This window comes from Bacillus sp. AM 13(2015) (assembly GCF_001518755.1).
Lineage (GTDB): Bacteria > Bacillota > Bacilli > Bacillales > Bacillaceae > Bacillus > Bacillus safensis.
On the sequence record NZ_LKCP01000039.1, the window covers coordinates 1 to 57,671 of the forward strand.

Consider the following 57,671-nt stretch of genomic DNA (forward strand, 5'->3'; position numbering starts at 1 on the left):
TTTGGAAACATCATTTCAGCGAATCGGATGATTTCGATCGTCAGTCCGGAATCAGCACCGATTAAACGAATGATACAAGACGCAAGAGATCGAGGCATGCTCATAGATGCTACATACGGAAGAAGAACCCGTGCTGTTGTCATTATGGACAGTGACCATGTCATCTTATCTGCCGTTCAGCCTGAGACTGTCGCGCAAAGACTTTCTGTAAAAGAAGAAATCATAGATGAAGGGCAGGGGTAATACGCCATTATGAAAGAAAGAGGACTTTTAATCGTTCTCTCTGGACCTTCGGGAGTTGGAAAAGGAACGGTCAGACAAGCCATTTTCTCCCAGGAAGATACGAAATTTGAATACTCTATTTCTGTGACGACACGCAAACCGCGTGAAGGTGAAAGAAATGGTGTCGATTATTTCTTTAAAACCAGGGAAGAATTTGAACATATGATTGAAAACAAAAAGCTGTTAGAATGGGCAGAGTACGTCGGGAATTACTACGGCACGCCTGTTGACTATGTTGAACAGACATTAAGCGAAGGAAAAGATGTTTTCCTTGAAATTGAAGTGCAAGGTGCACTTCAAGTAAGAGAAGCATTCCCGGAAGGTCTTTTTATTTTCCTTGCACCGCCTAGTCTTTCAGAACTTCAAAACCGCATCATTACACGCGGTACAGAATCTGAGGAGCTCATTCGAAACCGAATGGCCGCTGCGAAAGAAGAAATTGAAATGATGGATGCTTACGACTATGTCGTTGAAAACGATGATGTCGAGCTTGCTTGTGAAAGAATCAAAGCGATCGTCCTTGCAGAACACCTGCGCAGAGACAGAGTCGCACCGAGATATAAAAAAATGCTGGGGGTAGAATAAACCATGTTAGATCCTTCAATTGACTCATTGATGAACAAACTTGATTCAAAATATACACTTGTAACAGTGTCTGCACGCCGTGCACGTGAAATGCAGATCCACCAAGATCAGCAGATTGAAAACACAAAGTCTTACAAATTTGTAGGCAAAGCACTAGAAGAAATCGACGCTGGTCTTTTGACATTTGAAAAAGAGGATCAAGAATAACACATCGCTTCTGCAATGCAGATACGATACGTTCAAAAAAGTCAAAACTATGATTGGTTTTGACTTTTTTGAATTGTAGACGAATTTGTGAAAAAGGCCGTTAAGGGGGACAAACAAATGTTACAGTCAAAAAATATTTTGCTCGGTGTCAGCGGAGGAATCGCCGTATATAAAGCAGCAGCACTTACTAGTAAACTCGTACAAGCAGGCGCAAATGTCAGAGTGATTATGACGGAATCTGCTCGTGAGTTTGTGTCTCCGCTTACCTTCCAAGCTCTGTCTAGGCATGAGGTATATGTGGATACATTCAAAGAAAACAATCCAAGAGTCATTGCGCATATTGACGTAGCTGACTGGGCCGATCTCATTCTTGTTGCCCCTGCAACAGCACATACAATTGGTAAAATGGCCGCTGGACTTGCAGATGATATGCTGACGACGACTTTGCTTGCTTCAACAGCGCCTGTATGGATCGCTCCAGCGATGAATGTGCATATGTACGATCACCCGGCTGTGAAACGGAACATTCGCACATTATATGAAGACGGCTACCGCTTTATTGAGCCAAGTGAAGGTTATTTAGCCTGCGGGTACATTGGAAAAGGGCGATTAGAAGAGCCTGAAAAAATTGTGGAACACATCCGTGCTTTTTTTGAAGAGCCAAAAAGCTTACCGCTCTCAGGAAAGAAAGTCGTGGTGACAGCAGGTCCTACACGTGAAGTCATCGATCCTGTCCGGTTCTTTACAAATCGTTCTAGTGGAAAAATGGGCTATGCGATTGCAGAGGCTGCTCAGCAAATGGGGGCAGATGTTACGCTGATTTCTGGACCTGTTTCTTTAACTGAACCTGATCATGTACATGTAGTGCACGTTGAATCAGCTGAAGAGATGTATCAAGCTGTGCTAGAGGTATATGGGGAAGCTGATCTTGTTATTAAATCAGCAGCTGTCGCCGATTACACCCCTGTCACGACCTATGCTCATAAAATGAAAAAACAGGACGGCGCTCTGGACATTGAATTCACCCGGACAAAAGATATTTTAAAAGAGCTGGGGAAAAGAAAAGAGCATCAAGTGCTGGTCGGTTTTGCAGCTGAAACGCAGGATGTAGAATATTATGCGAAAAAGAAAATTGAATCCAAGCATCTAGATATGATTGTCGCCAATAACGTCACAAAAGAGGGTGCAGGCTTTGGCACAGATACCAATGTGGCAGCGATGATCAAAGCAGATGGAACGAAAAAAGAGCTGCCGATGATGAGCAAAAAAGACCTCGCTTTTGAAATTTTAAAGGAGGCAATACAGCTGCTTCCAGAAGAGCGTGATCGAGCATGATTGCTGAAGTCATCGTAGATGTCACAACGAAAGCCATTGACCGGCCATTTGATTACCGTGTACCAGATCGATTCAAAGATCTCGTCAAAGTGGGAATGAGGGTGGTCGTTCCCTTTGGCCCGAGGAAGATTCAAGGGTTTGTGACAAAAGTCAAAGATGAAACAGACATCAAGACAGGAAACATCAAAGAGATTGTCGATTTATTTGATTTATCACCTGTTCTGACAGATGAGCTATTGGAGCTTTCCCACTGGCTGACGGAAAAAACATTGTCCTATCATATCACGGCACTTCAATCGATGCTGCCCGCAGCCATGAAGGCAAAGTATGAAAAAGAAATTCAGGTGCTTTCAGAGGAAGAACTTCCGCAGTCATTGAAAGAGCTTTTCGGTCAGCGAGAAAGCATTCTTTATGCTGACATCCCTGCTGAACAATTAAAACTAATTCAAAAGCATGTCCAAAAAGGTCATCTCGAGGTGAGATACCATGTCTCACAAAAATCTGGAAAGAAAAAGGTCCGCATGCTCCAGGTGGCTGTATCGAAAGAAAAACTTGCAGAAAAACAGCAGCAGCTAAAGAAAAATGCGGTGAAACAAAAAGCACTGATCTCCTATCTGCTTGAAGCGGGAGAGACAACCTTTTTAGCGAAAGACTTGCAGCAGCAAACAGGCGCAAGTTCCCAAACGCTTAAAACCTTTATTCAAGAAGGGCTGTTAACAGAAAGCTATGAAGAGGTCTATCGAGATCCTTATCGTGACCGGGAGTTTACACCATCTGCTCCACTTGATCTTACGCCAGAGCAAAGAGAGGCGGCCAAGCATATTCATCAAGCAGTGAGTGATGATCAGCACGAAACCTTTCTTTTGCACGGAGTGACAGGAAGCGGTAAAACGGAGATTTACTTGCAGACAATCGATCATGTTCTTCAAAAAGGAAAAGAAGCGATCGTTTTAGTTCCTGAAATCTCGTTAACTCCTCAAATGGTGCAGCGATTTAAAGAACGATTTGGCTCAAATGTGGCCGTTCTTCACAGCGGCTTATCGACAGGAGAAAAATATGATGAATGGCGGAAAATCCATCGCAAGGAAGTCAAGCTTGTCGTTGGCGCAAGATCTGCTGTTTTCGCTCCATTTGAAAATCTAGGCATGATTATTATAGATGAAGAGCACGAATCCTCTTATAAACAAGAAGAAATGCCTCGTTACCATGCCAAGGATGTCGCCATTGAACGAGCAGGGCGGCATCAATGTCCAGTCGTATTAGGCAGTGCAACACCTTCACTTGAAACCTATGCACGTGCGAAAAAAGGCGTCTATACATTGCTGTCGCTCAAACACCGCGTCAACCAGCAGCAGCTGCCGCACGTTTCGTTAATTGATATGAGAGAAGAACTAAGAAATGGCAACCGCTCCATGTTTTCAGAGGAATTGATGCTTAGGTTAAAGGAAGTGCTTGAAAGAAAAGAACAAGCCGTTTTATTTCTGAACAAAAGAGGCTATTCATCCTTTGTCATGTGCCGTGATTGCGGATATGTAGAGCAATGTCCTCATTGCGAAATTTCTCTTACCTATCACCGCTATCAAAAACGGCTGAAGTGCCATTATTGTGGTCACGAAGCACCAGTACCTGCTGAATGTCCAGAATGTCACAGTGAGCATATTCGCTATTTTGGTACGGGGACGCAGCGTGTAGAAGAAGAGCTGACAAAAGTACTGCCAGAGGCAAGAGTCATCCGAATGGATGTGGATACAACGTCTCGTAAAGGTGCTCATGAAAAGCTTCTTACCTCTTTTGGCAATAAAGAAGCGGACATTTTGCTCGGGACGCAAATGATTGCAAAGGGACTGGATTTCCCAGATGTCACACTTGTTGGTGTTCTCAGTGCGGATACATCCCTTCACATCCCTGATTTCCGTTCAAGTGAAAAAACATTTCAGCTTCTCACACAGGTCAGCGGCAGGGCAGGGCGGCATGAAAAAGCGGGCTCGGTCATTATTCAATCGTATACGCCTTCTCACTATAGTATTGAATTAACGAAGCAGCATGACTACGAAGCCTTTTATGAACAGGAGATGCTGCATCGCCGCCACCAGTCCTATCCGCCGTATTACTTTTTGACGATGGTGACAGTGTCACACGAAGAAGTGACAAAGGCAGCACATGTGACTGATCAAATTGTCCAGTTCCTAAAAATGAATTGTGCACCGAATACTCGAATCCTTGGCCCGGCTGCATCACCAATCGCTAAGATCAAAGATAGATATCGCTATCAATGCGTGATAAAATACAAAAGGGAAAATGAACTGGCAAGTTTACTACGGAAAATACAAGACCATTATCAAAAGGAAATGGAACAAAAACAATTGATGATTTCAATAGATATGAATCCATATATGATGATGTAAAACGGAGGGCTATAAGTGGCAGTAAAACCAATAGTCATACATCCGGCAGAAGTGCTTGAACAAAAGACAGAGCGTGTCGATACGTTCGATAAAAAGCTTAAAAAACTGCTGGATGATATGTATGATACAATGCTTGAGCTGGATGGAGTTGGACTAGCAGCACCACAAATCGGTGTTTCAAAAAGAATCGCTGTTGTAGATATTGGAGAAGAATCTGGCAGAATTGATTTAGTGAACCCCGAGGTGCTTGAAGTTGAAGGAAGCCAAACAGATATTGAAGGCTGCCTGAGCTTTCCATCTTTATACGGTACTGTAGAGAGACCGAACTATGTGAAGGTAAAAGCCTTTGATAAGAAAGGCAAACCATTTACAATAGAAGCAGATGGATTTTTAGCAAGAGCTTTATTGCACGAAATTGATCATTTAGACGGCATTTTATTTACGTCAAAAATCATTGAAACCTATACAGAAAAAGAACTTGCGGAAATGGAAGGGTGAAGAAAATGGCACGTATCGTATTTATGGGAACCCCTGATTTCTCAGTACCTGTGCTGCAAACACTGATAACAGAAGGATACGAAGTGGTAGGGGTCGTCACGCAGCCAGACCGCCCGAAAGGAAGAAAGCGAGTGCTCACACCGCCTCCTGTGAAAGTGGAAGCCTTAAAACACGGCATTCCTGTGTTGCAGCCTGAAAAGGTACGCCTAGATGAAGAAATTGATAAAGTGCTTGCATTAGAGCCGGATTTAATCGTCACAGCGGCATTTGGACAAATTCTACCTAAACGGTTACTCGATGAACCTAAGTTTGGCTGTATCAATGTTCATGCCTCGCTCCTGCCAGAACTAAGAGGCGGCGCGCCGATTCATTATGCGATCCTTCAAGGCAAAAAGAAAACAGGCGTTACGATCATGTACATGGTGGAAAGGCTCGATGCAGGTGACATGATCAGTAAAGTAGAAGTGGAAATCGATGAATTAGACAATGTTGGAACACTGCATGACAAATTAAGTACAGCTGGTGCCGCACTTCTAAAAGATACGGTGCCAAATGTTCTGAGCGGGTCTATTTCTCCGATTCCGCAAAATGAAGAAGCGGCCACATACGCACCAAATATTAAGCGGGAGCAAGAAAGGTTAGACTGGACAAAAACCGGTGAAGAGCTTTACAACCAAGTTCGCGGGCTAAATCCATGGCCAGTTGCCTATACTGAATGGAACGGCGCTCATCTAAAAGTATGGGAAGCGAAAAAGGTTCCGCTACAAGCGCAAGAAGAACCTGGGAAAGTGATTGAGCTTCAAAAAGAAGGTCCGGTCATTGGAACGGGTAATAAGCAAGGCCTCTTGTTAACAGGTGTGCAGCCAGCTGGTAAGAAAAAAATGAGCGGCGAAGACTTCTTAAGAGGCGCAAATATCGAAATTGGGCAGAAATTAGGGTTAATGAATGAAGAAAAGTAATGTGAGAGAAGTAGCGCTGGACGCTTTAATCAAACTCGAACAAAACCAAGCTTACAGTAATTTGCTTTTGCAGTCAGTCATGAAAGATAAAGACTTAGCTGATCAAGACAAACCGCTGTTAACAGAGCTTGTGTATGGTACACTGCAAAATAAGCTGGCATTAGATTATATGCTTGCGCCCTTTGTGAAAAAACCGCAAAAGGTGGCTCCGTGGGTGATGCAGCTTTTACGGATGTCACTTTATCAAATGGTGTACCTTGAAAAAATCCCAGATCGTGCAGCCATTCATGAAGCTGTCGAGCTAACGAAAAAGCGCGGGCACAAAGGCATTTCTTCACTTGTGAACGGTGTTCTTCGTTCCGTACAAAGAGAAGGCATTCCGTCATTTGATGTGATCAAAGATCCAGTAAAGCGGCTGTCCATTGAGACAAGCCACCCATTATGGCTTGTGCAGGAATGGGTTCAGGCGTACGGATTTGAAGCGGCAGAAAACATGTGCCGCATTCATTTAGTCCCGCCAAAGCAAACCCTTCGCGTCAACCGAATGAAAACTGACCGGACGGCACTGCAGCAAAAACTAATGGATGCAGGCATCGAAACGGAGCTTGGCGACTTATCTGAAGATGCACTTAAGCTCATGAAAGGGTCCATCGTCTCAACCCCTTCTTTTCAAGAAGGCTATGTTACGATTCAAGATGAAAGCTCGATGCTTGTTGCAAGAGCGCTTGACCCTCAGCCAGGAGAAACGGTGCTTGACGCCTGTGCGGCTCCTGGCGGAAAATCAACTCATATTGCAGAACGTATGAATGATGAGGGGAAAATTGTTTCACTCGACTTACATGAACATAAAGTGAAACTCATCAAACAAGCAGCAAAACGTCTGAACCTTACTCACATTGAGGCAAAAGCACTTGATGCAAGGAAAGCGGCAGACTATTACAGCGAAGCTTCGTTTGACCGTATTCTCATTGATGCGCCGTGTTCCGGTTTTGGCGTCATTAGACGAAAACCAGATATGAAATATACAAAGTCACAAGAAGACTCAGCAAGGCTTGCAGCTATCCAGCAGGCCATTTTAAAGGAAGCGGCCCCGCTTTTAAAACCGGGCGGAACCCTTGTATACAGTACATGTACAATGGATCCAACAGAAAATCAACAAGTGATTCATGCGTTTTTACAAGAACACCAAGACTTCGAACCCGATCTATCTCTTAATGAACGGCTGCCTGAGCAGGTTTCTCCGTTTGTTCAAAACGGAAGTGTACAAATTCTTCCTCATTATTTCGGAACAGATGGTTTCTTTATTTGCAGCATGAGAAAGAAGGGATAAAAAATGACAGAACAAAAAGTAAGAAAAGAACTGAAGACAGAAATGCCGTCGATCTACTCATTTGAGCTTCACGAAATGAAAGAATGGTTAAAAGAACAAGGCGAAAAGCCTTTCCGCGCAGCTCAAATTTTCGAGTGGCTTTATGAGAAACGTGTGACATCCTTTGACGATATGTCTAACCTTTCAAAGGATTTAAGAGAAAAATTAAAAAATCAATTTGCGATCACCACATTAAAAACCGTGATCAAACAAACGTCTCAAGACGGAACGATCAAGTTTTTATTTGAATTACATGATGGTTATACCATTGAAACAGTGTTGATGCGCCACGAATACGGAAACTCTGTCTGTGTTACAACTCAGGTTGGCTGCCGAATTGGCTGTACATTCTGTGCATCTACACTTGGCGGGTTAAAACGAAACCTTGAAGCAGGAGAAATCGTTGCTCAAGTATTGAAAGTGCAACAGGCACTTGACGAAACAGATGAGAGAGTCAGCTCGGTTGTTATCATGGGAATTGGAGAACCATTTGATAACTTTGACGAAATGCTTGCTTTCCTTAAAATCATCAACCATGACAACGGCTTAAATATTGGCGCGCGTCATATTACAGTGTCGACAAGCGGAATCATTCCAAAGATCTATCAATTCGCTGATGAGCAAATGCAAATCAATTTTGCTGTCTCCCTGCATGCACCAAACACAGAAATCAGAAGCCGTCTAATGCCGATCAATAAGGCATATAAGCTGCCGAAATTAATGGAAGCCATTGAATACTACATTCAAAAAACAGGAAGACGTGTCAGCTTTGAATACGGCCTGTTTGGCGGAGTAAATGATCAAGTTCATCATGCAGAAGAGCTTGCAGACTTATTAAAAGGAATCAAGTGCCACGTGAACCTCATTCCGGTGAACTATGTACCGGAAAGGGATTATGTAAGAACACCGAGAGAACAAATCTTCCTATTTGAAAAAACGCTGAAAGAACGCGGCGTAAACGTAACGATTAGACGAGAGCAAGGCCATGATATTGATGCTGCTTGCGGTCAGCTAAGAGCGAAGGAGCGTCAGGAAGAGACGAGGTGACGAATGTTGATAAGGGCAGCCTTTCAAACCGATACAGGAAAAGTCCGTCAGCATAATGAAGATGATGCAGGTATTTTTGAAGCAAAAGAAGACACCCTTCTAGCTGTTGTAGCTGATGGAATGGGAGGTCATCTTGCTGGTGATGTCGCCAGCAGGATGGCCGTCTCTTCTTTAAAAGAATACTGGGAAGAAACATCTTCAATCCCAGCAAAACCAGCAGAGCAAGAAAGCTGGTTAATCTCAAAAATTAGTGACATTAATGATCAAGTATATGAACATGCGAAAAACAATGAGGAGTGCCAAGGAATGGGGACAACCATTGTTTGTGCGCTCGTTCATTTGCAAACGGTCACAATTGCCCATATTGGAGACAGCCGCTGCTACTTGCTAAGAGAAGGAGCACTGACCCAGCTAACAGATGACCATTCACTTGTAAATGAGCTTGTGAAAACAGGTGAAATTTCTAAAGAGGATGCAGAATATCATCCAAGAAAAAATGTGCTTACAAAAGCATTGGGAACAGATAAACACGTTCAAATCGATGCACATACTTTTGAAGTGGACCCAGGAGATCAAATCCTGCTTTGCTCAGATGGATTATCAAATAAAGTAGAAGAAGAGAATTTGATTCATATTTTAAACCAAACGACCGCACCAGATGAAAAAGTAACAGCATTAATCCAAACAGCGAATGACAACGGCGGTGAAGATAACATTACAGCAGTATTGTTAGAAATCTCCTCCCAGCCAGAGGAGGGTGACAGCAAGTGTTGATCGGAAAACGGATCAGCGGCCGTTATCAGATTCTTCGCGTCATAGGCGGAGGCGGAATGGCAAACGTTTATTTGGCGGAGGATATGATTTTAGATCGCGAAGTCGCGATTAAAATTTTGCGCTTTGACTTTGCAAGCGATGATGATTTTATTAGACGTTTCCGGCGCGAGGCGCAATCAGCCGCAAGCTTAGATCATTCAAATATTGTCAGCATCTACGATGTAGGGGAAGAAGATGACATTTATTATATTGTCATGGAATATGTCGAGGGGATGACGCTAAAAGAATACATACACGCCAATGGCCCGCTTCATCCGAAAGAAGCCGTTCGCATTATGGAGCAAGTCGTTGCGGCGATGGAAGAAGCCCATGCGAAACAGCTCGTCCACCGGGACATTAAGCCTCACAATATATTAATAGACAACATGGGGAATATTAAAGTCACTGATTTCGGGATTGCCATAGCACTCAGCTCAGCGACCATCACCCACACAAATTCGGTCCTAGGATCCGTGCACTATTTGTCTCCAGAACAAGCACGCGGAGGTCTTGCGACGAAAAAATCAGACATCTATTCACTTGGCATTGTGCTCTATGAACTCATTTCTGGCCGCATGCCATTTGAAGGGGAATCAGCTGTCAGTGTTGCGCTGAAGCATTTGCAATCAGAGCCGCCATCTGTGAGAAGGTGGAATCCTTCTGTTCCACAAAGCGTGGAAAACATCATTTTAAAGGCGATGGCCAAAGATCCTTTTTATCGATATGAAGATGCATCTGAAATGCAAAAAGATTTACAAACTGCTTTCGACCCTTCAAGGCTAAAAGAAAAACGCTTTGTGATCGAAGAAGATCATGAAGCAACGAAAGCGATCCCAATCATTCAAGATCATCAAGTCGATCAAGACAATGAAAAAACAGCTGTCCATCCAGTGCAAAAACCGAAGAAAAAAGAGAAACAAAAGACGAAAAAGAAACGGAAAAAATGGCCTTGGATTGTGGCATCCATCCTATTTATTCTGACTGCTGCGACTATTTTAGCCATCACTGTGTTTCCGGGACTGCTTTTTCCAAAAGATGTGGAGGTCACTGATGTATCTGGCATGACGATTGATAAAGCCGAGGACACCTTGAAGAACGCCGGCTTTACCGTCGCCTCTGATCCAATTGAGATCGCTGATGAAAAAATTGAAAAAGGGCTTGTCGTCAAAACAGACCCGAAAATCGGCACAAAGGTAAAAGAAGGAACCGAGATTCAGCTTTACCAAAGTACGGGCAAGGAAAAGACCGAATTACCTGATGTAACAGGTGAAAAGGTCGATAAAGCAAAAGAATTATTAGCGAAAAAAGGGTTTAAGCAAGTTGTTGTGGAGGAAGTAAATGATAATGACACCGAATCTGGGATTGTCATGGAACAGAAACCTTCAGCGAGTACTGAGCTTGTGGCAGCAGATGAAGAAGTGACGTTGACGGTCAGCATAGGTCCTGCCGATATTACTTTGCGGGATTTAACGACATATAGTAAACAGGCTGCATCGAATTATTTAGAGGATAACGGATTAAAGCTTGATGAAAAAGAAGCGTATTCTGATGATGTGCCAAAAGGTGAAGTGATGAAACAGGAGCCAGGAGCTGGTACTGCTGTGAAACCAGGTGATACGGTTAAGATCACCTTCTCACTCGGACCGAAGAAAAAACCGGCTAAAACAGTGACTGAGAAGATTGCCATCCCGTATGAACCAGTAACAGAAGGGCAAGAGATGACCGTTCAGATTTCCATTGACGATGCTGAGCATAGCATTTCTGATTCATATGAAACCTTTAACATCACTGCACCAACCGAACGGACCATTAAATTTAAGATTGAACCAGGTCAAAAAGGATACTATCAAGTGACGGTTGATGATAAAGTCGTAAGCTCTAAAACAATTGAATACCCTGAAGATGAATAAAGGAGGGACTTTATGCCTGAGGGCAAAATTATTAAAGCATTAAGCGGATTTTATTATGTGCTTGATGAGTCTTTAGAAAGTGGAAAAGTGATTCAGTGCAGAGCAAGAGGCATTTTTCGTAAAAACAAAATCACACCTCTTGTTGGAGATTATGTTGTGTATCAAGCAGACAACGATAAAGAAGGCTACTTATTAGAAGTAAAAGAGCGGACAAATGAACTTGTTCGTCCGCCTATTAGTAACGTCGATCAAGCGGTGCTCGTTTTCTCTGCGACAGAACCAACCTTCAGCACATCGCTTTTAGACAGATTTCTAGTGCTTGTAGAAGCAAATGATATTGAGCCGATTATCTGTATCACAAAAGTGGATTTATTGAAAACAGATGAAGAGCGTGAAAGTATTCAAGGCTATGCAGAGGACTATCGGCAAATTGGATATGATGTTCATTTAACATCCACGATCGAGGGAGACGGAATTGAAAAGCTGACCCCGCATTTTCACAATAAGATCACTGTATTTGCTGGTCAGTCTGGTGTAGGCAAGTCCTCCCTTTTAAATGCGATGAGTCCTGATCTGGCGCTGAAAACCAATGATATTTCCTCCCATCTTGGAAGAGGGAAGCATACGACTAGACATGTCGAACTCATTCGTACAGCAGAAGGGCTTATTGCAGATACACCTGGCTTTAGCTCACTTGAATTTACCGGCATCGAAGCGGAAGATTTAGGTCTTTACTTTTTAGAAATCAAAGAGCGGAGTGCAGATTGTAAGTTTAGAGGCTGCCTGCACGTGAAAGAGCCAGGCTGTGCGGTAAAAGATGCGGTCGAACAAGAGCAAATCAAAGAGTATCGCTATCAGCATTATTTAGAGTTTTTAACTGAAATCAAAGACAGAAAGCCGAGGTACTAAATCATGGTTTATATTGCCCCTTCCATTTTATCAGCAGATTTCGCCAATTTGGAGAAAGATATCCGTGATGTGGAACAAGGCGGAGCGGATTACATTCATATCGATGTGATGGACGGCCATTTTGTACCGAATATCACATTTGGGCCGAATGTTGTGGAAGCAATCAGACCGCATACAAAGCTGCCGCTTGATGTTCACTTAATGATTGAGCAGCCAGACCGGTATATTCCTGCATTCGCCAAAGCAGGTGCTGACATTATTTCTGTCCATGTTGAGGCTTGTCCGCACTTGCACCGAACGATACAGCACATAAAAGAACAAGGTGTAAAAGCAGGTGTCGTCTTGAACCCGCACACACCTGTTTCTCAGATTGAGCATGTATTAGAGGATGTAGACCTTGTCTTATTCATGACGGTGAATCCTGGTTTTGGCGGACAGGCGTTTATTCCTTCTGTCCTCACGAAGGTAAAAGAAGTGAAGTCCCTTAGTAAACAAAAGGGCTTATCAGACTTACTCATAGAAATAGACGGCGGTGTCAATGTAGAGACTGCAAAGAGCTGTAAAGAGGCGGGCGCTAATTTACTTGTGGCCGGCTCAGCGGTATACGGTAAAGACAACCGTGCAGCTGCTATTCAGGCCATTCGAGAAGCGTAAAAAAAGGAACCAAAGTCACTCTGATCTTTGGTTCTTTTTACATGGAGAGGAGCGTATATCATGCACATACATATCGTAGCCGGCGGTCCTTTTGAATACATTCCGCCCCTTGAACATGAAGCATCACAGGATGATATTCTCTGGGTTGGTGTAGACCGGGGAACGCTCTTTTTACTAGAGCATGGCATCATGCCTGCCAAGCTTTTGGTGATTTTGACAGTGTGACAGAAGAAGAGCTTTGCGAGCTGAAAAAGAAATTGCCTGCCTTGAATGTATTTCAGGCTGAAAAGGATGAAACCGATTTAGAGCTTGCGCTGAACTGGGCCATGCGCCAGCATCCAGCGCATATTTACATCTACGGCATTACAGGAGGGAGGGCTGATCATTTTCTAGGAAATATTCACCTTCTATATCAAGGCATTCAGCACAAGCAGAACATGACTCTTGTAGATAAACAAAATATCATTCAAATGTTTGGGCCTGGTACATACGAAATCAAAGAAGACCCTGATAAAAAATATGTGTCGTTTCTGCCCTTTGGTACATCGGTTGAAAAGCTGACATTAAAAGGTTTCAAATATCCTCTGAAAAATTGTCATATTGAGCCTGGTTCCACACTATGTATTAGTAACGAACTCATCCACTCAAATGGTACTTTTTCTTTTCATGAAGGCATATTAATAATGGTAAGAAGCAAAGATTGACCAACCTATCAATGTGGATGGCTGATTAAGCTCAATTGTGCTGCAAGCGGTACTTTTAGGAGGGGGACAAAATGAAATTTTATACAATCAAACTGCCTAGATTTCTTGGCGGCATTGTCCGTGCGATGCTTGGTTCATTTAAAAAAGATTAATGAGTAATCTCCTTTATTTCCACATAAAAACGCCTGCTACAGTTTATTGTAGCAGGCGTTTACTCTTGCTTATACACGCTCAACTTTACCAGATTTCAAAGCTCGAGCTGATACATATACTCTTTTAGGCTTACCGTCCACTAGAATACGAACTTTTTGAAGGTTCGCGCCCCATGTACGTTTTGTAGAGTTCATTGCGTGAGAACGGTTGTTCCCAGCTTTTGTTTTTCTGCCTGTAATAACGCATTTACGTGCCATTTGTTTCCCTCCTAACTGCGAAAACATCATCATATTCTTCATATACGTACTTAGAGATGCCTCAAGATACTTTAATAATTTACCACAGCTTCAAGGGGTTTGCAAGGATTGTTTACTCCTCTTTCAAGAAAAATACCTTGACATCTTGATAAAAAATCAAGGCTATAGTATAAGTAGGATTGGGTCGGATTGAATGATTTCTTTTAAAAAGAAGGGTCTTATAGTAAAATAGTGATAACTCAGGGCAATTTCTCAAAAAGGGGGAACCAATGTGTCCATTGAACTTAGAACGAAATACGGACAAATTGATATATCAAATGAAGTCATTGCAATGGTGGCAGGAGGCGCTGCGATCGATTGCTATGGTATTGTTGGCATGGCGTCCAAAAATCAAATCAAGGACGGTTTGACGGATATTCTCCGCAAAGAGAACTTCAGCCGGGGTGTTCTTGTGCGTCAAAAAGAAGACCGCATTCATATTGATATGTACATCATCGTCAGCTACGGTACAAAAATATCAGAAGTCGCACATAATGTTCAAACGAAAGTCAAATACACGATTCATCACACAATTGGACTTTCTGTTGACTCGGTCAACATTTATGTACAAGGAGTAAAAGTTACGAACCCGTAGTAAGGAGGAAATATATTGTCTATTAGAAATCTTGATGGCCGCTCATTTGCAAAAATGATTCTTGCAGGTGCTCACCATCTTTCTCAAAACGCACAAATTGTGGATGCGTTAAATGTTTTTCCAGTGCCAGACGGAGACACGGGGACAAATATGAATTTGTCGATGACTTCAGGGGCAAAAGCAGTTGAAGAAACAAATACCGATCATATTGGGAAGGTCGGCGTGGCTCTCTCGAAAGGGTTATTGATGGGCGCAAGAGGAAACTCAGGCGTGATCCTGTCACAGCTCTTTAGAGGTTTCAGTAAACATATTGAACAAAAAGAAACGATTGATGCAAAAGAATTTGCTCTTGCCTTACAGGCGGGTGTTGATACAGCATATAAAGCCGTGATGAAACCGATTGAAGGAACCATCTTAACGGTTGCAAAGGATGCAGCAAAGAAAGCGGTTGCTGTTTCAGCGGCAGAAGATCAAATTGACCGCGTTCTAGAGTTGACGATTGAGGAAGCAAGAGCATCACTTGATCGAACGCCAGATCTGCTTCCTGTCTTAAAAGAAGTGGGTGTTGTCGATAGTGGAGGTAAAGGACTTCTATGCGTATATGAAGGTTTCCTTGCTTCATTAAGAGGAGAAGAGCTTCCTCCTAAAGCGGCTTCTTTACCGACGCTAAAAGAACTTGTCAGTGCAGAGCATCATAAAAGTGCGCAAAGCCATATGAACACAGAAGATATCGAATTTGGCTATTGTACTGAATTTATGGTGAAATTTGAAGAAGACAAACAGTCCTTTGATGAGAATGCCTTCAGAGAAGACTTAAGTGAATTCGGAGATTCACTTCTTGTAGTGTCTGACGATACACTTGCGAAAGTTCATATTCATGCAGAGCAGCCGGGAGATGTTTTATCATATGCCCAGCGCTACGGCAGCTTGATTAATATGAAAATTGAAAACATGAGAGAGCAGCATAGCTCAATCGTAAACGAAGAAAGAGAACATGCACCTGCTGCACCAAAAGCACCTGCTGCTGAAAAACAGCGCTTTGGCGTCGTCAGTGTCGCAATGGGAGAAGGAATTGCTGACTTGTTCAAAAGCATCGGAGCTTCCGTCGTCATTGAAGGCGGGCAGACGATGAATCCGAGCACAGAAGACATTGTCACAGCAATAGAAAGCGTACATGCCGAAACCGTCTTTATCTTACCTAATAATTCTAATATTGTCATGGCAGCTAAACAGGCGGCAACTGTCTCAAACCGTGAGGTCGTTGTCATTCCGACGAAGACCGTTCCTCAAGGAATGTCGGCACTTCTTTCTCTCAATGAAGCAGCTTCAAATGAAGATAACGAAAGAGCGATGCTAGAAGCGATTGACCATGTGAAAAGCGGGCAAATTACCTTTGCAGTAAGAGATACTCAAATTGATGGAATCGACATTGCGAAAGGTGACTATATGGGTCTGTTCAACGGGAAAATCACCTTAACATCGAAAAATCAATTAGATGCAGCAAAAGAACTTCTCGCCAAAATGGTGACAGAAGATGATGAGATTGTCACCATCATTAAAGGGGAAGATGCATCAACTGATGAGCTGGATGCGTTACAAGCCTTTATTGAAGAAACATTTGAAGATGTAGAAGTTGAAGTCCACGATGGAAAACAGCCGCTTTATTCATATATTTTGGCGGTTGAATAACGAAAGAAGGGCAAATAAAGCCCTTCTTCTTCTTTTGCAATTTTTTACTAGCCATTCCACGGTGAAATGAGTTGCGGGAAACGAATGAATCCATTAGTCTAAAGAAAGAACCAAACCATACGTGAGTGGTGATGAGAGGGGAAGACCTATGAAATTTAGAAGTGTGTTTGATATTATTGGACCTGTCATGATTGGGCCATCAAGTTCGCACACAGCGGGTGCGGCTCGTATCGGGAGAGTAGCTCGCAGCTTATTTGGAAGAGAGCCGAAACGAATTGTCGTTTCATTTTATGGTTCCTTTAAAGATACGTATAAAGGACACGGTACAGATGTCGCCATTATCGGCGGTGTTCTTGATTTTGATACATTTGATGAACGAATCAAAACAGCGATCGATATTGCTAAAAGCAAAGAGATCGATATTGAATTTAAAGAAGAAGAGGCAGTGCCGGCGCATCCAAATACAGCAAAAGTAGAGATTTCAGATGCGAACGGAAGCCTTGAATTAATTGGCATTTCTATCGGCGGAGGTAAAATTGAAATCACAGAATTAAATGGCTTTGAGCTCAGGCTTTCAGGGAATCATCCTGCCATTCTTGTGGTTCATAACGATCGCTACGGGACGATTGCGGCAGTTGCCAATGTCTTAGCGAAATTCGCCATCAACATCGGTCATATGGAAGTGGCACGTAAAGATGTCGGGCAAGAGGCACTGATGACGATTGAAGTAGATCAAAATATTGACCCAGCGGTCCTATCAGAGCTTGAAACATTGCCAAACATTATTCAAGTCACACAAATTGCAGAGTAACAACAAGGAGGTTATGAATGATGTTTAAAAACGTCAAAGAACTCGTGCAGCTAACAGAAGAACGGAATACCTCCATTTCAGAAATTATGATTGTGCAAGAAATGGAAGTGACAGGGAAGTCACGTGAAGAAATTTTCTCCCAGATGTACCGCAACCTAGAAGTGATGGAGCAGGCTGTTGAAAACGGGCTGAAGGGTGTGAAATCATTATCAGGGTTAACAGGCGGAGATGCAGTCAAACTTCAAGCCTATATCGCATCAGGCAAAACGCTGTCTGGTCATACGATATTAGATGCTGTTAGTAAGGCTGTTGCAACAAATGAAGTCAATGCCGCAATGGGAACCATTTGTGCAACGCCTACAGCAGGCTCAGCAGGTGTTGTACCAGGTACGTTATTTGCAGTGAAAGAAACATTAAAGCCAACAAAGGAACAAATGGTCAGATTCCTGTTTACTTCTGGCGCATTTGGTTTTGTTGTGGCGAATAACGCCAGCATTTCTGGTGCAGCAGGCGGCTGTCAGGCAGAGGTAGGTTCTGCATCAGGTATGGCAGCAGCAGCTATTGTCGAAATGGCAGGCGGTACACCGCAGCAATCTGCAGAAGCGATGGCGATTACACTCAAAAATATGCTTGGACTTGTTTGCGATCCAGTAGCAGGACTTGTCGAAGTGCCGTGCGTGAAACGAAATGCAATGGGTGCATCTAACGCTATGATCGCAGCAGACATGGCGCTTGCCGGCATCACTAGCCGCATTCCTTGTGATGAAGTCATTGATGCGATGTACAAGATCGGTCAAACGATGCCAACAGCTCTTCGTGAAACAGCACAAGGCGGACTCGCTGCGACACCGACAGCAAGAGAGCTTGAAAAGAAGATTTTCGGAGGTGTGACCTCATCTCGTGATACAGAAACTGCAAGATAATGTCTCTGTCCTGAAGGGGATTGGAGAGGAAACCGAAAAAACACTCAATGAACTTGGAATCTACACAGTAGCCGATTTACTCGGCTACTTTCCTTATCGATATGACGACTATGAGCTTCGTAACTTAGAAGAAGTAAGGCATGACGAACGAGTCACAGTTGAAGGGAAAGTAAATAGTGAGCCCGTTCTCACCTATTATGGAAAAAAACGAAGCAGGCTGACATTCAGGCTGCTTGTCGGGCGTTTTCTCATTACAGCGATTTGTTTCAATCGTCCATATTTAAAACGAAACCTTGTGTTAGGTGATACAGTTTCCGTCACAGGAAAATGGGATAAAAACCGCCAATCTATCATGGTCCAGGAATTTAAAAAAGGAACGCACGAGCAAGATGGCAGTATAGAGCCCGTTTATTCAGTAAAAGAAAATGTGACCGTGAAAATGATGAGACGCTTTGTGAAACAAGCCTTGTCACTTTATGTAGACAAAGCTGAAGATCCATTGCCAAAGCAGCTTGTCTCTGCTTATAAGCTCATGTCCTATCAGGAAGCGTTAAAAACCATTCATCTCCCAGAGACAAGAGACTCGCTCAAGCAATCAAGACGACGTTTTGTGTACGAAGAATTTCTCATCTTTCAGCTGAAGATGCAGGCGATTAGAAAGAAAGAACGAGAGAGAACATCAGGCATCCAGCATCCGTTTTCCAAAGAGGCTGTTTTTGAGTTTGTTCACAGCCTGCCATTTCCACTGACGAAGGCACAATCAAGAGTGCTTGATGAAATCATGTCAGACATGGCGTCTCCATATCGAATGAACCGTCTGCTTCAAGGAGATGTAGGTTCAGGGAAAACAGCTGTTGCAGCCATTGCGCTTTATGCCGCTCATTTATCAGGTTTTCAAGGTGCATTAATGGTCCCAACAGAAATTTTAGCAGAACAGCATGCGGATTCGCTTTACCAGCTGTTTGAAAAATGGGGACTGAATATCGCCCTTTTGACAAGCTCTGTGAAAGGAAAGCGCCGCAGAGAATTGCTTGAACGTCTAAAAGAAGGCGAGATTGACATTTTAGTCGGTACCCACGCACTCATCCAAGACGAAGTCGAATTTCAGCAGCTCGGTCTAGTCATCACAGATGAGCAGCACCGGTTTGGCGTAGAGCAGCGGAAAAAACTGCGAAGTAAAGGGCAGGATCCGGATGTCTTGTTTATGACTGCTACACCTATTCCACGAACACTTGCGATCACTGTCTTTGGAGAAATGGACGTATCCGTCATTGATGAATTGCCAGCTGGCAGAAAACAAATCGAAACGTATTGGGTGAAGCATGACATGCTTGAGAGAATTCTTGCTTTTGTGGATAAAGAGCTGAGAAAAGGCAGACAGGCATATATTATTTGTCCGCTCATTGAAGAATCAGACAAGCTTGATGTCCAAAATGCGCTTGATGTCCATAGCATGCTGACTGAAGCATACCGCGGTAAATGGTCAATCGGTTTAATGCATGGGAAACTGGCAAGTGATGAAAAAGATCAAGTCATGAGAGCCTTTACCGCAAATGAAGTGCAAATTCTTGTTTCAACCACAGTCGTTGAAGTCGGGGTCAACGTGCCGAATGCAACCATCATGGTTATTTATGATGCAGACCGCTTCGGATTGTCTCAGCTTCATCAGCTAAGAGGGCGGGTCGGCCGGGGAGAGCATCAATCATTTTGTATTTTAATGGCTGATCCAAAGTCAGAAACGGGAAAAGAGCGGATGCGGATCATGTCCGAAACAACCGATGGCTTTGAGCTGTCTGAAAAGGACTTAGAACTAAGAGGGCCCGGCGACTTCTTCGGTAAAAAACAAAGCGGGATGCCCGAATTTAAGGTAGCAGATATGGTTCACGACTATAGAGCGCTGGAAACGGCTAGAAAAGATGCGGCAGACCTTGTCCAATCGGACGCCTTTTGGACTGATCCCGAATACAAAGAACTCCGGCAAACGCTGATAGACAGCGGTGTGCTGGGAGGAGATAAATTAAGCTGATCAAACGCTGGAGGAATTTTCTTGTCTTTTTGAAACAAGGATTGATTTATCATCTATGAGATTATATACTACTATTAGTACCTAGTCATAAATGTACGGATGGTGTCTGCATATGAAACTAAATAAAAAAGAACGTCAAAAGCTCCTCCAGCAAACGATCAGCTCGACTCCATTCATTACTGATGAAGAATTGGCAAGTAAATTCGGTGTCAGCATACAAACGGTTCGTCTTGATCGTTTAGAGCTGTCGATCCCTGAATTACGCGAAAGAATTAAGCATGTGGCCGAAAAGACATTAGAGGATGAAGTAAAATCACTTCCACTGGATGAAGTGATTGGAGAAATGATTGATGTAGAACTTGATGACCAAGCCATTTCCATTTTAGAAGTGAGAAAAGAGCATGTATTCAGCCGAAACCAAATTGCCAGGGGACATCATCTCTTCGCCCAGGCAAATTCGCTGGCAGTTGCCGTCATTGACGATGAACTGGCTTTGACAGCAAAAGCGAATATCAGGTTTACAAGGCAGGTGAAACAAGGCGAAAGAGTCGTCTCTAAAGCCAAAGTAGCCTCACATGATAAAGAAAAAGGAAGAACCGTAGTTGAAGTAAACAGCTATGTTGGTGAGGAAGTTGTCTTCTCAGGTGACTTCGTCATGTATCGCTCAAAACAAAAGTAAAAGGTGGCACGTAATATGAGAATTGCAGTCGATGCAATGGGGGGAGATCATGCCCCTAAAGCCATTATTGACGGTGTGCAAAAAAGCTTAACAGCATTTTCAGATATCGAGATTACACTTGTCGGCGATGAAAACAAAATCAAACCATACATAACAAACAACGATCGCATCACGATTTTAGATGCAAAAGAAGTCATTGAACCGACGGATGAACCAGTGCGTGCAGTCAGACGTAAAAAGGATTCATCTATGGTGAAAATGGCGCAGGAAGTTTCCGAGGGACGAGCAGATGCCTGCATCTCAGCAGGAAATACCGGCGCCCTCATGACAGCTGGGCTGTTTATCGTAGGCAGAATTGACGGTATTGACAGACCAGCCCTTGCCCCAACTTTGCCAACACTGGATGGCAGCGGCTTCTTATTACTAGATGTTGGTGCCAACGTTGATGCAAAACCAGAGCATCTCGTGCAATATGCCATGATGGGATCCATCTACGCAGAGCGTGTCTTCCCAAAGAGCAATCCGCGTGTTGGACTGTTAAATGTAGGAACAGAAGATAAAAAAGGCAACGATTTAACGAAAAAAACCTTTGAATTATTAAAAGCATCAGACTTGAATTTCGTAGGAAATGTAGAGTCCCGTGACTTATTAGAAGGTGTTGCTGACGTTGTTGTCACAGATGGTTTCACAGGAAATATTGCGCTTAAAACAATTGAAGGCACAGCCCTTTCTGTCTTTAAAATGCTGAAAGAAACATTAACATCCAGTTTCACAGCAAAAATAGCAGCAGGCATGATGAAGCCGAAATTGATGCAGATGAAATCTAAAATGGATTACTCCGAATATGGCGGTGCCGCTTTATTTGGTTTAAAGGCACCTGTTATTAAAGCGCACGGCTCCTCTGATGAAAATGCCATTTTCCATGCAATTCGTCAGGCACGTGATATCGTCGAAAAAGACGTTTCAGCTATCATTCATCAAGAAGTCCAAAAAGAAACGACGAAAGAGTCTTAATGGAGGTAAAGCAGCATGACTAAAATTGCATTTTTATTCCCTGGCCAAGGCTCTCAAAAAATTGGCATGGGAAAAGATTTATTTGACCAAGAAGCAGTATCTAAAGCTGTATTTGAAGAAGCAGACAACACCCTCGGGTTTGATTTATCTTCTATGATTTTTGAAGGGGATGCAGAAGAACTGACGCTCACTTATAACGCGCAGCCAGCTCTTTTAACGACAAGTATCGCCATCTTAAAGAAATTTGAAGAGAGCGGAATTAAAGCAGATTATGCAGCAGGACACAGTCTTGGCGAATACACTGCCCTCGTTGCAGCAGGCGCACTTTCGTTTAAAGATGCTGTTTATGCAGTCAGAAAGCGCGGAGAATTAATGAATGAAGCTGTTCCAGCAGGAGAAGGCGCCATGGCAGCGATTCTCGGCTTAGACAAAGCGGCACTTGTCGAAGTGACAAAAGAAGTGACAGAAAGCGGTCACCTTGTAGAGCTCGCTAACTTAAACTGTCCTGGTCAAATCGTCATCTCTGGTACAGCAAAAGGGGTAGAACTTGCTTCAGAGAAAGCGAAAGAAAAAGGCGCAAAACGTGCAATTGCTCTTGAAGTGAGCGGACCTTTCCATTCTGCATTAATGAAACCAGCTGCTGAAAAATTTACAGATGTTTTGTCAAAGCTGGATATTGCGGATGCCAAAACTCCGGTCATCTCAAATGTAACAGCAGACATCGTGACATCTCGTGATGACATTGAGACAAAGCTCATTGAACAACTGTATTCTCCAGTTCGTTTTGAAGAAAGTGTGGAACGCCTCATTGATCTAGGCGTCACAACATTTATTGAAATTGGTCCTGGCAAAGTGCTTTCAGGTCTTGTGAAAAAAGTGAATCGCCGCCTGACGACGATTTCCGTTTCAGATCAAGAAACAATTGAAGCAGCCATTCAAACACTCAAGGGGGATTCTTGATGCTTACAAATAAAACAGCCGTTGTAACAGGAGCATCACGCGGGATTGGCCGTTCCATCGCGATCGATCTAGCGAAAAGTGGTGCAAATGTTGTCGTGAACTATTCTGGAAACGAAGCAAAAGCAAATGAAGTCGTAGATGAAATCAAAGCACTCGGCCAGCAGGCATTTGCAGTTAAAGCTGATGTCTCAAATGCTGAAGAAGTACAAGCTATGATGAAACAAGCGATTGATACCTTTGGTTCAATTGACATTCTTGTGAATAATGCAGGCATCACAAAGGACAACCTGCTCATGAGAATGAAAGAGAATGAATGGGATGATGTTATTAACATAAACTTAAAAGGTGTCTTTAACTGTACAAAAGCCGTGACACGTCAAATGATGAAGCAAAGAAGCGGAAGAATTATCAATTTGGCTTCAGTCGTTGGTGTGTGTGGAAACCCTGGACAAGCAAACTATGTTGCAGCAAAAGCTGGCGTCATCGGATTAACGAAAACAACAGCTAAAGAGCTGGCAACTCGTCACATTACAGTGAATGCAGTAGCACCAGGCTTTATTTCAACAGATATGACAGACAAGCTTGATGACAATGTACAGACGGAAATGCTTAAACAAATCCCGCTCGCACGCTTTGGTGCACCTGAAGATATTAGCAATGTTGTTGTCTTTTTAGCTTCAGAAGGAGCAGGTTATATTACAGGCCAAACCATCCAAGTAGATGGCGGAATGGTCATGTCCTAAGAAATATCAAAATTTCATTAGGTTTTCTCTAGTTTTTTAAAAACGAATCAACTATAATACTTTGAGGGGAGGTGAAAGGCAATGGCAGACGTATTAGAGCGTGTATCAAAAATTATTGTAGACCGCCTTGGCGTTGATGAGGCTGACGTGAAAATGGAAGCTTCATTTAAAGAAGATTTAGGCGCTGATTCCCTTGATGTAGTTGAGCTAGTTATGGAACTTGAAGATGAGTTCGATATGGAAATTTCTGACGAAGATGCTGAAAAAATTGCAACAGTCGGTGACGCTGTGAACTACATAAATAACCAGCAATAAGCGTAACAAAGTCCCGTCTACTTTCGACGGGACTTTGAAAATTTATGTTAGTTTCAACACATTCAGCTGATCAATTGTCAGCCTTTTTCAGATGCTGGGAGCAATGTTTCCCTGCATGTAGAAAGAGAGACTCCATATAATCAATATCCTTAAAGGCGATTACGCCTACCTGGAGGTTGCTATGCCAAAACAATATAAAGACAAACAGAAACAGAGCAAAAAACTAGAGCAATTTAGAGAATTCCAGCAGCGCATTTCTGTACACTTTAAAAATGAAAAGCTTCTATATCAAGCTTTTACCCATTCCTCTTATGTGAATGAACACCGGAAAAAGCCATACGAGGACAATGAAAGACTTGAATTTTTAGGAGATGCTGTTTTAGAATTGACCATCTCTCAATTCTTATTTGCAAAATATCCAGCGATGAGCGAGGGAGATTTAACGAAACTAAGAGCGGCGATCGTATGTGAACCGTCACTTGTATCACTAGCACATGAGCTATCCTTCGGAGACCTTGTTCTTTTAGGAAAAGGCGAAGAAATGACAGGCGGTAGAAAACGTCCAGCACTCTTAGCGGATGTATTCGAGGCGTTTATCGGCGCACTTTATTTAGATCAAGGACTGGAGCCAGTTGAACGGTTCCTAGAAGCGTACGTTTATCCGAAAATTAATGATGGAGCGTTCTCGCACGTCATGGACTTTAAAAGCCAACTGCAAGAATTTGTGCAGCGCGATGGAAAAGGTGTGCTTGAATACCGTATCCTGCATGAAAAAGGCCCTGCACATAACCGGGAATTTGAAGCAAATGTATCCCTTCGAGGTGAAGTGCTCGGAATCGGAAATGGACGCTCTAAAAAAGAAGCAGAACAGCACGCTGCACAGGAAGCACTTGCTAAATTGCAGAAACATCATATGAACCAATAAAATCCCCCTCGTTATTCAGGGGGATTTCACTCTGTTTTCCATCATCTTTTTACACTTCATATGGTAAGATGATAGTACTTTAAATACATAAGGAGGATCACTCTCATGTTCCTCAAACGTTTAGACGTGATAGGATTCAAATCATTTGCACAGCGAGTGACCGTGGACTTTGTCAAAGGGGTCACAGCTGTTGTTGGACCAAACGGAAGCGGCAAAAGCAATATTACCGATGCCATCCGCTGGGTACTTGGAGAACAATCAGCGAAAAGCCTCCGCGGAGGAAAAATGGAAGATATCATTTTTGCAGGCAGTGACTCAAGGAAAAGAGTCAATCTAGCAGAAGTGACTTTAACATTAGATAACGAAGACCACTTTTTACCGATCGATTTTCACGAAGTCAGTGTGACAAGAAGGGTTTATCGTTCAGGAGAAAGTGAATTTCTCATCAACAATCAATCTGTCCGCTTAAAGGATATTATTGATCTTTTCATGGATTCAGGTCTTGGAAAAGAAGCTTTTTCAATCATCAGTCAAGGAAAGGTAGAAGAAATTCTATCAAGTAAGGCAGAAGAGAGAAGAAGCATCTTTGAAGAAGCGGCTGGTGTTTTGAAATATAAAACAAGAAAGAAAAAAGCCGAGAATAAACTGTTTGAAACGCAGGACAACTTAAACCGAGTAGAAGATATTCTGCATGAACTAGAAGATCAAGTAGAACCATTAAGAATGCAAGCCTCTATTGCAAAAGACTATTTGCAAAAAAAGAAGAGCTTGAAAATGTCGAAATCGCCCTCACTGTCCATGACATCGAAGCACTTCATGAAAAATGGACAACACTTGGTGAAGCAGTCGAGCGCTTCAAACAAGATGAAATGAAGCAGTCTACAGATATCCAAGCAAAAGAAGCCAAAATTGAAGAATCGAGAGACCGCATTCAAGCGCTTGACGAATCAATTAATGACCTGCAAGAAGTTCTTCTTTTCACAAGTGAAGAGTTAGAAAAACTTGAAGGAAAAAAAGAAGTGCTAAAAGAACGGAAAAAAAATGCTGCCGCAAACCAAGGGCAGCTAGAAGAAACGCTCGTTCGCTTAACTGAAAAGCAGGCGCTGCTAACCGAAAAGATTGAGCAGCAGAAAATCACGCGGGACAGCCTGCAAAAAGAAGTGCAGCAGCTAAAAGATGAAGTGAACACAAAGCAGCATCAACTGTCGCTTCATAGCGAAGATGTGGAAGGTCAAATTGAACAGCTGAAAAGCGATTATTTTGATCTGCTCAATGAACAGGCTTCCATCCGTAATGAACGTAAATTACTAGAAGAACAGCAGCGCCAAGCGGCGATGCAGCTAGAGCGACTGACGCAAAATAACCAAAAACATATCGAAGAACGAGTGTCTGTCAAAGAAAAGAAAACAGAGGCTGAGCAGCAGCTTTCAGCACTGGAAGATGACATTCTGGCTCAAGTCAAGCGTTTTAGAGAAGCAGAACAAAAGCTTGAGCAAATGAAACGTCAATACGAGAAAAAAGAAACGGCTCTTTACCAAGCCTATCAATACGTACAGCAGGCAAAATCCAAAAAAGAGATGCTTGAATCCATGCAGGAAGACTTCTCAGGCTTTTTCCAAGGAGTGAAAGAGGTCTTAAAGGCAAAAGAACGGTTAGGCGGTATTCACGGTGCTATTGCAGAGCTGATTCAAACGAATCAGCAGTATGAGACAGCGATTGAAATTGCACTAGGTGCAGCCACGCAGCACGTCGTCACAGAAAATGAAGCAGCTGCGAGACAAGCGATTGGATACTTAAAGCAGCATTCCTTTGGACGTGCAACCTTCCTGCCAATGAACGTCATCAAAGAAAGAACCATTCAGCTCAGAGATGTCCAAACAGCAGAGCAGCACGCTGCATTTATCGGTGTAGCGAGTCACCTCGTTTCCTTTGACGAAAAGTATCAAAAGGTGATTCAGAATTTACTTGGAACTGTGCTGATCGTTAGAGACTTAAAAGGTGCCAATGAATTGGCAAAAATGCTTGGACATCGTTACCGTATCGTGACCCTTGATGGAGATGTCGTAAACCCCGGCGGTTCAATGACTGGTGGCGGCGTAAAGAAAAAGAACAACTCTCTTCTTTCAAGAAACCGGGAGATCGAAACGTTAACAAAGCAGCTCGTTGAAATGGAAGAGAAAACAACGATCCTTGAAAAAGAAACAAAAGAAACGAAGCAATTGATCGGAGCAAACGAAAGCCAATTAAACGAACTGCGCCAGCGCGGCGAAACGCTTCGCGAAAAGCAGCAAGAACTCAAAGGAAAGCTATACGAACTGCAAGTTGCAGAAAAAAATATCAATGCTCATCTTGAACTCTATGATCAAGAAAAAGAAGAATTGCAGCAGCGTTCTACTGAACTTGCGGATAAGGACAAAAAGCAGGTTACTCTTGAAGCCTCTATAGGTGAAAAATTGACGGCTCTTGATCAAGAGATCAATACATTAACAAAGCGTAAGCAGACGCAAAGCTCAACGAAAGAAACCATTTCTGCCGAATTAACAGAGCTGAAAATCTCGCTTGCCAAAAAAGATCAGTCCTTAGCCAATGAACAAGAAAAGCTTTCGAGCTTAATGGCTGAATTAGAAGAGGCTGAACAGACGCTGATGGAAACAAAAGAAGATCTGTCACTCTTAACAAGTGAAATGTCATCTAGTTCAAGCGGAGCCGAACAACTGGAAGAAGCGGCGAAAGAGAAGCTGGAAAACAAAAACAAAACAACCGCACTCATTTCAGAGCGGCGTAAGCAGCGTCTTGCTCTTTCTGAAACATTAGAATTCGCTGAACGTGAACTTAAAGAACAAAAGCGTTTGTACAAGCAGCTCACCACAAGCTTAAAAGATGAAGAGATTAAGCTAGGCCGTATGGAAGTCGAGCTTGATAACCTGATTGCTTATCTGAACGATGAATATGCTCTTTCGTTTGAAGGAGCAAAAGAGATGTATCAGTTGACGTTATCGCCAGATGAAGCGAGAAAACGAGTGAAGCTGATCAAACTAGCGATTGAAGAACTTGGAACAGTGAACTTAGGCAGCATTGACGAGTATGAACGTGTCAATGAACGCTATCTCTTCTTAACAGAACAGCGAAATGATCTGACAGAAGCGAAAAATACATTATTCCAAGTCATCGAAGAAATGGATCAAGAGATGACAAAGCGCTTCTCTGAGACATTCTCTCAAATTCGCGGGCACTTTGAATCTGTATTCCAAGCATTATTTGGCGGCGGAAGAGCCGATCTTAAGCTGACAGATCCAAATGATTTGCTCAACTCTGGCGTTGATATTGTCGCGCAGCCGCCAGGGAAAAAACTGCAAAACTTAAGCCTGCTTTCAGGCGGGGAGAGAGCCTTAACAGCGATCGCTTTACTATTCTCTATTTTAAAAGTGAGACCTGTTCCATTCTGCGTATTAGATGAAGTAGAAGCGGCGCTTGATGAAGCGAATGTTTTCCGTTTTGCGCAATATTTAAAGAAATACAGCCAGGAAACACAGTTCATTGTCATTACGCACCGCAAGGGAACAATGGAAGAAGCCGATGTGCTCTACGGTGTGACCATGCAGGAATCAGGTGTTTCTAAGCTTGTATCTGTCAAATTAGAAGAAACGAAAGAGCTTGTCCAGTAATTAAAGGAGGTTTTTGAACCAATGAGCTTTTTTAAGAAATTAAAAGAAAAATTTACGCAGCAAACCGATTCAGTATCAGAAAAGTTTAAAGATGGACTCGAAAAAACGAGAAACTCCTTCCAAGGAAAAGTAAATGAACTGATTTCTCGCTACCGCAAAGTCGATGAAGACTTTTTTGAAGAGCTGGAAGAGGTTCTAATCGGTGCTGATGTCGGTTTCACAACTGTGATGGAACTGATTGATGAGCTGAAAAAAGAAGTGAAATTAAGAAACATTCAAGACCCAAGTGAAGTACAAGCGGTGATTTCTGAAAAACTGGTTGACATCTACAATAGCGGAGAGGAACAAATTTCTGCGCTGAACATTGAAGACGGGCGTTTGAATATCATTTTGTTTGTAGGCGTCAACGGTGTTGGGAAAACAACGACTATCGGTAAGCTTGCAAACAAGCTGAAAAATGAAGGGAAATCCGTTATTTTAGCAGCAGGTGATACGTTCCGTGCCGGTGCGATCGAGCAGCTTGAAGTTTGGGGAGAGCGTTCAGGTGTTCCTGTCGTCAAACAAACAGCAGGCTCTGATCCAGCAGCGGTGATCTATGATGCCGTCCAATCAGCAAAAGCGAAAAATGCAGATGTCCTCATCTGCGATACAGCAGGAAGACTTCAAAACAAAGTCAACTTGATGAAAGAGCTGGAGAAAGTCAAGAGAGTCATTGAACGCGAGGTTCCAGATGCACCTCATGAAGTATTGCTCGCTCTTGATGCGACAACAGGTCAAAACGCCATGGCACAAGCCAAGGAATTTTCTAAAGCGACAAATGTGACAGGGATTGCTTTAACAAAGCTTGACGGTACTGCAAAAGGCGGAATTGTTCTTGCGATTCGAAATGAGCTGAACATTCCAGTAAAGCTTGTCGGTTTAGGTGAAAAGGTGGACGATTTGCAAGAGTTTGATGCAGAATCGTATGTGTATGGATTATTCTCAGACGTAATTGATCAACAAGACTAACAAAAAAATGCCGGCAAAACTGCTGGCATTTTTATTTATACGTAGCTTCATGAAGTGACAAGATAAAAACTTGACACACAGCAGAGAACCGTGTAAACTTAGTTGATGTAAAGGGAATGAACTTAACAAAGGGGAGAGAGCCCATGACGCTTGAAAAAACAACGAGAATGAATTACTTGTTTGACTTCTATCAATCGTTGTTGACCGCAAAGCAAAAGAGCTACATGTCGCTTTACTACCTAGACGATTTTTCCCTCGGTGAAATTGCGGATGAATATGAAGTATCAAGACAGGCTGTTTATGATAATATTAAACGGACTGAAGCGATGCTTGAACAATATGAAGAAAAGCTGCTCTTGTTTAAGAAATTTAAAGAGCGTAAAGAACTTCTCAAAAAAATGAGAGAGCTTGTAGCTGATTCTGCGCAAACGGAAGAAGCAGAAGCTTTAATTGAATCGCTTGAGAAATTAGATTAGGAGGCGGCACAGTATGGCATTTGAAGGATTAGCCGACCGACTGCAGCAGACGATTTCAAAAATCCGCGGCAAAGGAAAAGTGTCAGAGCAAGATGTAAAAGAAATGATGCGCGAGGTACGCCTTGCCCTTCTTGAAGCTGACGTCAATTTTAAAGTAGTCAAAGACTTTGTGAAAAAAGTAAGTGAGCGGGCAGTTGGACAAGAGGTCATGAAAAGCCTTACCCCTGGACAACAGGTCATTAAAGTTGTAAAAGAAGAACTCACTGAATTAATGGGCGGAGAAGAGAGTAAGATCGCTGTAGCGAAAAAATCTCCAACAGTCATTATGATGGTTGGTCTTCAAGGGGCAGGTAAAACAACCACAACTGGGAAGCTTGCCAATTTACTTCGCAAAAAACATAATCGCAAGCCGATGATGGTGGCTGCTGATATTTATAGACCAGCAGCGATCCAGCAGCTTCAAACGCTTGGGAAACAGCTTGATATGCCGGTGTTTTCATTAGGTGATCAAGTCAGCCCTGTCGAAATTGCCAAACAGGCAATTGAAAAAGCGAAAGAAGAACACCATGATTATGTCATTTTAGATACAGCAGGACGTCTTCATATCGATGAAGAATTAATGGATGAACTTCAAAAAGTAAAAGAAGTAGCGAATCCAGAAGAAATTTTCCTAGTTGTTGACTCTATGACTGGTCAAGATGCTGTCAATGTCGCAAAAAGCTTTAATGAACAGCTTGGTTTAACAGGTGTTGTTCTCACAAAACTAGACGGTGATACAAGAGGCGGTGCAGCCCTTTCTATTCGAGCTGTCACCAATACTCCGATTAAATTCGCTGCACTAGGAGAAAAGCTTGATGCAATTGAACCATTCCATCCGGAGCGGATGGCATCAAGAATTCTTGGCATGGGAGATGTGCTGACCCTTATCGAAAAAGCACAGGCAAACGTCGACCAAGATAAAGCGAAAGAGCTTGAGCAAAAAATGCGGACAATGAGCTTCACGCTCGATGATTTCCTCGAGCAGCTTGGCCAAGTTCGAAATATGGGTCCTCTTGATGAACTGATCCAAATGATGCCGGGAGCCGGTAAAATGAAAGGGCTCAAAAACGTCCAAGTGGACGAAAAGCAGCTCAATCACATCGAAGCGATCATTAAATCAATGACGACTCAGGAAAAAGAACAGCCAGAGGTCATCAATGCAAGCCGAAGAAAACGGATTGCAAAAGGAAGCGGAACATCTGTACAGGAAGTCAATCGCCTTTTAAAGCAATTTGATGAAATGAAAAAGATGATGAAGCAAATGACCAACATGTCCAAAGGAAAGAAAAAGGGCTTTAAATTACCATTTATGTAATTGGTTATACATGATAAAACCGTTGTTAAGAAAAAACACTTTACAAACCCTTTTATCATTGTTAATATACTATCTTGTTGAAATATTTTCGGAGGTGCTAGTAAAATGGCAGTAAAAATTCGTTTAAAACGTATGGGAGCAAAAAAATCTCCTTTCTATCGTATTGTTGTAGCAGATTCTCGTTCACCACGTGACGGTCGTTTCATCGAAACAGTTGGAACTTACAACCCAGTGGTATCACCAGCTGAGGTGAAAATCAACGAAGAATTAGCGCTTAAATGGCTTCAAAATGGTGCGAAACCATCTGATACAGTTCGCAACCTTTTCTCAAGCCAAGGAATTCTTGAAAAATTTCATAATGCGAAAAACAGCAAATAATGAATGAGCTGTCCTTGGAAGAATTGATTGTGTCCATCGTCGAGCCACTTGTTGATTTCCCTGAAGATATTCACGTATCTTCATTAGAAAAAGATGAGCAGGTGATTTACACACTGTCTGTCAATGCTGAAGATACCGGAAAAGTGATCGGAAAGCAGGGACGTACAGCAAAAGCGATACGAACAGTCATTTTTGCAGCAAGTGCAGAGTCTTCTAAGAAAGTTCAACTTGAGATTGCTGACTAAAAAGGGAGAGGGCTTAGGACCTCCCCTTTTTTTACACGTTTAAATCTATTTTTCGTTATACTGTAGAGGACAAATGCCTTCGGATAGGGGGACAAAAAGGAAGATGCAGATCATTCAACATGTCACCGTGATGCAAGTATTAACTGAAAGCAGTAAGGACAAACTGTTAACGACTTTTTTGGAGAAAAAAGAAAGACTAGAACGTGAATGCAATCAATTATATTTTCAACTAAAAAAACATGAAAAAGAACCACATCAGCAAGAAGCCATCCCTCAATTTCAAAAAGCGATCGATAAAAGGCAAGAGAAAATTAGGCAGATTGATTTTCAAGTAGAGCAGCTTCATATTTTGCCGCTTGGAAGTGAGATGAAAGAAACAGAAGTGGATGCACTGGTTGAAGTAAAAATAGGTGATAAATGGGATGACAAAATGCAAGATAATGTCATCGTCGTGAAAGACGGCACCATTGTGGAAATACGTCAGGGGTGATTGAGAACATGGAGCTAGAATGGTTGAATGTTGGAAAGATCGTCAATACACACGGAGTGCGCGGAGAAGTACGCGTCGTGTCAAAGACGGATTTCCCAGAAGAGCGTTACAAAAAGGGAAGCGTGCTCTATATTTTTAAACAGGGTCAAAAAGAGCCGCTGAAAGTGACTGTCGCATCACACCGCCAGCACAAACAGTTTGATTTGCTCACATTTGAAGAAATCAACTCATTAAATGAAGCAGAGCTTCTGAAAGAGTCAATCTTAAAGGTAGAAAAAGAACATCTTGGGTCATTAGACGAAGGAGAATTTTATTTTCACCAAATCATTGGCTGTGAAGTATACGATGAAGAGGACAAGCTGATCGGCCAAATCAAAGAAATCCTTACGCCAGGGGCAAATGATGTGTGGGTGGTTGGAAGAAAAGGCAAAAAAGATGCCCTCATTCCATATATTCCATCTGTCGTCAAAAACATTGATATCTCATCCAAAACTGTTCGCATTGAAATGATGGAAGGACTCATTGACGAATGAAAATCGACTTTTTAACCCTTTTTCCTGAAATGTTCGAAGGTGTGCTTCACTCATCGATCTTAAAAAAAGCACAGGAGAAAGAAGCTGTTTCATTTCATGTTGTCAATTTTAGAGAGTATTCGGATCATAAGCATAAAACAGTGGATGACTATCCGTATGGCGGCGGTGCTGGTATGGTACTGAAAGCACAGCCCGTATTTGATGCGGTAGAAGATTTAACGAAGAAAGCAAGCAAGAAGCCCCGAGTTATTCTTGTCTGTCCTCAAGGGGAAAGATATACACAAAAGAAGGCAGAAGAACTTGCAAAAGAAGAGCATCTTATGTTCATTTGCGGCCACTATGAAGGCTACGATGAGCGCATCAGGGAGCATCTTGTCACAGATGAGATCTCAATCGGAGATTTCGTCCTCACAGGCGGAGAGCTGCCAGCGATGATGATTGCAGACAGTGTGGTCAGGCTTTTGCCTCATGTGCTTGGAAAAGAAGCATCTCACATCGAAGATTCATTCAGTACAGGTCTGCTTGAGCACCCGCACTATACAAGGCCAGCGGATTATAAAGGACTAAAAGTGCCGGATGTGCTCCTCTCTGGAAATCATGCCAAAATAGAAGAGTGGCGGCGCAAAGAATCATTGAAGCGAACTTATACAAGACGGCCAGATTTGATCGATTCGTGCAAAACATTAACGGATGATGAAAAAAGATGGCTTTGGCAGCTTCATAATGACTAGATTGTATTGCACACGGCATAGAGGTATGGTATGATACTACTTGTGACTTGGACGGCTTGCTGATCCAAGTTTGAAAACGATGTTCCGCTGCAATGAAGAAAGAGGACATGAGCATCTGTTGGAAGGAGTTGAAAACGATGCAACATTTGATTGAAGAAATCACAAAAGAACAATTACGCACTGATCTTCCTGCGTTCCGTCCTGGTGACACTTTACGTGTACACGTTAAAGTTGTCGAGGGTACTCGTGAGCGTATCCAGATCTTTGAAGGTGTTGTAATTAAGCGTCGTGGTGGTGGAATCAGCGAAACTTTCACAGTTCGTAAGATCTCTTACGGTGTAGGCGTTGAGCGTACATTCCCTGTACACACACCAAAAATCGCTAAGATCGAAGTTGTACGTCACGGTAAGGTACGTCGTGCGAAACTTTACTACCTACGTGAACTTCGCGGTAAAGCGGCTCGTATCAAAGAAATCAGACGATAATGATATCAAAGGAAAGAGCTTGTTACCTGTAACAGGCTCTTTTTTTGTACAATGTATAAAGATAACAGGTAGAAGAGAGAAGGTGCACATATGACGATTCAATGGTTTCCAGGCCATATGGCAAAAGCAAGACGTGAAGTCACAGAAAAATTAAAGCTCATCGACATCGTATTTGAATTAACCGATGCAAGAATTCCGATGTCCTCTAGAAACCCAATGATCGAAGAAATCCTTCAAAATAAACCCAAAATCATGCTATTAAACAAAGCTGATAAAGCAGATCCTCGTATGACAAAGGAGTGGCAGGCGCATTTTGAGCAGCAAGGCGTTCGGTCACTGGCTATTAACTCTGTCGATGGACAAGGGTTAAATCAGATCATCACAACTTCAAAAGAAATTTTAAAAGAAAAGTTCGACCGCATGAAAGCGAAAGGCGTCAAACCACGTGCCATTCGAGCACTGATTATCGGGATTCCCAACGTCGGAAAATCGACCTTAATCAATCGTTTAGCGAAAAAGAACATTGCCAAAACAGGAGACCGTCCTGGTATTACGACATCACAGCAATGGGTAAAGGTAGGGAAAGAACTAGAGCTGCTCGATACCCCTGGAATCCTCTGGCCGAAGTTTGAAGATGAGCAAGTAGGACTCAGACTTGCGGTGACCGGAGCGATCAAAGATTCGATCATCAACTTACAGGATGTCGCTGTGTATGCACTTCGTTTTCTAGAAGAGAACTACCCAGAGCGATTAAAAAAACGCTATGACCTAGCGGAGATACCTGAAGATACGGTTGAGCTGTTTGATGCAATTGGCACTAAGCGCGGCTGTCTAATGAGCGGGGGATTCATAAACTATGACAAAACCACCGAAATCATTATTCGGGATATTCGAACAGAAAAATTTGGTCCCCTCACTTTTGAGAAGCCTGAAAGCTAAAAGACACGCAGCTCATGCGGGTCTTTATTTTTTGCGAAAAACTGCCGATATAAAGAAGGAGGCTGCGAAAAAGCCTATGTACACGGTGAAACAAATAAAAGAACTAATAGAAAAGCATGCAGGCGATGAGTCATACATTCGTGAGCTTGTGAAAGATGATACGAGAAAAAGTGTCCAAAAACTCATAGAAAAGTGGCACAAAGAGAGAGAAAAGCAGCAAGCACTTCGCGTGGCATGGGATGACATGCTGCAATTTGAAAACAAAGCAAAGGCGCAGGGATACACATGTATTGCTGGAATAGATGAAGCAGGAAGAGGACCGCTCGCCGGCCCAGTTGTGGCAGCAGCCGTCATATTAAAGGAAGATACAGTCCTGCTCGGTTTAAACGACTCAAAGCAATTATCTGAGAAAAAAAGATTGGCTTATTATGATTTAATTCAAAAAGAAGCACTTGATATCGGAATCGGCATTGTTGATGCGGCTACGATTGACGAAATCAATATTTACGAAGCATCAAGACTGGCGATGGTGAGAGCTGTGGAACAGTTAACTCATACACCAGATTATCTACTCATAGATGCCATGACACTCCCGCTTTCAACTCACCAAGAGAATATCATCAAAGGAGATGCAAAAAGTGCATCCATTGCAGCAGGTGCATGTATTGCGAAGGTGACAAGGGATCAGATGATGGAAGAGTATGGGCGTAAGTATCCTGAGTATCAATTTGAAAAACATAAAGGGTACGGAACGAAAGAGCACTTGGCTGCGATAAAAACACATGGTGCGGCCCCAATCCACCGATTATCGTTTGCGCCAGTGAAATCTGTTATATCATAAATTTTAATCTAAGGAGGCTGCCTGTGATGACAAGAGTTGAGGATATACATACAGCACTGAATAGCCGGCTGAATACGGCTGAATCTGTTCCATTAAACACCGAAGGGAAGGAAAATGTTCATCGGCTGATTCTCGGTAAAGTACTAAAAATGCTTGGAGATGATACAGCCCTTGTTCAAATAGGCTCAACGAAAATAAAAGCGCAGCTGGCGGCCCAGCTTAAAGCAGATGCATTTTATTGGTTCCAATTTGAACAAGAGGGCGGAGGCAGCCTCAATAAACTAAGACCCGTTCAGCAATTTGATCAAGATCCTAAGACGTTAAAGGATGCAGCAGCTAAACTATTAGAAGGACTTTCACTGAAAAATGGGCTTGAAAACATGCTGACAGCTACAGCTTTTTTAAAGGAAAAGTCCGTCATTAACGAAGGGGAGTTAAAAACGGCAGTGAAATGGATCGAACAGCTTCAAGGAGCTGATGTGAAGAAAGGGCTCCAAGCACTCCTCTTTGCTTTAAAGAAAGATTTACCGATCCAGCAAGGGGTACTTCAATCTATTTTAGCCGTGAAATCATCCTCTGCTCTTCATCAGGATATAAAAGCGCTGCTAAATCAATTAACACAGCTTCCGAAGCACACAGATGCTACACAGACCCTTACACAGGCCGTTCGGTCAGTTGTAGATGCAGAGACAGCCGTCCATGCAGAAAAGCTCTTATCAGTCCTTGTAGCAGCGAGAGAAGGCGAGGCGAAGCAAGGCGGTAGTTTACCAGTAACGACTCAGCTCAATCCGTCTAAGCAAAAAGAAAATAGCCATGCCCCGATCGTTCAAGAGCGTCAGCCATCCCAAGTTCTTCAGACAAACGTGCAGCAGCAGTCAATAAGTCCAAAAGAGCTGCAAATCCCGCTTCAGCAAATTGAGCGGATACTGGCCAGCTTGATGAAACAAGGTGCAGACGGGCAGCAAGAACCCAACTTAAAACAGCTCACAGCATTGCTGCACGGACTCCAGCAGGTAGGATCTCAGCCTGACGCAAAAGCAGCTGTACTGCAAAAAGAGTTCCCATTCCTTTCGAAACCGGAGGCGAAAGCATTGGCTCAGGCGGTGCAGCAGACTGAACCAACATTAAGCAATAAAACTGATGTGCTCGATTTACTAATGACGATGAAAAAGGCAATCGGTGTGCGTGATGAAATTGGTATGCTGAAACTGCTTGAAAAAGGCAGCCAGGATGTCAAAAGTCAGGAGCTGCACCAATTAAAGCTTACCTTAAATGATGTGAGACAGGCTGATTTACCAGAGCACGTTAAAAAAGAAGTGGATCAATTATTTCATAGATTGAATGGACAGTTATTTGTGCAGCAGGAGAACCAAACCGTCAGTCAAATGATGGTTTCCTATCCTCTTTTCTCAAAACATAGTGTTCAAGATTTAACCTTTATACTAAAGGGACATAAGAAAAAAGATGGTTCTATTGATATTTCTCAGTGCCGCCTGATGTTTTATTTAAACATGGAAAACCTTGAAGAAACCTTAATAGACTGTACGATTCAGCAAAAGGTCATGTCCATTACTGTCGAGACAGCTCATGAACTGCAAGGAACCATTAATCCGATGATTCCGGCTGTACGGGAGAATTTAAATGCTCTAGGATACAGTTTAACGGGAATTACAGCAAAAAAGAGACAAGAGCCAGTAGATCCGTCTCAATTTCTAGATGAACACTTTCATAAAATCAGCGAGAAAGGGCTGGACTTACGAGTATGAAGGATTCAAAACCGCTTAGAAGAGCGGTCGCTCTGCATTACGATGAAGAAAAACAAAAGGCGCCAAAAGTCGTTGCAACAGGCAGCGGCTATGTGGCAGATCATATTATTGAAGAAGCAAAAAAGTCGGGAGTCCCTATCCAGGAAGACCGTAATTTAGTCGAACTCATGCGCCACTTAACGTTAGATGAGGAGATCCCTGAAGCGTTATACGATACTGTAGCAGAAATTTTTTCGTTTATCTACAGGTTAGATCAAAAAATGAAAAAATAAGGTAAAATAAGTGATTTGACTGAAAAATTTATATTTTTAATAAAATAAAAGTTTGAATGTTTAGAAGGATTTTACGATTTTATATAGAACCCTAGACATTCTCTTTTTTATTCTTTAAAATGAAAGCGCAGTCTATTTTATAATTTTTGTTTCTACATATGTTGGGAGGATGGGAAATGAATATCCATGAGTACCAAGGAAAAGAAATCCTAAGAAAATATGGGGTTTCAGTTCCAAATGGTAAAGTAGCATTTACACCTGATGAAGCAGTGAAAGCATCAGAAGAGCTAGGGAGCTCTGTATATGTCGTAAAAGCACAGATTCATGCAGGCGGCCGTGGTAAAGCAGGCGGGGTAAAAATTGCAAAAACGAAAGATGAAGTGAAAGGGTTTGCAGAGGAATTGCTCGGCAAGACACTTGTCACACATCAAACAGGGCCTGAAGGGCGCGAAATAAAACGCTTACTTATTGAAGAAGGCTGCGATATTCAAAAGGAATACTATGTTGGACTAGTTTTGGACAGAGCGACATCAAGAATTGTATTGATGGCATCTGAAGAAGGCGGTACTGAAATTGAAGAAGTAGCAGAAAAAACGCCAGAAAAAATCGTGAAAGTTGTTATCGATCCAGCGATTGGCCTGCAAGGCTATCAGGCGAGAGAAGTAGCATTTAAAATTAATATTCCAACAAAATTAGTTGGCCAAGCTGTTAAGTTTATGACAAGCCTTTACAATGCGTTTGTTGAAAAAGATTGTTCAATTGCTGAGATTAATCCACTGGTTGTAACAGGCGATGGAAAAGTCATGGCACTTGATGCAAAATTAAACTTTGATAGCAATGCCTTATATAGACAAAAAGATATATTAGAATACCGTGACCTTGATGAAGAGGATCCAAAAGAAATTGAAGCATCTAAATATGACTTAAGCTACATTTCTCTAGATGGAAATATTGGCTGTATGGTCAATGGAGCAGGTCTTGCGATGTCTACAATGGATATCATCAAGCACTACGGCGGGGACCCTGCAAACTTCCTAGATGTTGGCGGCGGTGCAACAGCTGAAAAAGTAACGGAAGCATTTAAAATCATCTTATCTGATCAAAATGTAAAAGGGATTTTCGTGAACATTTTTGGCGGCATCATGAAATGTGATGTCATTGCAGAAGGTGTTGTTGAAGCGACGAAACAAGTCGGCTTAACATTACCACTTGTTGTACGTCTGGAAGGAACAAACGTTGAATTAGGGAAGAAAATCCTGAGTGATTCAGGCTTAAATATCACTTCTGCTGAGTCTATGGCTGACGGGGCAGAAAAGATTGTATCTTTAGTCAAGTAGAGCAGAAAGGCAGGGAACCTAAATGAGTGTATTTATTAATAAAAATACGAGAGTAATTGTTCAGGGGATTACCGGTTCAACCGCATTGTTCCATACAAAACAAATGATTGAGTACGGAACAAATATTGTTGGCGGTGTCACACCTGGAAAAGGTGGAACTGAAGTAGAAGGAGTTCCTGTATTTAATACTGTATCTGAAGCAGTTCAGACAACTGGAGCGAACGCTTCTGTTATCTATGTACCAGCACCATTTGCGGCAGATGCCATTTTAGAGGCTGTTGACGCAGAAGTCGATCTCGTCATTTGTATCACAGAACATATTCCAGTTCTGGACATGGTCAAAGTGAAGCGTTACATGGAAGGTAAGAAAACAAGACTTGTTGGACCAAACTGCCCAGGTGTCATCACACCTGAAGAATGTAAAATTGGTATCATGCCTGGCTACATTCATAAAAAAGGTCATGTGGGTGTTGTTTCTCGTTCTGGAACGCTTACATATGAAGCGGTACATCAGCTTTCAGAAGCTGGCGTTGGTCAATCGACAGCTGTAGGCATCGGGGGGGACCCGGTAAATGGGACAAACTTTATTGATGTGTTAAAAGCATTCAATGAAGATCCTGAAACGCATGCTGTGATTATGATCGGTGAAATCGGTGGTACGGCTGAAGAAGAAGCAGCTGAATGGGTAAAAGCAAATATGACTAAACCAGTCGTAGGCTTTATTGGCGGTAAAACGGCGCCTCCAGGAAAACGTATGGGACATGCTGGTGCCATTATTTCTGGTGGTAAAGGAACAGCTGATGAAAAAGTAAAAACAATGCGTGAATGTGGAATTGAAGTGGCAGAAACACCATCTGTCATGGGAGAAACGTTGATTAAAGTATTAAAAGAGAAGAATCTCTTCGAAGCTTGTAAAACGCATTAATGACACAAGAAGACTTGTTCTTTGACAAGTCTTCTTCTTTCTATCTTAAACTGGAGGAATGGTATGTACAACGTGTCCGAAAGAATGATTTTTCACCGCTTAAAAGGCCTCATCTCACCCTCATTACTTACAAAATGGTGGAAAGTCGATCCTGAGCTATATATAAATGAAGAAACACATCATTTTAAACAGGATCGAGCATTACAAACGATCGACTTTACCCGCTTAAAACAAGCTGAAGAAAATGAATTCCCCATTTTTCAACACATCGTTCAAGCCTATTTAAAGCAAAACATTCACATGATTCCCATCACATCACCCTTATATCCAAGCACTCTAAAAAATATTTATGATCCTCCCCCTGTGTTATTCCTAAAAGGAAACGTATCATATTTAAATGAAGAAAAAAGTTTAGGTGTAGTCGGCACGCGACTTCCATCATCTTATGGAGAAGCATGTGTGAAAAAAATTGTTGGTGAGCTTGTCAAAGAAGAGTGGATGATTGTTAGTGGGCTAGCTAAAGGAATCGATGGACTGGCACATAAAGAGTGCATCAGGAAAAAAGGGAAAACGATTGGCATTATAGCCGGTGGCTTTCAGCATTTATACCCAAAAGAGCATGCGCAAATGGCTCAATACATGGGCGAGCATCATTTGCTTTTGTCAGAGCATCCGCCTTATGTCAAACCAGAAAAGTGGCATTTTCCAATGAGAAATCGTTTAATTAGTGCGTTGACGAGAGGAACCATTGTCATTCAGTGCAAAGAAAAGAGCGGTTCTCTTATTACAGCCTATCAAGCACTTGAGCAAGGAAAAGAAGTATTTGCGGTTGCCGGTTCCATCTTTGATCCTAATTCCACAGGACCGGCAAGACTCATTCAGCAGGGAGCAAAGCTTGTTCATTCTACAAAGGATATTTTAGAGGAATTCTCCTTCCGCAGCGTTCAATATACTGAACTCTCATAAAAATATCGTTTGACAAAAGACATCGGAATATTTAATAATAGTGAGGATTTAAGTTTACACTTTGTTTTTCGTGTTTATAATGATGTTCATCATAAAGAATTTTTAACGATTGCCTGTTAGATAGGTGCAATTAACATAAATATGAATTGTGAAATGTATAAAGAGAGAACACCTCTTAAGGGGGATTTTGAGTATGGCTGATTATTTAGTCATCGTTGAGTCGCCAGCAAAGGCGAAAACGATTGAGCGTTATTTAGGAAAAAAGTATAAAGTAAAGGCTTCAATGGGACACGTCAGGGATTTACCGAAAAGTCAGCTCGGTGTTGACACTGAGCATGACTTCGAACCGAGATATATTACGATTCGCGGGAAAGGCCCAGTTTTAAAGGAATTAAAAACAGCGGCGAAAAAAGCAAAGAAAGTCTTTCTCGCGGCTGACCCCGATAGAGAGGGAGAAGCGATTGCTTGGCATTTAGCACATAGCCTTGACCTTGACCTCTCTTCTGACTGCCGTGTTGTTTTTAACGAGATTACAAAAGATGCGATTAAAGATTCCTTTAAGCATCCTCGTATGATCGATATGGACTTAGTTGATGCACAGCAGGCAAGACGAATTTTAGATCGTCTCGTTGGGTATAAAATCAGTCCGATTTTATGGAAGAAAGTGAAAAAGGGCTTAAGTGCTGGCCGTGTTCAATCAGTTGCACTCCGACTCATTATTGATCGCGAGAATGAAATTAATGAATTTAAACCAGAAGAATACTGGACAATTGACGGTACATTCCTCAAAGGAAAAGAAAGCTTCGAAGCAAGTTTCTTTGGTCTCAATGGCAAAAAACATCCATTGAAAACAAAAGAAGATGTAAAAGAAATCCTTTCGAAATTAAAAGGAAACAAATTCTCTGTAGAGAAAGTAACGAAAAAAGAACGTAAACGTAATCCAGCTGTTCCGTTTACGACTTCTACTTTACAGCAAGAGGCTGCAAGAAAATTAAACTTCCGTGCAAAAAAGACGATGATGATTGCACAGCAATTATATGAAGGAATTGATCTTGGTAAAGAAGGTACAGTCGGTCTCATCACTTATATGAGAACGGACTCAACACGTATTTCAAATACGGCGATTGAAGAAGTATCTGCTTTCATTGATCAGACGTACGGCAAGAATTTCTTAAATACAACAAAACGAACGGCTAAAAAGAATGAAAACGCACAAGATGCTCACGAAGCCATCCGTCCGACTTCTACGTTAAGAAAACCGGCAGATGTCAAGCATGTGCTAAGCCGTGATCAGCTTCGCCTGTACAAATTGATTTGGGAACGATTCGTGGCAAGCCAAATGGCGCCGGCTGTTCTTGATACAATGAGTGTGGATCTTGATCATAATGGTCTTACTTTCCGTGCGAATGGAAGTAAAGTGAAATTCCCTGGGTTTATGAAGGTTTATGTAGAAGGGAAGGACGACCAGCTCGAGGAAAAGGACAAAATGCTTCCTGATCTGAAAGAAGGGGATACAGTCCTTTCAAAAGATATCGAACCTGAACAGCATTTCACACAGCCGCCTCCACGCTACACAGAGGCAAGATTGGTCAAAACACTTGAAGAGCTCGGTATAGGCCGTCCATCTACGTATGCACCAACATTAGATACGATTCAAAAGCGCGGTTATGTCGCGCTTGATAATAAACGATTTACTCCGACAGAGCTTGGAGAGATTGTACTCAACTTAATCATCGAATTCTTTCCTGAAATCATTAACGTTGAATTTACAGCGAAAATGGAAAAGGAACTTGATAGTGTTGAAGAAGGTACGATCGAATGGGTTCGTATTATCGACAGCTTCTATCAAGACTTTGCAAAACGGGTAGAAAAAGCTGAAGCAGAGATGCAAGAAGTTGAGATTGAGCCGGAATACGCAGGTGTTGATTGTGAAGAGTGCGGACATCCGATGGTGTACAAAATGGGTAGATACGGCAAGTTCATGGCGTGCTCTAACTTTCCTGACTGCCGTAACACAAAACCAATTGTCAAAGATATCGGTGTCAAATGCCCGTCATGTCATGAAGGAAACATCGTTGAACGAAAATCGAAGAAACGCCGCATTTTTTACGGCTGTGATCGTTTTCCAGAGTGTGAATTCGTTTCTTGGGACAAACCAATTGAAAGAAAGTGTCCAAAATGCGAAAATATGCTTGTAGAGAAAAAGCTAAAAAAAGGCGTTCAAGTTCAATGTGTGAACTGTGATTATAAAGAGGAACAACAAAAATAGCGGTGAGCAACCTTGTTCACCTGCTTTTTTATGTCATCAAACAGAACTTACGAAATAGGAGAGTTGTCCAATGAGTCAATTTGTAAATGTGATCGGAGCCGGTTTAGCTGGAAGTGAAGCTGCATGGCAAATCGCTAAACGAGGAATTAAAGTCAATTTATACGAAATGAGACCTGTGAAACAAACGCCGGCTCACCACACAGATAAATTTGCGGAGCTTGTATGCAGCAACTCACTGCGTGCGAACGCTTTGACGAATGCAGTAGGTGTATTAAAGGAAGAAATGCGTCATTTAGATTCAGCCATTATCGCAGCAGCAGATGAAAGCTCAGTTCCTGCAGGCGGCGCGCTTGCAGTAGACCGTCATGAATTTGCAGCAAACGTGACAGATCGCGTGAAAAATCATCCGAATGTTACGGTCTTTCAAGAAGAAGTGCAAAGCATTCCAGAAGGTCCGACAATTATCGCGACTGGCCCGCTGACATCAGAAGCACTTTCAAAAGAATTAAAATCGTTAACAGGAGAAGAATATCTCTATTTCTACGATGCAGCGGCACCTATTCTAGAGAAAGATAGCATTGATATGGATAAGGTGTACTTGAAATCACGCTATGACAAAGGAGAAGCCGCTTATTTAAACTGTCCAATGACAGAAGAAGAATTCGATCGTTTTTATGAGGCGCTCATTTCTGCTGAAACTGTGCCATTAAAAGAATTTGAAAAAGAAATCTTCTTTGAAGGCTGTATGCCAATTGAAGTCATGGCGAAAAGAGGAAAGAAAACGATGCTGTTTGGCCCGATGAAGCCAGTAGGACTGGAAGATCCGAAAACAGGAAAAAGACCTTACGCTGTTGTTCAATTAAGACAGGATGATGCAGCAGGTACTTTATATAACATCGTTGGCTTCCAGACACATCTAAAGTGGGGCGATCAAAAGGAAGTATTCCGTTTGATTCCAGGCCTTGAAGAAGCAGAGATTGTTCGTTACGGGGTAATGCACCGTAATACATTTATTAACTCGCCAAGCCTTTTAAGACCGACTTATCAGTTTAAAAATAGAGATGATCTATTCTTTGCCGGACAAATGACAGGCGTTGAAGGGTATGTCGAGTCTGCAGCTTCCGGACTTGTGGCTGGCATTAACGCCGCTCGTTTTGTTAAAGGGGAAGAGCTTGTGACACTTCCTGAGGAAACGGCGATTGGCAGTATGGCTCACTACATCACGTCGACAAACAAGAAAAGCTTCCAGCCGATGAATGCGAATTTTGGTTTGCTGAAAGATCTAGGTGTTCGAATTAAAAACAAACAAGAACGTTATGCAGAGTACGCTAAGCGCGCAATCGAAACTATTCAAACTATTTCGAAATCTCTGTAGTAAAACATTGCGCGGAAAGCAAGATATGTGATACCATTTAAAAGCCTTAAAGAGGTGTAAAAATGACGAATAAACAGCGTCTTGTCCACTTATTCATTGAATATCTGCAAATTGAAAAAAACTATTCAGCTTTAACGATCTCAGGATATACAGAAGCCATTGAAGAGTTTGTCAGATTTATGAACATTCAAGGAATAGACGGTTTTGAAGAGGTATCCTATCAAGATACGAGAATTTATTTAACAGAAGCTTATGAAAAAGGCCTGACAAGAAGAACGATTAGTAAGAAAGTCTCTGCGCTTCGCAGCTTTTATAAATTTTTATTAAGAGAACAGCTTGTGAAAGAAAATCCTTTTTTACTCGTTAGCTTACCAAAACAGGATAAGCGGATTCCTTCATTTTTGTATGAGGAGGAACTAAAAGAGCTTTTTACAGTTTCTGATGTCAGCACACCGCTTGGGCAAAGAAATCAAGCCATTTTAGAACTTCTTTATGCAACAGGTATGAGGGTCAGTGAGTTATGTTCATTAAAAGAATCTGATCTTGATTTATCGATGGATACAGTGCTTGTTCATGGGAAAGGCAGCAAGCAGCGGTATGTTCCTTTCGGGTCATATGCTCATGAAGCGCTCATTACTTATTTAGAGGATGGAAGGCAGAAGCTGAAATCTAAGGGGAAAGACCGCGCTGATGCACATGTGTTTTTGAATCAGCGCGGGGCGCCTCTTACAGACCGAGGTGTTCGATTCATTCTCACTGAATTAATGAAAAAGGCGTCAGGTACATTACATATCCATCCTCACATGTTAAGGCACACCTTTGCCACGCATCTCTTAAACGAGGGGGCGGATTTGAGAAGTGTTCAAGAGCTTCTCGGTCATTCAAATTTATCATCTACACAGGTGTACACGCATGTATCAAAAGATTCTTTAAGAAACACGTACATGTCTCATCACCCAAGGGCTTTTAAACGATCCTAAAAGGAGGTTTTTTCATGTCATCATTTCATGCAACAACCATCTTTGCCGTTCAACATAAAGGAAAAAGTGCAATGGCTGGCGACGGTCAAGTTACTTTCGGGCAGGCTGTCGTGATGAAACACACAGCAAAAAAAGTGCGCCGTCTTTTCGGAGGCAAGGTGCTTGCAGGTTTTGCAGGTTCAGTAGCAGATGCGTTTACACTCTTTGAAAAGTTTGAAACAAAGCTTGAAGAATATGGTGGCAACTTAAAGCGGGCAGCCGTAGAACTAGCGAAGGAATGGCGAAGTGACAAGATGCTAAGGCAGCTTGAGGCCATGCTCATCGTCATGAACAAAGAGAGCATCCTGCTCGTCTCTGGAACTGGAGAGGTCATTGAACCAGATGATGGGATTTTGGCCATTGGCTCAGGCGGCAACTATGCCCTTAGCGCCGGGAGAGCACTCAAAACCCATGCAGGCGATCATCTCTCAGCGAGAGAAATTGCAAAGGCCGCTCTTGAAACGGCCGGAGAAATCTGTGTCTACACGAACGATCAAATCACTTTAGAAGAGCTTGAATAGAAAGGACATGAGACGTATGGAGAAAAAGCCGTTCACCCCAAGAGAGATAGTTGAAAAGCTCGATCAATACATCATTGGTCAGCTTGATGCGAAAAAAGCAGTGGCGGTGGCTTTAAGAAACCGTTACAGAAGAAGTCTTTTACATGATAAGCTAAAGGATGAAGTCGTTCCTAAAAATATTTTAATGATCGGCCCTACAGGTGTGGGGAAAACAGAAATTGCCCGAAGAATTGCTCGAATTTCTGGTGCGCCTTTTATTAAAGTGGAAGCGACGAAATTTACTGAAGTGGGTTATGTTGGCCGTGACGTAGAGTCAATGGTGAGAGATTTAGTTGAAACAGCGATTAGACTCGTCAAAGAAGAAAAAATGAAAGATGTTCAAGATGAAGCAGAAAAACAAGCAAATAAACGTCTTGTTCATTTACTTGTTCCTGGTAAGAAAAAAAGCCAGTCTGTAAAAAATCCTTTTGAGATGCTGTTTGGCGGTTCAGATGAAGATGACCGTGATCGAGATCATTCAAATGAAGAAGTGGAACTCGAATCGACAAGAAAGCGAATTGCTCATCAGCTGGCGATGGGAGAACTTGAAGATCATTACGTCACGATCGAAGTAGAAGAACAGCAGCCTTCCATGTTTGATATGCTTCAAGGCTCGGGTATGGAGCAAATGGGTATGAACATGCAGGATGCACTCGGCAATCTCATGCCTAAAAAGAAAAAACGCAGAAAGCTGACTGTCAGAGAAGCAAGAAAGGCGTTAACGGCTGAGGAAGCTTCAAAACTGATTGATATGGATGAAGTCAGTCAGGAAGCAGTCTACAAAGCAGAGCAGCAAGGAATTATTTTTATCGATGAAATCGACAAAATCGCCAAAAGCGGCGGTGCATCATCTGCAGATGTTTCTCGTGAAGGGGTTCAGCGTGATATTTTACCGATTGTAGAAGGTTCAACTGTGATGACGAAATATGGTGCCGTTAAAACTGATCATGTGCTTTTTGTTGCAGCAGGTGCATTTCATATGGCAAAGCCATCAGATTTGATTCCCGAGCTTCAGGGGCGCTTCCCAATTCGTGTAGAATTAGATAAATTAAGTATAGAAGACTTTGTGAAAATCTTAACGGAACCAGATAATGCATTATTAAAGCAATATAAAGCTTTACTTGAAACAGAAGGTATATCTCTTGAATTTTCTGACGATGCTATTCATAAGATTGCCGAAGTGGCTTATCATGTCAATCAGGAGACAGATAACATCGGTGCAAGAAGGCTTCATACTATACTTGAGAAGCTGCTTGAAGAGCTTTCATTTGAGGCGCCTGATATTACGATGGAGAAAGTGACCATTACCCCTCAGTATGTCGAAGAGAAGCTAGGAAAGATTGCAAATAACAAAGATTTAAGTCAATTTATACTTTAACAAATGAATAAAGTAATCTAGGAGGATCATTATTATGGCGTTACTACAAAAAACAAGGATTATTAACTCAATGCTGCAAGATGCAGCGGGGAAACCAGTTAATTTCAAAGAAATGGCAGAAACACTGAGAGATGTCATTGATTCAAACATTTTCGTATTAAGCAGAAGGGGAAAGCTTCTTGGTTACTCCATTAATCAACAGATTGAAAATGCACGTATGAAAAAAATGCTTGAAGATCGTCAGTTCCCTGAAGAATATACAAAGAGTCTATTCAATGTCCCAGAAACGTCTTCAAACCTTGATATTAACAGTGAATATACAGCTTTCCCGATTGAGAACCGTGACTTATTCCAATCAGGTTTAACAACAATTGTTCCAATTATCGGCGGAGGAGATCGTTTAGGTACGTTAATCCTGTCCCGCTTACAAGATACATTCACAGATGATGATTTAATTCTTGCTGAATACGGGGCAACAGTTGTTGGAATGGAGATTCTTCGCGAGAAAGCAGAGGAAATCGAAGAAGAAGCAAGAAGTAAAGCGGTTGTCCAAATGGCGATTAGCTCTCTATCATACAGTGAGCTTGAAGCGATTGAGCACATTTTTGAAGAGCTTGATGGAAACGAAGGTCTTCTTGTCGCAAGTAAAATTGCAGACCGTGTAGGGATCACACGTTCAGTGATCGTAAACGCATTACGTAAGTTAGAAAGTGCAGGCGTAATCGAATCTCGTTCTCTTGGAATGAAGGGAACGTACATCAAAGTGTTAAACAACAAATTTTTAATTGAACTCGAAAATTTAAAATCTCATTAATCAAAAACCCTTTTTAGCCGAAATAAATGCTGAAAAGGGTTTTTTTATGTGAAAAAATGAGGATTTGTCCGAAAAATGTCACTCTTTTTTCCAAGAAACCCCTTACAAATCTGTAGTGCTTTGAATCTAGGCCTTTATACCTATTCGTAAAATAGATATATATTACGAGTTTTTTTTACATATACATCATAGACTTTAATCCTATTATTTCTTACAATGAACATATGGTTTTACAAATCTCGACATGATTAAATGGAATGAAATACATATGATTGGAGGTATATGGTTTTGGATATATTTTCTGGAACGATAAGCAACCTTGAGAATGCCTTGGGCAGAGCGAATGTTAAGCAAAAAGTCATAAGCAATAATATCGCGAATATAGACACACCGAACTACAAGTCGAAAAACGTCGCATTCCATGACATGCTAAATGACGCATCGAACAAATTAGATGCTAAAAAAACATACCAAGGTCACATTGATTTTTCGAAAACAGGGTCTAATTATTCAGTTGTTTCTAGCAACCGTACTTCATATCAAGAAAACGGAAATAATGTCGATATTGATCAAGAGATGAGTGAACTCGCTAAAAACCAAATTCAGTATAATGCTTTGGTGGAAAGAATGAGCGGGAAATTTAATTCTCTTAAAACAGTTTTGACAGGAGGTAAGTGATGTCGATTTTTTCAGGAGTGAACGCTTCGGCCTCAGCATTAACGGCACAGAGGCTCAGAATGGACGTTGTATCCTCAAACCTTGCAAATATGGATACAACAAGAGCTAAACAGGTTGATGGCAACTGGGAGCCTTATAGACGTAAACTTGTCACATTACAGCCGTCAGGTGAATCATTTTCATCTATATTGAACTCAAGTATGAATTCGAGCGGCAAATTAGGAAACGGCGTCAAAGTAACAAAGATTACAGAAGACGAAACTCCATTCAACCTTCAATATGATCCTACAAATCCCGATGCCAATGAAAATGGATATGTTCAAACACCAAATGTCGATCCATTAAAAGAAATGGTCGACCTCATCAGCAGCTCAAGATCATATGAAGCAAACGTGACTGCTCTAAATGCGAACAAAAGCATGCTGATGAAAGCTTTAGAAATAGGAAAGTAAGGTGAAAAGAATTGGTTAATGCAATATCTCCTTTCCAGCTTCAAACCGCTCAGCAAGCAAGTGAATTGACGAATGCATCGTCCTTGCAGGCGGCTGCACCTAAAAGTCAAACGAATTTCTCTGATGTGCTGAAGAATTCCATTGAGGCATTAAATCAATCACAGCTGAAATCAGACCAGTATACAAATGCGCTTGCACAAGGAAAAGATGTCAATCTCGATGAAGTCATGATTGCTTCACAAAAAGCGAGTGTCACACTCACAGCTGCGACAGAGTTTCGAAATAAAGCAGTCGAAGCGTACCAAGAGATTATGAGAATGCAGATGTAGGAGGTGCTGGTGGACAAAAAAAGACTGAATGGAATGACCGGGGGTTAAGATGAATCGTACTTTAATGCAATTAAGAACAAAAACAGTTGAGTTTTGGCGAAATCGATCAAAATTACAAAAAATACTCATGATTGGCGGCGTTGCTGCCCTAGCAATCATTATTACGGTTGTTAGCATCTTTGCTTCTTCTGAAAAAATGGTTCCGCTCTTTAGAGACTTGTCTGAGGCAGAAGCTGGACAAATCAAACAGGAACTAGATGGCAAAAACGTTAAATCGGAACTTGCAAACAATGGAACAACGATTCTCGTTCCAGAAAAGCAAGCAGACTCTTTAAAAGTAACACTCGCATCTGAAGGGCTTCCTAAGACAGGCAACATTGATTATTCCTTCTTTGCAAACAATTCAGGCTTCGGTTTAACAGATAATGAATTTGATGTTCTGAAAGTAGACGCAACTCAGACAGAACTATCTAATCTGATCAATACAATTGATGGGATTAAAGATTCAAAAGTGATGATTAACCTGCCAAAAGATTCCGTTTTTGTTGGAGAAGAGCAAAGTAATGCATCAGCATCCATTGTGCTGCAAGTTGAGCCTGGCTACACGCTTACGCCGCAGCAAGTAAAAGGCCTTTATCATCTTATTTCAAAAAGTGTGCCGAATTTAAAAACAGAAAACATTGTCATTATGGACCAAGATTCCAACTACTACGACTTAAACACCAGTTCCGATTCTTATGCAAGTGGAATGGATGCACAGCAGCAGAAAAAAGAAGAAATCGAAAAGAATCTTCAAAGAAAAATTCAGCAGCTGCTCGGAACAATGATGGGTCAAGATAAAGTGGCTGTATCGGTCACAACAGACATTGATTTTACTGAAGAAAAAAGAAAAGAAGACCTTGTAGAACCTGTTGATAAAGAAAACATGCAGGGGATTGCTGTCAGCGCTGAAAAGATTGCTGAAACATATTCAGGCAATGGAGCAGCAGCTGGAGGCACCGCTGGAACAGGTGACGATGATGTCACAAATTATCAAGGTGCCGATGGAGCGAATGGAAGCGGAGATTACGAAAAGAGTGAAGATCGTATCAATTATGAAGTCAACCGCATTCATAAAGATATCAAAGAAAGCCCTTATAAAATTAGAGATGTTGGCATTCAAGCGTTGGTCGAACCACCAACTGCAAACGATGCAAACTCTTTAACAGCTGAAAGACAAGATGATATCAAAAAGATTCTTTCAACGATCATTAGCACATCGATTGATAAAGAATACACAAATGGTCAAGCGCTCACTCAAGCAGACTTAGATAACAAAATCGTTTTATCAGTATCAAAATTAGACGGTAAACAGCAAACTGCGGCAGATAACCCTTCAAACAATATTCCAATCTGGGTTTATATTGTAGGCGGTGTGCTCCTACTTGCAATTATCGCTCTTATCATTCTTCTTGTACGTAAGCGTAGAAGAGATGAGGAAGAAGAGTTTGAGTTTGATGAACGTACACCAATCGATGTTCCTGATATCGACACTGAACCAGAAACAGAAGAAATGGTGAGAAAAAATCAGCTTGAAAAAATGGCAAAAGAAAAACCAGAAGACTTTGCTAAATTGCTACGCAGCTGGCTGTCCGAGGATTAGGAGGAATACACATGTCGAGAAAAGATCCAAATCGACTAACAGGCAGACAAAAAGCAGCAATCCTAATGATTTCCTTAGGGCTAGACGTGTCAGCATCTGTATACAAACATCTGTCTGAAGACGAAATAGAAAAATTAACATTAGAAATTTCCAATGTACGAAGTGTAGATACTGCTAAAAAAGATGAAATCATCGAAGAGTTTCACAGCATTGCCATCGCGCAGGACTACATATCGCAGGGCGGTCTTTTGTACGCAAGACAAGTGCTTGAAAAAGCGCTTGGTGAGGACAAAGCGGACAGTATCTTAAACCGATTAACATCCTCTCTTCAAGTCAAACCATTTGATTTTGCTCGAAAGGCTGAACCAGAACAAATTTTAAACTTTATCCAGCATGAGCATCCACAAACGATTGCGCTCATCCTTTCCTACCTGGATCCAGTGCAGGCTGGGCAAATTTTATCTGAGTTAGGCGAGGAAGTACAAACTGAGGTTGCAAGACGTATTGCCTTAATGGACCGCACATCTCCAGAGATCATCAATGAGGTGGAACGCATTCTTGAACAAAAGCTGTCTTCAACCTTTACGCAGGACTATACGCAAACAGGCGGAGTCGAAGCGGTTGTGGAAGTGCTAAATGGTGTAGACCGTGCTACGGAGAAGACCATTTTAGACACACTTGAAATTCAAGATCCTGAACTTGCTGATGAAATTAAGAAACGTATGTTTGTCTTTGAAGATATTGTCACTCTTGACAGCAGAGCGATTCAGCGCGTCATCAGAGATGTTGAAAATGATGACTTATTGCTCGCACTCAAAGTGGCAAGCGAAGAGGTCAAAGAAATTGTCTTCCGCAACATGTCACAGCGGATGGTCGAAACATTCAAAGAAGAAATGGAGTTTATGGGGCCTGTCCGGCTTAGAGATGTCGAGGAAGCACAAACCCGTATTGTCAGCATCGTAAGACGACTTGAGGAAGCTGGAGAAATCGTCATAGCTCGAGGCGGAGGAGACGATATCATTGTCTAGGATTATCAAACATGAAACATCTGTTATTCCTGAACAAGGACGGCAAACGATTCCTTTACAGCAAGTGGAGTTTAAAAGAGAACATCACGAAGAAGAGCTTGTCAATGAAACCGAAGCATCACAGCTTGTACTTAGTGATGCAGAAGATCAGGCGAGCCGCATATTAGAACAAGCAAACAGTGAGCTGGAAAAAACAATGGCTGAAATCAATCAGCGCAGAACTGATTTTGAAGAAGAAAGAATACAGCTCATTGAAGAAGCGAAACAAGCAGGTTATCAAGACGGCTTTCAAAAGGGCGAAGCAGATGCGAATTTGCAGTACCAAGCTATTCTTGATCAAGCAAATGACATCGTCGGTCTTGCAAGGCAGGACTACGAAGAAAAAATTGAAAGCTCTGCTGAGCAAATTGTGGAACTTGCTTTTGAACTCGCTAAACGCGTTTGGAATGCAGCTGAGGAGACGAAAGATCAATTTTTGGCTCTTGTGAAGCAGGTCATTTCAGAAGTGAAAGAATATGACGATATTTCCATCTATGTTGACCCTGAACATTACGAGCATGTGATGGAATATAAAGACGAATTGATTAGAATCCTTCAAAAGGATACACATCTTGCCATTTACTCGGATGAAAAAGCGCCAAAAGGAACTTGTTACGTAGAAACAAGTTTTGGAAAAGTGGAAGCGAGTGTTGATACCCAATTGAATCAGCTGAAAGAAAAATTATTAGAAGTCATTGATTCAGGTGATCACAAATGAAAATGGATGTGTTAAAAGAAACGATTGAAACCGCTGATCCTTATAAACGATTTGGAAAAGTCAACCGAGTGGTTGGGCTGATGATTGAATCTAAGGGGCCGGAGAGTTCGATCGGTGACGTGTGCCTCATTCATAAAAAAGGGAGCAAGCACCATCCGATCAAAGCAGAGGTCGTAGGGTTTAGAGATGAAAACATTCTGCTCATGCCTTATGTAGAAGCATCCAATATTTCACCAGGAAGTCTTGTGGAAGCGACGGGTGAGTCGCTGAAGGTCAAAGTAGGGACTGGATTAATTGGTGAAGTCGTTGATGCCTTCGGTGATCCGCTTGATGGCAGTATGCTTCCGAAAGGACTTGCACCTGTTTCGACAGATCAATCACCCCCAAATCCGATGGACAGACCGCCTATTCGAGAAAAGATGGGTGTCGGCGTTAGAGTCATTGATAGTCTGCTCACAGTTGGCACTGGTCAAAGGATCGGGATTTTTGCCGGAAGTGGTGTTGGAAAAAGTACCTTAATGGGGATGATTGCAAAGCAGACAGAAGCAGACCTCAATGTGATTGCCCTTGTTGGAGAGCGTGGCCGTGAAGTTCGTGAGTTTATTGAAAAGGATTTAGGTGCTGAAGGACTGAAGCGATCAATTGTTGTCGTCGCAACTTCTGACCAGCCTGCTCTGACGAGACTGAAAGCTGCCTATACTGCAACAGCCATTGCGGAATATTTCAGAGACAGAGGCAAAAATGTCATGTTCATGATGGATTCTGTTACGAGGGTTGCCATGGCGCAAAGGGAAATAGGTCTTGCAACTGGCGAGCCGCCAACAACAAAAGGATATACACCATCAGTGTTCGCTATACTGCCAAAATTGCTCGAACGAACTGGGACAAATCAGCTTGGTTCGATCACAGCGTTTTACACAGTTCTTGTTGATGGGGACGATATGAATGAACCGATCGCTGATACAGTGAGGGGGATCCTGGATGGCCACATTGTACTTGATCGTGCTTTAGCCAACAAAGGACAATTTCCCGCTGTTAATATTTTGAAAAGTATCAGCCGTGTCATGAGCAATATCGCAAGTCATGATCACAAGGAAGCGGCTAACCGGTTCCGCCAGCTTTTATCCACTTATCAAAACGCTGAAGACCTCATTAATATTGGAGCATATAAAAAAGGCTCCTCTAAAGATATTGATGAGGCCATGCAGGCTTACCCTCATCTGATTTCATTTTTGAAGCAGGATGTAGAAGAGGCTGTATCTATTGAAGACAGTGTGAGTTTATTGCTCAGTTTGATGAATAGAGAGGATTGACAAAAACAGTGAGATATCAATACAAATTTCAAAAGCTCTTAGAACTGAAAGAAAGTGAAAAAGACAAGTCACTCGCAGCGTACCAACAATCCGTTTCGGCATTTGAGCAAGTCGCTGAAAAACTCTATGAAAATATGAGTAAAAAAGAGCTAATGGAAAAAAGCAAAGAAGAAAAGCTGAAAAGTGGAATGAGTGTTCAAGAAATGCGTCATTACCAGCAATTTGTGACCAACTTAGATAACACCATTCAGCATTATCAGCAGCTTGTGATCATGAAACGTCATCAAATGAATGAAAAACAATCTGATTTAACTGAAAAAAACATTGAGTTTAAAAAGTTTGAAAAAATGAAAGAAAAGCAATTTGAAAAGTTTTCCCTTGAACATAAGGCAATTGAAATGAAAGAAATGGATGATATCTCTATCAGCCAATTCATGTTTCAAGGACATTAGGAGTCGAGATGAATGCCTAAGAAGGAAAAAACGAAGGAATCAGGCGGCGGGAAATTTCAATGGATCTTGTTTATTGTCATCATCCCATTGATTGTGCTTGTGATTGTCACTGGCACGATCCTTTATATGGCAGGTTTTGATCTAAAGAAGCCGCTCCAAAACATTCCGGTGATCAGCAGCTTAGTTGGTTCAGATGACACCTCAAAAACGTCATCTTCACCTAATGATCAAAACGATGCAGAGTTGAAAGAACTGAAAAAGACCATTAAAGAGCAAAAAAATGAGCTCGAAATTGCACAAAAAGATTTGAAAACAAGTGATGAAGAGATTAAAAGACTGAATCAAAAAATCAACTCACTTGAAAAAACATCTGAAAATGATGCAAAGAATACGTCAGCCAATGACAGTTCATCGAATAATACGTCAGGTAATAACTCGGCAGCAGAGTCCTCTGATGCAGCGGCATCCTCTAATCAGCAGACAAAAGGAAAGATCGCTAGCATTTATGAAAGCATGGACCCAGGGAAATCCGCCAAAATTTTATCAGAACTAAGTGATAAAGAGGCGTTAAAAATCCTTGAAGAGCTGAGCAAAAATAAACTGACAGACATATTAGCAAAACTGACACCTCAGAAGGCAGCAACGTTTACAAAAGAGCTTGCCAAAAAAGAAGAACGTGAAAATGGGGGTGGACAATAAGTGAAGCTATTGGATATTGCAGCCTTACAGCAATCTTCTCAAGGTCTCTCGGGAACAAAGGGAGGCGGCACGGCAACTGCCAGCGGTTTGTTTAAACAATTACTTAGCGGAGCAGGCGCCCAAAGCGGTCCTGTTAATACTGAGACAGCCGCTGCTGCCTCTCTTTCTATCAATGATGCGATGCAGATTATTGAAAAATGGATGCAATCACCTGAAGAAGGAATGAGCGCAGACCTACTAAGTGCGCTTCAAACACTACAAGGTCAAACACTTGAAGCAACTGATCTCAAGTCACTTGAAGAATTATTTCAAAAAATGGGATCTTCCATTTACGGTGATCAAGCTGAAAAGCCAGGTTCTGAACATAGTGAACAGCTCATACAAGTCCACTTTTTCATCTATCAATTGCTTAATCAACAGCCGCTCAGCTTTGATGCGAAACTTGTGCAGGATATTGAAGGAAAAGGTCAAGACTTCATCGACTTTCTTTCGAAAAACGGGGTAGATGACAAACTCGTTCAGCAAGTAAAAGAGCAGTTCTTTTCGCAGGGTTCAGCACCAAAGCTGAATTCGATGACTCAAAGTGAGCTAAAGCACTTTAATCAGTTAATCGATCATATGATGGCGAGTGCGAAAGGATCTGACAAAGAGTGGAAAATTTCACTAGGAGAGTTGAAGGATCTGGTCTCTCCAAAACAAGAATCTACTCTCGCTTCTCCGGCAAAAGGGAATGCATCTCTTGAGTGGCTCATCAAAAAAGAAGTCGTTAAAGGACAAAGCACTGCTGCGCCAGCTTCTGAAAAAATAATGACCCACTCGCTTCTGCCAGGTCATAAGCAGTTTTTCCAACTGCAGTCAGCGGCTCCTGTTCAGCAGACACAAACGACTGATGAAAAGCCAGGAACAGTTGATCAGCAAATTCTAAACACGTGGAAGCAAATGAAATTCACGCCGTTTGGCAATTCAAGCGGACGGTTTACCGTTCGATTAAATCCTGAAAATCTTGGATTTATTACCATTCAGCTAACGAAACAAAACGGTATGTATGCGAGTAAAATTACAGCCTCGACGCAAGCAGCAAAAGAGCTGTTAGAGCATCACCTTCCGCAGCTCAAGCAGGCGCTACCGAATATGTCGGTTCAAGTGGACCGTTTTCATATACCGCTTCAATCAAATGAGCAGCCGTTATTTGGACAGTTTAGTGAAGAAAACAAGCAGCAGCAGCCAAAAGGACAGAATTTCCAGCAGACTGATGAACAGGAAGCAGAATTCCAAGATGTCCTGGATGCTCTTGTTGGGTCAGATGAAGAAGAGGAGGAGATCTAATGGCAACAGTTGATGCTACGAATAGAACAGCCGCACAAACAGACACTTCTTCAAAAGCAGAAAAGAAAACAGATACGCTCGGCAAAGATCAATTCTTGAAAATTTTGCTCACACAGCTTCAAAACCAAGATCCGACAAACCCGCTTGATGACCGTGAGTTTGTCACGCAGCTTGCCACTTTTTCATCTTTAGAACAGCAAACCAATATGAACGATTCGATCACCAAGCTGAATCAGCTCATGTCTACATTTGTTGCACACCAAGATCCGTTTACGACGTATGTAGGCTGGATTGGTAAAGAAGTAACGGGCAAGCTGGATGATAAAGAGATATCGGGAACTGTGAAGTCTGTTAAAAACATAG

59 protein-coding genes and 2 pseudogenes (1 of these 61 running past the window's edge) are annotated in these 57,671 nt (G+C 42.1%); 60 read left to right on the top strand and 1 reads right to left on the bottom strand.

Translation table 11 applies throughout. The annotated features are described in order from the left end of the window. From remA to spoVM, 15 genes and pseudogenes are all read left to right on the top strand, one after another. The coding region (gene remA / locus AOQ70_RS04915) for an extracellular matrix/biofilm regulator RemA (RefSeq protein WP_156417734.1) at positions 1 to 243 on the top strand (243 nt) is incomplete at its 5' end. 9 nt (positions 244 to 252) lie between these two features. Then, positions 253 to 867, top strand: coding sequence for a guanylate kinase (gene gmk / locus AOQ70_RS04920; protein ID WP_024424214.1), 615 nt, complete (start codon positions 253 to 255; stop codon positions 865 to 867). A gap of 3 nt (positions 868 to 870) precedes the next feature. After that, positions 871 to 1,074 carry a DNA-directed RNA polymerase subunit omega gene (gene rpoZ, locus AOQ70_RS04925; RefSeq protein ID WP_003211647.1) on the top strand — a complete coding sequence of 68 codons (204 nt, stop codon included), beginning with the start codon at positions 871 to 873 and terminating at the stop codon, positions 1,072 to 1,074. Between the two features lie 117 nt (positions 1,075 to 1,191). Continuing rightward, complete coding sequence (gene coaBC / locus AOQ70_RS04930; RefSeq protein ID WP_059375053.1) at positions 1,192 to 2,409, top strand: bifunctional phosphopantothenoylcysteine decarboxylase/phosphopantothenate--cysteine ligase CoaBC; 1,218 nt, start codon at positions 1,192 to 1,194, stop codon at positions 2,407 to 2,409. Continuing rightward, positions 2,406 to 4,814 carry a primosomal protein N' gene (gene priA, locus AOQ70_RS04935; RefSeq protein WP_059375057.1) on the top strand — a complete coding sequence of 803 codons (2,409 nt, stop codon included), beginning with the start codon at positions 2,406 to 2,408 and terminating at the stop codon, positions 4,812 to 4,814. Before coaBC ends, priA begins: the two co-directional genes overlap by 4 nt. 15 nt (positions 4,815 to 4,829) lie before the next feature. Beyond that, a complete protein-coding gene (gene def, locus AOQ70_RS04940; RefSeq protein WP_039178446.1) occupies positions 4,830 to 5,312 on the top strand; it encodes a peptide deformylase in 483 nt (160 codons plus the stop codon). Positions 5,313 to 5,317: 5 nt separating this feature from the next. Then, entirely contained in the window at positions 5,318 to 6,271 is a 954-nt protein-coding gene (gene fmt / locus AOQ70_RS04945) for a methionyl-tRNA formyltransferase (protein ID WP_059375060.1), read from the top strand. Next, on the top strand, positions 6,258 to 7,601 hold the full coding sequence (gene rsmB / locus AOQ70_RS04950) for a 16S rRNA (cytosine(967)-C(5))-methyltransferase RsmB (RefSeq protein ID WP_059375062.1): 1,344 nt from the start codon (positions 6,258 to 6,260) through the stop codon (positions 7,599 to 7,601). Before fmt ends, rsmB begins: the two co-directional genes overlap by 14 nt. A 3-nt stretch (positions 7,602 to 7,604) precedes the next feature. Beyond that, on the top strand, positions 7,605 to 8,687 hold the full coding sequence (gene rlmN / locus AOQ70_RS04955) for a 23S rRNA (adenine(2503)-C(2))-methyltransferase RlmN (protein ID WP_024424208.1): 1,083 nt from the start codon (positions 7,605 to 7,607) through the stop codon (positions 8,685 to 8,687). A 3-nt stretch (positions 8,688 to 8,690) separates the two neighbouring features. Then, a complete protein-coding gene (locus tag AOQ70_RS04960; protein WP_029706534.1) occupies positions 8,691 to 9,461 on the top strand; it encodes a Stp1/IreP family PP2C-type Ser/Thr phosphatase in 771 nt (256 codons plus the stop codon). Next, positions 9,455 to 11,410: a Stk1 family PASTA domain-containing Ser/Thr kinase gene (gene pknB, locus AOQ70_RS04965; protein WP_059375066.1), complete on the top strand. Its 1,956-nt coding sequence runs from the start codon at positions 9,455 to 9,457 to the stop codon at positions 11,408 to 11,410. The genes AOQ70_RS04960 and pknB overlap by 7 nt, the downstream gene beginning before the upstream one ends. Positions 11,411 to 11,422: 12 nt before the next feature. Then, entirely contained in the window at positions 11,423 to 12,319 is an 897-nt protein-coding gene (gene rsgA, locus AOQ70_RS04970; RefSeq protein WP_058837719.1) for a ribosome small subunit-dependent GTPase A, read from the top strand. Between the two features lie 3 nt (positions 12,320 to 12,322). After that, a complete protein-coding gene (gene rpe, locus AOQ70_RS04975; protein WP_058837718.1) occupies positions 12,323 to 12,973 on the top strand; it encodes a ribulose-phosphate 3-epimerase in 651 nt (216 codons plus the stop codon). A gap of 60 nt (positions 12,974 to 13,033) precedes the next feature. After that, a pseudogene (locus tag AOQ70_RS04980) lies at positions 13,034 to 13,677 on the top strand (thiamine diphosphokinase). A gap of 71 nt (positions 13,678 to 13,748) precedes the next feature. After that, the gene (spoVM, locus tag AOQ70_RS04985; RefSeq protein WP_008354550.1) at positions 13,749 to 13,829 is read left to right on the top strand and encodes a stage V sporulation protein SpoVM; all 81 of its coding nucleotides are present in this window, start codon (positions 13,749 to 13,751) and stop codon (positions 13,827 to 13,829) included. Positions 13,830 to 13,898: 69 nt separating this feature from the next. Here the strand turns inward: spoVM and rpmB are convergent, their stop codons facing one another. After that, a complete protein-coding gene (rpmB, locus tag AOQ70_RS04990; protein WP_003212514.1) occupies positions 13,899 to 14,087 on the bottom strand; it encodes a 50S ribosomal protein L28 in 189 nt (62 codons plus the stop codon). A 271-nt stretch (positions 14,088 to 14,358) separates the two neighbouring features. On the opposite strand from rpmB, the gene AOQ70_RS04995 reads away from it, so the two are divergent. From AOQ70_RS04995 to flgD, 45 genes and pseudogenes are all read left to right on the top strand, one after another. After that, positions 14,359 to 14,721 (top strand): Asp23/Gls24 family envelope stress response protein, encoded by a 363-nt coding sequence (locus tag AOQ70_RS04995; RefSeq protein ID WP_008344871.1) that lies wholly within the window; start codon positions 14,359 to 14,361, stop codon positions 14,719 to 14,721. Positions 14,722 to 14,736: 15 nt separating this feature from the next. Beyond that, a complete protein-coding gene (locus AOQ70_RS05000; protein ID WP_059375070.1) occupies positions 14,737 to 16,410 on the top strand; it encodes a DAK2 domain-containing protein in 1,674 nt (557 codons plus the stop codon). A 148-nt stretch (positions 16,411 to 16,558) separates the two neighbouring features. Further along, positions 16,559 to 17,221: an L-serine ammonia-lyase, iron-sulfur-dependent subunit beta gene (sdaAB, locus tag AOQ70_RS05005; protein WP_024424201.1), complete on the top strand. Its 663-nt coding sequence runs from the start codon at positions 16,559 to 16,561 to the stop codon at positions 17,219 to 17,221. Between the two features lie 20 nt (positions 17,222 to 17,241). Then, entirely contained in the window at positions 17,242 to 18,144 is a 903-nt protein-coding gene (gene sdaAA / locus AOQ70_RS05010; protein ID WP_024424200.1) for an L-serine ammonia-lyase, iron-sulfur-dependent, subunit alpha, read from the top strand. After that, the gene (gene recG / locus AOQ70_RS05015) at positions 18,122 to 20,170 is read left to right on the top strand and encodes an ATP-dependent DNA helicase RecG (protein WP_059375073.1); all 2,049 of its coding nucleotides are present in this window, start codon (positions 18,122 to 18,124) and stop codon (positions 20,168 to 20,170) included. Before sdaAA ends, recG begins: the two co-directional genes overlap by 23 nt. Before the next feature lie 112 nt (positions 20,171 to 20,282). Beyond that, positions 20,283 to 20,849, top strand: coding sequence for a transcription factor FapR (gene fapR, locus AOQ70_RS05020; protein WP_024424199.1), 567 nt, complete (start codon positions 20,283 to 20,285; stop codon positions 20,847 to 20,849). Positions 20,850 to 20,864: 15 nt separating this feature from the next. Continuing rightward, positions 20,865 to 21,863, top strand: a complete 999-nt coding sequence (gene plsX, locus AOQ70_RS05025; protein WP_024426965.1) for a phosphate acyltransferase PlsX — start codon at positions 20,865 to 20,867, stop codon at positions 21,861 to 21,863. Positions 21,864 to 21,878: 15 nt separating this feature from the next. After that, a complete protein-coding gene (fabD, locus tag AOQ70_RS05030) occupies positions 21,879 to 22,823 on the top strand; it encodes an ACP S-malonyltransferase (RefSeq protein ID WP_047202149.1) in 945 nt (314 codons plus the stop codon). Next, positions 22,823 to 23,566 (top strand): 3-oxoacyl-[acyl-carrier-protein] reductase, encoded by a 744-nt coding sequence (fabG, locus tag AOQ70_RS05035; protein WP_039178486.1) that lies wholly within the window; start codon positions 22,823 to 22,825, stop codon positions 23,564 to 23,566. The genes fabD and fabG overlap by 1 nt, the downstream gene beginning before the upstream one ends. Before the next feature lie 81 nt (positions 23,567 to 23,647). Next, positions 23,648 to 23,881, top strand: coding sequence for an acyl carrier protein (acpP, locus tag AOQ70_RS05040; protein ID WP_008344853.1), 234 nt, complete (start codon positions 23,648 to 23,650; stop codon positions 23,879 to 23,881). Between the two features lie 181 nt (positions 23,882 to 24,062). After that, positions 24,063 to 24,806: a ribonuclease III gene (rnc, locus tag AOQ70_RS05045; protein ID WP_008344850.1), complete on the top strand. Its 744-nt coding sequence runs from the start codon at positions 24,063 to 24,065 to the stop codon at positions 24,804 to 24,806. A 105-nt stretch (positions 24,807 to 24,911) separates the two neighbouring features. Continuing rightward, positions 24,912 to 28,471 (top strand): annotated as a pseudogene (smc, locus tag AOQ70_RS05050) (chromosome segregation protein SMC). Positions 28,472 to 28,492: 21 nt separating this feature from the next. Further along, on the top strand, positions 28,493 to 29,479 hold the full coding sequence (gene ftsY / locus AOQ70_RS05055) for a signal recognition particle-docking protein FtsY (RefSeq protein WP_024424194.1): 987 nt from the start codon (positions 28,493 to 28,495) through the stop codon (positions 29,477 to 29,479). A 143-nt stretch (positions 29,480 to 29,622) separates the two neighbouring features. After that, entirely contained in the window at positions 29,623 to 29,955 is a 333-nt protein-coding gene (locus AOQ70_RS05060) for a putative DNA-binding protein (RefSeq protein ID WP_012009935.1), read from the top strand. A 13-nt stretch (positions 29,956 to 29,968) separates the two neighbouring features. Continuing rightward, positions 29,969 to 31,309 (top strand): signal recognition particle protein, encoded by a 1,341-nt coding sequence (gene ffh / locus AOQ70_RS05065; RefSeq protein ID WP_024426967.1) that lies wholly within the window; start codon positions 29,969 to 29,971, stop codon positions 31,307 to 31,309. Positions 31,310 to 31,414: 105 nt separating this feature from the next. After that, on the top strand, positions 31,415 to 31,687 hold the full coding sequence (gene rpsP, locus AOQ70_RS05070) for a 30S ribosomal protein S16 (protein ID WP_008344841.1): 273 nt from the start codon (positions 31,415 to 31,417) through the stop codon (positions 31,685 to 31,687). Continuing rightward, the gene (locus tag AOQ70_RS05075) at positions 31,687 to 31,932 is read left to right on the top strand and encodes a KH domain-containing protein (protein WP_024424192.1); all 246 of its coding nucleotides are present in this window, start codon (positions 31,687 to 31,689) and stop codon (positions 31,930 to 31,932) included. Before rpsP ends, AOQ70_RS05075 begins: the two co-directional genes overlap by 1 nt. Before the next feature lie 103 nt (positions 31,933 to 32,035). After that, on the top strand, positions 32,036 to 32,422 hold the full coding sequence (locus AOQ70_RS05080; RefSeq protein ID WP_024424191.1) for a YlqD family protein: 387 nt from the start codon (positions 32,036 to 32,038) through the stop codon (positions 32,420 to 32,422). 8 nt (positions 32,423 to 32,430) lie between these two features. Continuing rightward, the gene (rimM, locus tag AOQ70_RS05085; protein ID WP_058837711.1) at positions 32,431 to 32,955 is read left to right on the top strand and encodes a ribosome maturation factor RimM; all 525 of its coding nucleotides are present in this window, start codon (positions 32,431 to 32,433) and stop codon (positions 32,953 to 32,955) included. Continuing rightward, entirely contained in the window at positions 32,952 to 33,686 is a 735-nt protein-coding gene (gene trmD / locus AOQ70_RS05090; RefSeq protein ID WP_059375076.1) for a tRNA (guanosine(37)-N1)-methyltransferase TrmD, read from the top strand. The genes rimM and trmD overlap by 4 nt, the downstream gene beginning before the upstream one ends. Positions 33,687 to 33,823: 137 nt before the next feature. After that, on the top strand, positions 33,824 to 34,171 hold the full coding sequence (gene rplS, locus AOQ70_RS05095) for a 50S ribosomal protein L19 (protein ID WP_008354510.1): 348 nt from the start codon (positions 33,824 to 33,826) through the stop codon (positions 34,169 to 34,171). Between the two features lie 90 nt (positions 34,172 to 34,261). Continuing rightward, complete coding sequence (gene ylqF / locus AOQ70_RS05100) at positions 34,262 to 35,110, top strand: ribosome biogenesis GTPase YlqF (RefSeq protein WP_024424188.1); 849 nt, start codon at positions 34,262 to 34,264, stop codon at positions 35,108 to 35,110. A gap of 76 nt (positions 35,111 to 35,186) precedes the next feature. After that, complete coding sequence (locus AOQ70_RS05105) at positions 35,187 to 35,951, top strand: ribonuclease HII (protein WP_059375079.1); 765 nt, start codon at positions 35,187 to 35,189, stop codon at positions 35,949 to 35,951. 26 nt (positions 35,952 to 35,977) lie between these two features. After that, entirely contained in the window at positions 35,978 to 37,717 is a 1,740-nt protein-coding gene (locus AOQ70_RS05110) for a hypothetical protein (RefSeq protein ID WP_058837709.1), read from the top strand. Next, entirely contained in the window at positions 37,714 to 37,989 is a 276-nt protein-coding gene (locus tag AOQ70_RS05115; RefSeq protein ID WP_003211418.1) for a FlhB-like flagellar biosynthesis protein, read from the top strand. The genes AOQ70_RS05110 and AOQ70_RS05115 overlap by 4 nt, the downstream gene beginning before the upstream one ends. A 176-nt stretch (positions 37,990 to 38,165) precedes the next feature. After that, a complete protein-coding gene (gene sucC, locus AOQ70_RS05120) occupies positions 38,166 to 39,326 on the top strand; it encodes an ADP-forming succinate--CoA ligase subunit beta (protein WP_059375084.1) in 1,161 nt (386 codons plus the stop codon). A 22-nt stretch (positions 39,327 to 39,348) separates the two neighbouring features. Then, complete coding sequence (gene sucD / locus AOQ70_RS05125) at positions 39,349 to 40,251, top strand: succinate--CoA ligase subunit alpha (protein ID WP_007499624.1); 903 nt, start codon at positions 39,349 to 39,351, stop codon at positions 40,249 to 40,251. 63 nt (positions 40,252 to 40,314) lie between these two features. Next, on the top strand, positions 40,315 to 41,217 hold the full coding sequence (gene dprA / locus AOQ70_RS05130; protein ID WP_039178503.1) for a DNA-processing protein DprA: 903 nt from the start codon (positions 40,315 to 40,317) through the stop codon (positions 41,215 to 41,217). Between the two features lie 193 nt (positions 41,218 to 41,410). Then, entirely contained in the window at positions 41,411 to 43,486 is a 2,076-nt protein-coding gene (topA, locus tag AOQ70_RS05135) for a type I DNA topoisomerase (protein WP_058837708.1), read from the top strand. A gap of 70 nt (positions 43,487 to 43,556) precedes the next feature. Continuing rightward, positions 43,557 to 44,861, top strand: coding sequence for an FADH(2)-oxidizing methylenetetrahydrofolate--tRNA-(uracil(54)-C(5))-methyltransferase TrmFO (trmFO, locus tag AOQ70_RS05140; protein ID WP_024424183.1), 1,305 nt, complete (start codon positions 43,557 to 43,559; stop codon positions 44,859 to 44,861). Between the two features lie 62 nt (positions 44,862 to 44,923). Then, positions 44,924 to 45,841, top strand: a complete 918-nt coding sequence (xerC, locus tag AOQ70_RS05145; protein ID WP_058837707.1) for a tyrosine recombinase XerC — start codon at positions 44,924 to 44,926, stop codon at positions 45,839 to 45,841. 14 nt (positions 45,842 to 45,855) lie between these two features. Then, on the top strand, positions 45,856 to 46,401 hold the full coding sequence (gene hslV, locus AOQ70_RS05150) for an ATP-dependent protease subunit HslV (RefSeq protein WP_024424181.1): 546 nt from the start codon (positions 45,856 to 45,858) through the stop codon (positions 46,399 to 46,401). Between the two features lie 16 nt (positions 46,402 to 46,417). After that, on the top strand, positions 46,418 to 47,818 hold the full coding sequence (gene hslU / locus AOQ70_RS05155; protein ID WP_059375088.1) for an HslU--HslV peptidase ATPase subunit: 1,401 nt from the start codon (positions 46,418 to 46,420) through the stop codon (positions 47,816 to 47,818). Between the two features lie 34 nt (positions 47,819 to 47,852). Next, the gene (gene codY, locus AOQ70_RS05160) at positions 47,853 to 48,632 is read left to right on the top strand and encodes a GTP-sensing pleiotropic transcriptional regulator CodY (RefSeq protein WP_007499612.1); all 780 of its coding nucleotides are present in this window, start codon (positions 47,853 to 47,855) and stop codon (positions 48,630 to 48,632) included. A 288-nt stretch (positions 48,633 to 48,920) separates the two neighbouring features. Next, positions 48,921 to 49,310 carry a flagellar basal body rod protein FlgB gene (gene flgB, locus AOQ70_RS05165; RefSeq protein ID WP_039178512.1) on the top strand — a complete coding sequence of 130 codons (390 nt, stop codon included), beginning with the start codon at positions 48,921 to 48,923 and terminating at the stop codon, positions 49,308 to 49,310. After that, the gene (gene flgC, locus AOQ70_RS05170) at positions 49,310 to 49,762 is read left to right on the top strand and encodes a flagellar basal body rod protein FlgC (RefSeq protein ID WP_024424179.1); all 453 of its coding nucleotides are present in this window, start codon (positions 49,310 to 49,312) and stop codon (positions 49,760 to 49,762) included. Before flgB ends, flgC begins: the two co-directional genes overlap by 1 nt. A gap of 11 nt (positions 49,763 to 49,773) precedes the next feature. After that, complete coding sequence (gene fliE, locus AOQ70_RS05175) at positions 49,774 to 50,091, top strand: flagellar hook-basal body complex protein FliE (RefSeq protein ID WP_039178515.1); 318 nt, start codon at positions 49,774 to 49,776, stop codon at positions 50,089 to 50,091. 49 nt (positions 50,092 to 50,140) lie between these two features. Next, complete coding sequence (fliF, locus tag AOQ70_RS05180; RefSeq protein ID WP_039178517.1) at positions 50,141 to 51,733, top strand: flagellar basal-body MS-ring/collar protein FliF; 1,593 nt, start codon at positions 50,141 to 50,143, stop codon at positions 51,731 to 51,733. Positions 51,734 to 51,744: 11 nt separating this feature from the next. Then, positions 51,745 to 52,761 (top strand): flagellar motor switch protein FliG, encoded by a 1,017-nt coding sequence (gene fliG, locus AOQ70_RS05185; RefSeq protein ID WP_058837706.1) that lies wholly within the window; start codon positions 51,745 to 51,747, stop codon positions 52,759 to 52,761. After that, positions 52,754 to 53,518 carry a flagellar assembly protein FliH gene (fliH, locus tag AOQ70_RS05190; protein WP_059375091.1) on the top strand — a complete coding sequence of 255 codons (765 nt, stop codon included), beginning with the start codon at positions 52,754 to 52,756 and terminating at the stop codon, positions 53,516 to 53,518. The genes fliG and fliH overlap by 8 nt, the downstream gene beginning before the upstream one ends. Further along, entirely contained in the window at positions 53,515 to 54,831 is a 1,317-nt protein-coding gene (gene fliI / locus AOQ70_RS05195) for a flagellar protein export ATPase FliI (protein ID WP_024424174.1), read from the top strand. The genes fliH and fliI overlap by 4 nt, the downstream gene beginning before the upstream one ends. 8 nt (positions 54,832 to 54,839) lie before the next feature. Next, the gene (gene fliJ, locus AOQ70_RS05200) at positions 54,840 to 55,283 is read left to right on the top strand and encodes a flagellar export protein FliJ (RefSeq protein WP_058837796.1); all 444 of its coding nucleotides are present in this window, start codon (positions 54,840 to 54,842) and stop codon (positions 55,281 to 55,283) included. A 12-nt stretch (positions 55,284 to 55,295) separates the two neighbouring features. Beyond that, entirely contained in the window at positions 55,296 to 55,982 is a 687-nt protein-coding gene (locus tag AOQ70_RS05205) for a MotE family protein (RefSeq protein WP_059375094.1), read from the top strand. Continuing rightward, the gene (locus AOQ70_RS05210; protein WP_059375097.1) at positions 55,983 to 57,308 is read left to right on the top strand and encodes a flagellar hook-length control protein FliK; all 1,326 of its coding nucleotides are present in this window, start codon (positions 55,983 to 55,985) and stop codon (positions 57,306 to 57,308) included. Continuing rightward, positions 57,308 to 57,671, top strand: the 5' portion of a protein-coding gene (gene flgD / locus AOQ70_RS05215; RefSeq protein WP_059375099.1) for a flagellar hook assembly protein FlgD. The gene runs 83 nt beyond the window's last position; 364 of the gene's 447 nt are visible here — the first part of the coding sequence; its start codon is at positions 57,308 to 57,310; its stop codon lies off the right edge, out of view. Before AOQ70_RS05210 ends, flgD begins: the two co-directional genes overlap by 1 nt.

What these genes read in the sequence shown, in the direction of transcription:
- gmk (WP_024424214.1), top strand. Translation starts at nt 253, where the DNA reads ATGAAAGAAAGAGGACTTTTAATCGTTCTCTCTGGACCTTCGGGAGTT.
- rpoZ (WP_003211647.1), top strand. Translation starts at nt 871, where the DNA reads ATGTTAGATCCTTCAATTGACTCATTGATGAACAAACTTGATTCAAAA.
- coaBC (WP_059375053.1), top strand. Translation starts at nt 1,192, where the DNA reads ATGTTACAGTCAAAAAATATTTTGCTCGGTGTCAGCGGAGGAATCGCC.
- priA (WP_059375057.1), top strand. Translation starts at nt 2,406, where the DNA reads ATGATTGCTGAAGTCATCGTAGATGTCACAACGAAAGCCATTGACCGG.
- fmt (WP_059375060.1), top strand. Translation starts at nt 5,318, where the DNA reads ATGGCACGTATCGTATTTATGGGAACCCCTGATTTCTCAGTACCTGTG.
- rsmB (WP_059375062.1), top strand. Translation starts at nt 6,258, where the DNA reads ATGAAGAAAAGTAATGTGAGAGAAGTAGCGCTGGACGCTTTAATCAAA.
- rlmN (WP_024424208.1), top strand. Translation starts at nt 7,605, where the DNA reads ATGACAGAACAAAAAGTAAGAAAAGAACTGAAGACAGAAATGCCGTCG.
- AOQ70_RS04960 (WP_029706534.1), top strand. Translation starts at nt 8,691, where the DNA reads ATGTTGATAAGGGCAGCCTTTCAAACCGATACAGGAAAAGTCCGTCAG.
- rsgA (WP_058837719.1), top strand. Translation starts at nt 11,423, where the DNA reads ATGCCTGAGGGCAAAATTATTAAAGCATTAAGCGGATTTTATTATGTG.
- rpe (WP_058837718.1), top strand. Translation starts at nt 12,323, where the DNA reads ATGGTTTATATTGCCCCTTCCATTTTATCAGCAGATTTCGCCAATTTG.
- spoVM (WP_008354550.1), top strand. Translation starts at nt 13,749, where the DNA reads ATGAAATTTTATACAATCAAACTGCCTAGATTTCTTGGCGGCATTGTC.
- rpmB (WP_003212514.1), bottom strand. Translation starts at nt 14,087, where the DNA reads ATGGCACGTAAATGCGTTATTACAGGCAGAAAAACAAAAGCTGGGAAC.
- sdaAB (WP_024424201.1), top strand. Translation starts at nt 16,559, where the DNA reads ATGAAATTTAGAAGTGTGTTTGATATTATTGGACCTGTCATGATTGGG.
- sdaAA (WP_024424200.1), top strand. Translation starts at nt 17,242, where the DNA reads ATGTTTAAAAACGTCAAAGAACTCGTGCAGCTAACAGAAGAACGGAAT.
- fapR (WP_024424199.1), top strand. Translation starts at nt 20,283, where the DNA reads ATGAAACTAAATAAAAAAGAACGTCAAAAGCTCCTCCAGCAAACGATC.
- plsX (WP_024426965.1), top strand. Translation starts at nt 20,865, where the DNA reads ATGAGAATTGCAGTCGATGCAATGGGGGGAGATCATGCCCCTAAAGCC.
- fabD (WP_047202149.1), top strand. Translation starts at nt 21,879, where the DNA reads ATGACTAAAATTGCATTTTTATTCCCTGGCCAAGGCTCTCAAAAAATT.
- fabG (WP_039178486.1), top strand. Translation starts at nt 22,823, where the DNA reads ATGCTTACAAATAAAACAGCCGTTGTAACAGGAGCATCACGCGGGATT.
- acpP (WP_008344853.1), top strand. Translation starts at nt 23,648, where the DNA reads ATGGCAGACGTATTAGAGCGTGTATCAAAAATTATTGTAGACCGCCTT.
- rnc (WP_008344850.1), top strand. Translation starts at nt 24,063, where the DNA reads ATGCCAAAACAATATAAAGACAAACAGAAACAGAGCAAAAAACTAGAG.
- ftsY (WP_024424194.1), top strand. Translation starts at nt 28,493, where the DNA reads ATGAGCTTTTTTAAGAAATTAAAAGAAAAATTTACGCAGCAAACCGAT.
- AOQ70_RS05060 (WP_012009935.1), top strand. Translation starts at nt 29,623, where the DNA reads ATGACGCTTGAAAAAACAACGAGAATGAATTACTTGTTTGACTTCTAT.
- ffh (WP_024426967.1), top strand. Translation starts at nt 29,969, where the DNA reads ATGGCATTTGAAGGATTAGCCGACCGACTGCAGCAGACGATTTCAAAA.
- rpsP (WP_008344841.1), top strand. Translation starts at nt 31,415, where the DNA reads ATGGCAGTAAAAATTCGTTTAAAACGTATGGGAGCAAAAAAATCTCCT.
- AOQ70_RS05075 (WP_024424192.1), top strand. Translation starts at nt 31,687, where the DNA reads ATGAATGAGCTGTCCTTGGAAGAATTGATTGTGTCCATCGTCGAGCCA.
- AOQ70_RS05080 (WP_024424191.1), top strand. Translation starts at nt 32,036, where the DNA reads ATGCAGATCATTCAACATGTCACCGTGATGCAAGTATTAACTGAAAGC.
- rimM (WP_058837711.1), top strand. Translation starts at nt 32,431, where the DNA reads ATGGAGCTAGAATGGTTGAATGTTGGAAAGATCGTCAATACACACGGA.
- trmD (WP_059375076.1), top strand. Translation starts at nt 32,952, where the DNA reads ATGAAAATCGACTTTTTAACCCTTTTTCCTGAAATGTTCGAAGGTGTG.
- rplS (WP_008354510.1), top strand. Translation starts at nt 33,824, where the DNA reads ATGCAACATTTGATTGAAGAAATCACAAAAGAACAATTACGCACTGAT.
- ylqF (WP_024424188.1), top strand. Translation starts at nt 34,262, where the DNA reads ATGACGATTCAATGGTTTCCAGGCCATATGGCAAAAGCAAGACGTGAA.
- AOQ70_RS05105 (WP_059375079.1), top strand. Translation starts at nt 35,187, where the DNA reads ATGTACACGGTGAAACAAATAAAAGAACTAATAGAAAAGCATGCAGGC.
- AOQ70_RS05110 (WP_058837709.1), top strand. Translation starts at nt 35,978, where the DNA reads ATGACAAGAGTTGAGGATATACATACAGCACTGAATAGCCGGCTGAAT.
- AOQ70_RS05115 (WP_003211418.1), top strand. Translation starts at nt 37,714, where the DNA reads ATGAAGGATTCAAAACCGCTTAGAAGAGCGGTCGCTCTGCATTACGAT.
- sucC (WP_059375084.1), top strand. Translation starts at nt 38,166, where the DNA reads ATGAATATCCATGAGTACCAAGGAAAAGAAATCCTAAGAAAATATGGG.
- sucD (WP_007499624.1), top strand. Translation starts at nt 39,349, where the DNA reads ATGAGTGTATTTATTAATAAAAATACGAGAGTAATTGTTCAGGGGATT.
- dprA (WP_039178503.1), top strand. Translation starts at nt 40,315, where the DNA reads ATGTACAACGTGTCCGAAAGAATGATTTTTCACCGCTTAAAAGGCCTC.
- topA (WP_058837708.1), top strand. Translation starts at nt 41,411, where the DNA reads ATGGCTGATTATTTAGTCATCGTTGAGTCGCCAGCAAAGGCGAAAACG.
- trmFO (WP_024424183.1), top strand. Translation starts at nt 43,557, where the DNA reads ATGAGTCAATTTGTAAATGTGATCGGAGCCGGTTTAGCTGGAAGTGAA.
- xerC (WP_058837707.1), top strand. Translation starts at nt 44,924, where the DNA reads ATGACGAATAAACAGCGTCTTGTCCACTTATTCATTGAATATCTGCAA.
- hslV (WP_024424181.1), top strand. Translation starts at nt 45,856, where the DNA reads ATGTCATCATTTCATGCAACAACCATCTTTGCCGTTCAACATAAAGGA.
- hslU (WP_059375088.1), top strand. Translation starts at nt 46,418, where the DNA reads ATGGAGAAAAAGCCGTTCACCCCAAGAGAGATAGTTGAAAAGCTCGAT.
- codY (WP_007499612.1), top strand. Translation starts at nt 47,853, where the DNA reads ATGGCGTTACTACAAAAAACAAGGATTATTAACTCAATGCTGCAAGAT.
- flgC (WP_024424179.1), top strand. Translation starts at nt 49,310, where the DNA reads ATGTCGATTTTTTCAGGAGTGAACGCTTCGGCCTCAGCATTAACGGCA.
- fliF (WP_039178517.1), top strand. Translation starts at nt 50,141, where the DNA reads ATGAATCGTACTTTAATGCAATTAAGAACAAAAACAGTTGAGTTTTGG.
- fliG (WP_058837706.1), top strand. Translation starts at nt 51,745, where the DNA reads ATGTCGAGAAAAGATCCAAATCGACTAACAGGCAGACAAAAAGCAGCA.
- fliI (WP_024424174.1), top strand. Translation starts at nt 53,515, where the DNA reads ATGAAAATGGATGTGTTAAAAGAAACGATTGAAACCGCTGATCCTTAT.
- AOQ70_RS05205 (WP_059375094.1), top strand. Translation starts at nt 55,296, where the DNA reads ATGCCTAAGAAGGAAAAAACGAAGGAATCAGGCGGCGGGAAATTTCAA.